This window comes from Streptomyces sp. A1136, from assembly GCF_004795055.1.
Classification (GTDB): Bacteria; Actinomycetota; Actinomycetes; order Streptomycetales; family Streptomycetaceae; genus Streptomyces.
Genome location: NZ_SSBJ01000004.1, coordinates 224379 through 280877, shown reverse-complemented (window position 1 = coordinate 280877; position 56499 = coordinate 224379). Strand labels below are relative to the sequence as shown.

General features: G+C 69.6%; 53 protein-coding genes and 1 pseudogene. 24 read left to right on the top strand and 30 right to left on the bottom strand.

The genetic code is table 11. The features are described from left to right. Window positions 1-291: 291 nt before the first annotated feature. Window positions 292-696 carry a helix-turn-helix domain-containing protein gene (locus tag E6R62_RS06135; RefSeq protein ID WP_136212147.1) on the bottom strand — a complete coding sequence of 135 codons (405 nt, stop codon included), beginning with the start codon at window positions 694-696 and terminating at the stop codon, window positions 292-294. Between the two features lie 144 nt (window positions 697-840). Between E6R62_RS06135 and E6R62_RS06130 the strand changes: the two genes are divergently transcribed. Continuing rightward, window positions 841-1719, top strand: coding sequence for an SDR family oxidoreductase (locus E6R62_RS06130; protein WP_136212145.1), 879 nt, complete (start codon window positions 841-843; stop codon window positions 1717-1719). Window positions 1720-1741: 22 nt separating this feature from the next. Here the strand turns inward: E6R62_RS06130 and E6R62_RS06125 are convergent, their stop codons facing one another. The 3 genes from E6R62_RS06125 to E6R62_RS06115 all read right to left on the bottom strand — a co-directional run bounded on the left by E6R62_RS06125 (window position 1742) and on the right by E6R62_RS06115 (window position 3305). Then, window positions 1742-2272, bottom strand: a complete 531-nt coding sequence (locus E6R62_RS06125; RefSeq protein ID WP_240801506.1) for a transposase — start codon at window positions 2270-2272, stop codon at window positions 1742-1744. Next, window positions 2269-2808: a winged helix-turn-helix domain-containing protein gene (locus tag E6R62_RS06120; RefSeq protein ID WP_136212141.1), complete on the bottom strand. Its 540-nt coding sequence runs from the start codon at window positions 2806-2808 to the stop codon at window positions 2269-2271. The genes E6R62_RS06125 and E6R62_RS06120 overlap by 4 nt, the downstream gene beginning before the upstream one ends. A gap of 89 nt (window positions 2809-2897) precedes the next feature. Then, window positions 2898-3305 (bottom strand): hypothetical protein, encoded by a 408-nt coding sequence (locus tag E6R62_RS06115; protein ID WP_136212139.1) that lies wholly within the window; start codon window positions 3303-3305, stop codon window positions 2898-2900. Window positions 3306-3729: 424 nt separating this feature from the next. On the opposite strand from E6R62_RS06115, the gene E6R62_RS06110 reads away from it, so the two are divergent. The 3 genes from E6R62_RS06110 to E6R62_RS06100 all read left to right on the top strand — a co-directional run bounded on the left by E6R62_RS06110 (window position 3730) and on the right by E6R62_RS06100 (window position 6206). Then, the gene (locus E6R62_RS06110) at window positions 3730-4566 is read left to right on the top strand and encodes a MerR family transcriptional regulator (protein WP_136212137.1); all 837 of its coding nucleotides are present in this window, start codon (window positions 3730-3732) and stop codon (window positions 4564-4566) included. Beyond that, window positions 4529-5779, top strand: a complete 1251-nt coding sequence (locus tag E6R62_RS06105; RefSeq protein ID WP_136212135.1) for a glycosyltransferase — start codon at window positions 4529-4531, stop codon at window positions 5777-5779. The genes E6R62_RS06110 and E6R62_RS06105 overlap by 38 nt, the downstream gene beginning before the upstream one ends. Before the next feature lie 238 nt (window positions 5780-6017). After that, window positions 6018-6206 carry a hypothetical protein gene (locus tag E6R62_RS06100; RefSeq protein ID WP_136212133.1) on the top strand — a complete coding sequence of 63 codons (189 nt, stop codon included), beginning with the start codon at window positions 6018-6020 and terminating at the stop codon, window positions 6204-6206. A 668-nt stretch (window positions 6207-6874) separates the two neighbouring features. Here E6R62_RS06100 and E6R62_RS06095 read toward each other — a convergent pair. Beyond that, window positions 6875-7564 (bottom strand): FadR/GntR family transcriptional regulator, encoded by a 690-nt coding sequence (locus E6R62_RS06095; RefSeq protein ID WP_136212131.1) that lies wholly within the window; start codon window positions 7562-7564, stop codon window positions 6875-6877. A gap of 172 nt (window positions 7565-7736) precedes the next feature. On the opposite strand from E6R62_RS06095, the gene leuA reads away from it, so the two are divergent. From leuA to E6R62_RS06075, 4 genes are all read left to right on the top strand, one after another. Beyond that, a complete protein-coding gene (gene leuA, locus E6R62_RS06090) occupies window positions 7737-9533 on the top strand; it encodes a 2-isopropylmalate synthase (protein ID WP_136212129.1) in 1797 nt (598 codons plus the stop codon). A gap of 17 nt (window positions 9534-9550) precedes the next feature. Continuing rightward, a complete protein-coding gene (locus E6R62_RS06085; protein WP_240801505.1) occupies window positions 9551-10357 on the top strand; it encodes an ABC transporter ATP-binding protein in 807 nt (268 codons plus the stop codon). A gap of 1225 nt (window positions 10358-11582) precedes the next feature. Beyond that, window positions 11583-12260 carry a hypothetical protein gene (locus E6R62_RS06080; RefSeq protein WP_136212125.1) on the top strand — a complete coding sequence of 226 codons (678 nt, stop codon included), beginning with the start codon at window positions 11583-11585 and terminating at the stop codon, window positions 12258-12260. Window positions 12261-12564: 304 nt separating this feature from the next. Continuing rightward, window positions 12565-14754 (top strand): SpoIIE family protein phosphatase, encoded by a 2190-nt coding sequence (locus E6R62_RS06075; RefSeq protein WP_240801496.1) that lies wholly within the window; start codon window positions 12565-12567, stop codon window positions 14752-14754. A gap of 106 nt (window positions 14755-14860) precedes the next feature. On the opposite strand, the gene E6R62_RS06070 is transcribed toward E6R62_RS06075, so the two are convergent. Both E6R62_RS06070 and E6R62_RS06060 read right to left on the bottom strand, forming a co-directional pair. Continuing rightward, window positions 14861-15694, bottom strand: a complete 834-nt coding sequence (locus E6R62_RS06070; protein WP_136212123.1) for a PIG-L family deacetylase — start codon at window positions 15692-15694, stop codon at window positions 14861-14863. A gap of 933 nt (window positions 15695-16627) precedes the next feature. After that, a pseudogene (locus tag E6R62_RS06060) lies at window positions 16628-17355 on the bottom strand (SDR family oxidoreductase). 629 nt (window positions 17356-17984) lie between these two features. Here E6R62_RS06060 and E6R62_RS06055 point away from each other — a divergent pair. Next, window positions 17985-18320, top strand: a complete 336-nt coding sequence (locus tag E6R62_RS06055; RefSeq protein ID WP_136212121.1) for a hypothetical protein — start codon at window positions 17985-17987, stop codon at window positions 18318-18320. A gap of 102 nt (window positions 18321-18422) precedes the next feature. Here the strand turns inward: E6R62_RS06055 and E6R62_RS06050 are convergent, their stop codons facing one another. Beyond that, on the bottom strand, window positions 18423-19385 hold the full coding sequence (locus E6R62_RS06050) for a GlxA family transcriptional regulator (RefSeq protein WP_136212119.1): 963 nt from the start codon (window positions 19383-19385) through the stop codon (window positions 18423-18425). Between the two features lie 146 nt (window positions 19386-19531). On the opposite strand from E6R62_RS06050, the gene E6R62_RS06045 reads away from it, so the two are divergent. Next, a complete protein-coding gene (locus tag E6R62_RS06045; protein ID WP_136212118.1) occupies window positions 19532-20428 on the top strand; it encodes an NAD-dependent epimerase/dehydratase family protein in 897 nt (298 codons plus the stop codon). Between the two features lie 448 nt (window positions 20429-20876). On the opposite strand, the gene E6R62_RS41675 is transcribed toward E6R62_RS06045, so the two are convergent. Together E6R62_RS41675 and E6R62_RS06035 are read right to left on the bottom strand one after the other, a co-directional pair. Then, the gene (locus E6R62_RS41675; protein WP_136212116.1) at window positions 20877-21161 is read right to left on the bottom strand and encodes a hypothetical protein; all 285 of its coding nucleotides are present in this window, start codon (window positions 21159-21161) and stop codon (window positions 20877-20879) included. 302 nt (window positions 21162-21463) lie between these two features. Continuing rightward, entirely contained in the window at window positions 21464-21604 is a 141-nt protein-coding gene (locus E6R62_RS06035; RefSeq protein ID WP_206308658.1) for a hypothetical protein, read from the bottom strand. A 432-nt stretch (window positions 21605-22036) separates the two neighbouring features. On the opposite strand from E6R62_RS06035, the gene E6R62_RS06030 reads away from it, so the two are divergent. Continuing rightward, complete coding sequence (locus tag E6R62_RS06030; RefSeq protein WP_136212114.1) at window positions 22037-22492, top strand: hypothetical protein; 456 nt, start codon at window positions 22037-22039, stop codon at window positions 22490-22492. A gap of 614 nt (window positions 22493-23106) precedes the next feature. Here the strand turns inward: E6R62_RS06030 and E6R62_RS06025 are convergent. Continuing rightward, window positions 23107-23463, bottom strand: a complete 357-nt coding sequence (locus E6R62_RS06025) for a darcynin family protein (RefSeq protein ID WP_168713984.1) — start codon at window positions 23461-23463, stop codon at window positions 23107-23109. 605 nt (window positions 23464-24068) lie between these two features. Here E6R62_RS06025 and E6R62_RS06020 point away from each other — a divergent pair. The 3 genes from E6R62_RS06020 to E6R62_RS06010 all read left to right on the top strand — a co-directional run bounded on the left by E6R62_RS06020 (window position 24069) and on the right by E6R62_RS06010 (window position 27805). Continuing rightward, window positions 24069-25592 carry a serine/threonine-protein kinase gene (locus tag E6R62_RS06020; protein ID WP_240801495.1) on the top strand — a complete coding sequence of 508 codons (1524 nt, stop codon included), beginning with the start codon at window positions 24069-24071 and terminating at the stop codon, window positions 25590-25592. A 229-nt stretch (window positions 25593-25821) separates the two neighbouring features. Next, a complete protein-coding gene (locus tag E6R62_RS06015) occupies window positions 25822-26388 on the top strand; it encodes a hypothetical protein (RefSeq protein WP_136212108.1) in 567 nt (188 codons plus the stop codon). Continuing rightward, window positions 26381-27805, top strand: a complete 1425-nt coding sequence (locus E6R62_RS06010; RefSeq protein ID WP_240801494.1) for an NAD(P)/FAD-dependent oxidoreductase — start codon at window positions 26381-26383, stop codon at window positions 27803-27805. Before E6R62_RS06015 ends, E6R62_RS06010 begins: the two co-directional genes overlap by 8 nt. Window positions 27806-28486: 681 nt before the next feature. Here the strand turns inward: E6R62_RS06010 and E6R62_RS06005 are convergent. The 7 genes from E6R62_RS06005 to E6R62_RS05975 form a co-directional block, all read right to left on the bottom strand. Then, window positions 28487-29272, bottom strand: coding sequence for an enoyl-CoA hydratase/isomerase family protein (locus tag E6R62_RS06005; RefSeq protein ID WP_136212106.1), 786 nt, complete (start codon window positions 29270-29272; stop codon window positions 28487-28489). Further along, complete coding sequence (locus E6R62_RS06000) at window positions 29269-30516, bottom strand: cytochrome P450 (protein ID WP_136212104.1); 1248 nt, start codon at window positions 30514-30516, stop codon at window positions 29269-29271. The genes E6R62_RS06005 and E6R62_RS06000 overlap by 4 nt, the downstream gene beginning before the upstream one ends. Before the next feature lie 104 nt (window positions 30517-30620). Continuing rightward, entirely contained in the window at window positions 30621-32000 is a 1380-nt protein-coding gene (locus E6R62_RS05995) for a cytochrome P450 (protein ID WP_136212102.1), read from the bottom strand. 10 nt (window positions 32001-32010) lie between these two features. Then, window positions 32011-32571, bottom strand: coding sequence for an ATP/GTP-binding protein (locus E6R62_RS05990; protein WP_136212100.1), 561 nt, complete (start codon window positions 32569-32571; stop codon window positions 32011-32013). Window positions 32572-32574: 3 nt separating this feature from the next. Beyond that, window positions 32575-32967, bottom strand: a complete 393-nt coding sequence (locus tag E6R62_RS05985) for a DUF742 domain-containing protein (RefSeq protein WP_136212099.1) — start codon at window positions 32965-32967, stop codon at window positions 32575-32577. Beyond that, window positions 32960-33802: a roadblock/LC7 domain-containing protein gene (locus E6R62_RS05980; RefSeq protein ID WP_240801493.1), complete on the bottom strand. Its 843-nt coding sequence runs from the start codon at window positions 33800-33802 to the stop codon at window positions 32960-32962. Before E6R62_RS05980 ends, E6R62_RS05985 begins: the two co-directional genes overlap by 8 nt. After that, window positions 33799-34986, bottom strand: coding sequence for an ATP-binding protein (locus E6R62_RS05975; protein WP_136212216.1), 1188 nt, complete (start codon window positions 34984-34986; stop codon window positions 33799-33801). Before E6R62_RS05975 ends, E6R62_RS05980 begins: the two co-directional genes overlap by 4 nt. A 785-nt stretch (window positions 34987-35771) precedes the next feature. Between E6R62_RS05975 and E6R62_RS05970 the strand changes: the two genes are divergently transcribed. Further along, window positions 35772-36914, top strand: a complete 1143-nt coding sequence (locus E6R62_RS05970; protein ID WP_240801492.1) for an SMI1/KNR4 family protein — start codon at window positions 35772-35774, stop codon at window positions 36912-36914. 378 nt (window positions 36915-37292) lie between these two features. Here the strand turns inward: E6R62_RS05970 and E6R62_RS39420 are convergent, their stop codons facing one another. The 3 genes from E6R62_RS39420 to E6R62_RS05960 all read right to left on the bottom strand — a co-directional run bounded on the left by E6R62_RS39420 (window position 37293) and on the right by E6R62_RS05960 (window position 39996). Continuing rightward, window positions 37293-37442 (bottom strand): hypothetical protein, encoded by a 150-nt coding sequence (locus tag E6R62_RS39420; RefSeq protein ID WP_168713983.1) that lies wholly within the window; start codon window positions 37440-37442, stop codon window positions 37293-37295. 38 nt (window positions 37443-37480) lie between these two features. Beyond that, entirely contained in the window at window positions 37481-38305 is an 825-nt protein-coding gene (locus E6R62_RS05965; RefSeq protein WP_136212095.1) for a hypothetical protein, read from the bottom strand. A 137-nt stretch (window positions 38306-38442) separates the two neighbouring features. After that, window positions 38443-39996, bottom strand: coding sequence for an alpha-L-arabinofuranosidase B (locus E6R62_RS05960; RefSeq protein WP_136212093.1), 1554 nt, complete (start codon window positions 39994-39996; stop codon window positions 38443-38445). Between the two features lie 554 nt (window positions 39997-40550). Between E6R62_RS05960 and E6R62_RS05955 the strand changes: the two genes are divergently transcribed. From E6R62_RS05955 to E6R62_RS05935, 5 genes are all read left to right on the top strand, one after another. Next, on the top strand, window positions 40551-41246 hold the full coding sequence (locus E6R62_RS05955) for an MOSC domain-containing protein (RefSeq protein ID WP_136212091.1): 696 nt from the start codon (window positions 40551-40553) through the stop codon (window positions 41244-41246). A 111-nt stretch (window positions 41247-41357) separates the two neighbouring features. Next, a complete protein-coding gene (locus tag E6R62_RS05950) occupies window positions 41358-41870 on the top strand; it encodes a DinB family protein (RefSeq protein ID WP_136212089.1) in 513 nt (170 codons plus the stop codon). Between the two features lie 299 nt (window positions 41871-42169). Further along, window positions 42170-42418 carry a hypothetical protein gene (locus E6R62_RS05945; RefSeq protein ID WP_240801491.1) on the top strand — a complete coding sequence of 83 codons (249 nt, stop codon included), beginning with the start codon at window positions 42170-42172 and terminating at the stop codon, window positions 42416-42418. Window positions 42419-42820: 402 nt separating this feature from the next. After that, window positions 42821-43537 carry a hypothetical protein gene (locus E6R62_RS05940; protein WP_136212085.1) on the top strand — a complete coding sequence of 239 codons (717 nt, stop codon included), beginning with the start codon at window positions 42821-42823 and terminating at the stop codon, window positions 43535-43537. Window positions 43538-43625: 88 nt separating this feature from the next. Continuing rightward, window positions 43626-44195 (top strand): isoprenylcysteine carboxylmethyltransferase family protein, encoded by a 570-nt coding sequence (locus tag E6R62_RS05935; RefSeq protein WP_136212083.1) that lies wholly within the window; start codon window positions 43626-43628, stop codon window positions 44193-44195. Between the two features lie 329 nt (window positions 44196-44524). Here the strand turns inward: E6R62_RS05935 and E6R62_RS05925 are convergent, their stop codons facing one another. The 5 genes from E6R62_RS05925 to E6R62_RS05905 form a co-directional block, all read right to left on the bottom strand. Beyond that, complete coding sequence (locus E6R62_RS05925; protein WP_136212079.1) at window positions 44525-45649, bottom strand: aldose epimerase family protein; 1125 nt, start codon at window positions 45647-45649, stop codon at window positions 44525-44527. A gap of 106 nt (window positions 45650-45755) precedes the next feature. Next, on the bottom strand, window positions 45756-46778 hold the full coding sequence (gene yjfF / locus E6R62_RS05920) for a galactofuranose ABC transporter, permease protein YjfF (protein WP_136212077.1): 1023 nt from the start codon (window positions 46776-46778) through the stop codon (window positions 45756-45758). Beyond that, complete coding sequence (locus E6R62_RS05915) at window positions 46775-47875, bottom strand: ABC transporter permease (protein WP_136212075.1); 1101 nt, start codon at window positions 47873-47875, stop codon at window positions 46775-46777. Before E6R62_RS05915 ends, yjfF begins: the two co-directional genes overlap by 4 nt. Beyond that, a complete protein-coding gene (locus tag E6R62_RS05910; RefSeq protein ID WP_136212073.1) occupies window positions 47872-49431 on the bottom strand; it encodes a sugar ABC transporter ATP-binding protein in 1560 nt (519 codons plus the stop codon). The genes E6R62_RS05915 and E6R62_RS05910 overlap by 4 nt, the downstream gene beginning before the upstream one ends. A gap of 124 nt (window positions 49432-49555) precedes the next feature. Further along, a complete protein-coding gene (locus E6R62_RS05905) occupies window positions 49556-50554 on the bottom strand; it encodes an ABC transporter substrate-binding protein (protein WP_136212070.1) in 999 nt (332 codons plus the stop codon). A 557-nt stretch (window positions 50555-51111) separates the two neighbouring features. On the opposite strand from E6R62_RS05905, the gene E6R62_RS05900 reads away from it, so the two are divergent. Further along, window positions 51112-51330: a hypothetical protein gene (locus E6R62_RS05900; RefSeq protein ID WP_168713963.1), complete on the top strand. Its 219-nt coding sequence runs from the start codon at window positions 51112-51114 to the stop codon at window positions 51328-51330. Between the two features lie 69 nt (window positions 51331-51399). Here the strand turns inward: E6R62_RS05900 and coaD are convergent, their stop codons facing one another. Next, window positions 51400-51822 carry a pantetheine-phosphate adenylyltransferase gene (gene coaD / locus E6R62_RS05895; RefSeq protein WP_206308657.1) on the bottom strand — a complete coding sequence of 141 codons (423 nt, stop codon included), beginning with the start codon at window positions 51820-51822 and terminating at the stop codon, window positions 51400-51402. Between the two features lie 258 nt (window positions 51823-52080). After that, complete coding sequence (locus E6R62_RS05890) at window positions 52081-52689, bottom strand: TetR/AcrR family transcriptional regulator (RefSeq protein WP_136212066.1); 609 nt, start codon at window positions 52687-52689, stop codon at window positions 52081-52083. An 89-nt stretch (window positions 52690-52778) separates the two neighbouring features. Here E6R62_RS05890 and E6R62_RS05885 point away from each other — a divergent pair, with 89 nt between their 5' ends. From E6R62_RS05885 to E6R62_RS05875, 3 genes are all read left to right on the top strand, one after another. Next, window positions 52779-53204 (top strand): nuclear transport factor 2 family protein, encoded by a 426-nt coding sequence (locus tag E6R62_RS05885; protein WP_136212064.1) that lies wholly within the window; start codon window positions 52779-52781, stop codon window positions 53202-53204. Beyond that, window positions 53201-54043: an NmrA family NAD(P)-binding protein gene (locus E6R62_RS05880; RefSeq protein ID WP_136212062.1), complete on the top strand. Its 843-nt coding sequence runs from the start codon at window positions 53201-53203 to the stop codon at window positions 54041-54043. Before E6R62_RS05885 ends, E6R62_RS05880 begins: the two co-directional genes overlap by 4 nt. An 827-nt stretch (window positions 54044-54870) precedes the next feature. Then, window positions 54871-55239 (top strand): nuclear transport factor 2 family protein, encoded by a 369-nt coding sequence (locus E6R62_RS05875; RefSeq protein ID WP_136212060.1) that lies wholly within the window; start codon window positions 54871-54873, stop codon window positions 55237-55239. A gap of 99 nt (window positions 55240-55338) precedes the next feature. Here E6R62_RS05875 and E6R62_RS05870 read toward each other — a convergent pair whose 3' ends face one another. Both E6R62_RS05870 and E6R62_RS05865 read right to left on the bottom strand, forming a co-directional pair. After that, a complete protein-coding gene (locus E6R62_RS05870) occupies window positions 55339-55770 on the bottom strand; it encodes a hypothetical protein (protein WP_136212058.1) in 432 nt (143 codons plus the stop codon). Window positions 55771-56010: 240 nt separating this feature from the next. Further along, complete coding sequence (locus E6R62_RS05865) at window positions 56011-56439, bottom strand: hypothetical protein (RefSeq protein ID WP_136212056.1); 429 nt, start codon at window positions 56437-56439, stop codon at window positions 56011-56013. Window positions 56440-56499: the final 60 nt, after the last annotated feature.

Sequence of the window (56499 nt, the reverse complement as noted above, 5' to 3'; positions counted from 1 at the left end):
TCCTGGTCCGGTGCAGCCCGGCCCAGTCCCGGCGGAAGGATCAAGTCGGCGCGCGTCACGACCACTTGGTGTGGTTCCGAAGGTCCTGCGGGTGGTCGCGGGTCCTGATGGGGCTTGCCATCGGCGGGTAGTATCCGGCAGCTTCAGCAGCCGCGAGTGCGCGGCGAGCACATTTGCGTGACGGCTACTGAGGTTGAACTCGTGATGTCGCCGGGTGGCTTAGGTGGGTCTGATTGTCGGGCCGGTCTCGGCGAGGCGGCCGTCTATGACCAGACCGCTGGCCGCCGCTGATTACCTGGTGCGCTCAGTGCGGTCGTCGTACTCTTCGCGGGCGGTGATGACTTCTTCGATGTGCAGCACGGACCACTCCGTGAGCGCCTTCAGCGGTTCCCGCAGCGTCTGGCCGAGCGCGGTCAGCTCATACTCCACATGCGGCGGCACCTCTGGGTAGACGGTCCGGCTGACCAGCCCGTCGCGTTCGAGGGTGCGCAGCGTCTGGGTGAGCATCTTCTCGCTCACGCCCGCCAGCGCCTGCCGGAGCTGGCCGAACCGGGAGGTCCCGTTCCGGCCGAGTTCGCCGAGCACGAGGACCGCCCACTTGCTGCCGATCTGGTCGAGCAGGTCCCGTGACGGGCAGCCGCGCTCGTACGGATCGAATGACGGCATGGGTCTGGTCACATTCTCGACAGCAGCCATACGGCTCACCTCTATGCTTTCGCGGCGGTAAGTACCCTACCAAGAAGTGGCTACTCCCCAACAGAGAGTGTCCAGGTCATTCTGTGTTCCATCCCGCGGCGGACGGACCGCGGCAGGCGTGCAAGGCACGCGCGGAAGGAAGGAATGACCATCATGCCGATCGTCGTCACCGGAGCCACCGGCCAGCTGGGCAGGCTCACCGTCGAGGCACTGCTGCGGCGCGGGATCCCGGCCGCGGACATCATCGCGACCGGCCGGGACATCGCCGGGATCAAGGATTTGGCCGACCGAGGCATCACGGTAGGCCGCGCCGACTTCGCGGACACCGACGGCCTGGCCGAGGCATTCGCGGGGGCGGACAGGCTGCTGCTGATCTCGGCCTCGATCCCCGTGGGCGAGCGGGTCGCCAACCACCGCCGCGTGATCGACGCCGCGGCATCCGCAGGCGTGTCGCTAGTGGCGTACACGAGTACGACGCACGCGGACACGGCCACCACCGTCATCGGTGCCACGCACAGCGAGACCGAGGCGTATCTGCGGGACCGCGGAATCGCCAGCGTGCTGCTGCGCAACGGCTGGTACCTGGAGAACTACACCAGCCAACTGCCGCAGATACTGCAGAACGGCGCGGTCGTCGGCGCCGCAGGCGAGGGGCGGATCAGCGCCGCGTCCCGCGCCGACTACGCCGAGGCCGCAGCGGTCGTCCTCACCACTGAAGGCCACACCGGCGCCGTGTACGAGCTCGGCGGCGACGAATCCTTCACCCTGACTGAGCTCGCCGCCGCGATCTCCGCTGCGGCCGGAAAGCAGGTTACCTACGCTGACCTCCCAGTGGCCGACTTCGCCCAGGTACTGGCCGCCGCGGGCCTACCCGCCGAGCTGGCAGAGGTCCTCGCTGACGCTGACCGCGGCATGAACCGCGGCGAGATGTACACCGACTCTGGCGACTTGCGCCGCCTGATCGGCCGCCCGCCCGTGACTCTGGCCGAGGCACTCGCGGCCGCCCTGCATTACCGAGGCTGAACTCGTGATGTGGCCGGGTTGCTCAGGTGGGTCTGATTGCCAGGCCGGTCTCGGCGAGGCAGCCGTCTATGAGATCGCTGCGGTACTGGATGTGCCGTAGGCCGCGCCGGATGCGCTGGACGAGGTGTTCGGGGGTACTGAAGGCGACGTTGGAGAGCCAGCCGCGTCGCAGCAGGGACCAGATCCCCTCGATCGGGTTGAGGTCGGGTGCGTAGGGCGGCAGATAGTAGATGGTCAGCCAGTCCCGGGCCTCGGCGAACTTTTGCAGGTCGGCGGCCTTATGGACGTTGAGGTTGTCCCAGACGAGAACGATCGGGCCGCCGAGCTGCTGATGGGCGGCGATCAGTAGATCGCGGTAGTCACGCCAGGAGAAGCTCTTGCGTCCGTCGCGCCGGCCGTCATCGCGGCGGGGACGGTAGATCAGCCGGGACCTCTGATCGGGTTTGTAGCAGTTCAGCGCGGCGATGGAGACCCGTCTGCGGGACCGGCCCCGCACCCGCACGACCGGGGTGCGGCCCCGCTGGGACCAGGTCTTGGCCTGCGGCGGCGTCATGGAGAATCCGGCTTCGTCCTCGAAGACGAGCCAGGCTCCACGGGCCGCCGCGAGTCTTCCGCGCAGGGCCACACCTCCTTGACCCACCCGGCCACCGCCTCGTCGTCCCGCTCCATCGCCCGACGGGCCGGGGCCTGGCAGGACCAGCCGTTGCGCACCAGCAGCTTGCGCACACCCTGGATCGTGTAGGCCATGTGAAAGCGCCAGCCGATTACCGTCTTGATCCGCGCGAGCGTCCACCGTTGGTCCTCCCAGCCGTGCGCGGCCGGGCCCTTGGCCAGCTCCGCCTCCAGCTGGGTGAACTGCTCCTCGCTCAGCCTCGGCAGCGATGCCGGCCCTTGCGACCGCAGAGCTCGCGGACCGCCCTCGTTCCACGTCTGCCGCCACCGCTGCACCGACCGGACGCTGACCCGCAGGCCCTTGGCGATCACCGAACTCGCCTCACCCTGAGCGAACCGCTCCGCCGCCTTGAGTCGTAACCCCTCGCGGAACTGCTGACGTTCGGCGGTCAGCCCGCCCCCTTGTGGATACCGCATGTCCCTGGAGATATCGCACCGGACAACCAGCCGTCAGCCCCTACGACACCACGAGTTCAACCTCAGTAACCCCTTCTGAGGCCTGACTGTCAGAGACGCCAGAGCCCGAAGACCGCTGCGAAAAAGCCCACGGCGCACACCGGCACCGTCCAGGTCCGCTTCGAGGAGCGCGTCCAGCGGGCGAGAAGATGGGCGTTGAGCAGTCCCGCAGTGGCGCAATAGGCGATGAAAAAGGGTTCGAACAGCCAGGCGGGGGACTCGAAGTAGAAGCTGTAGCCGAGCAGCAACGTGTCGATCTGTGTGACTACGAGGAAGAGGTGAACGAGTAGGATCCAGGGCATCGTCAGGATCACCGCGAAGACGCGCGGTAGCCACCATTGCCCGCCCAGTCCGATGCCTCCGGCCACTGCCCACAGCGCACACACGGCGAGCAGGGCCATGTACACGCGGGAGACCGGCTCACGGCAGGCCCGTACTGCCGCGTCGAAGATCTTCATGTGTGACGTCCAGCCTTGAGGGTTCGATGATTGTAGAGAACCTGGGGGTGCACGGTTTGTGCGCACCCCGCGTCCGGATCGCACAAGCCCCCGATTGTCTTCGTAAAGCAGTCACCAGAGGTACCGGTCGAGGTTGCTGGCCAACGGTGCGCTGCCTCCGGCACGCGAATCCGGCTGTCTCCGCGGCGCGGCGATGCGGCGGGGACCGGCGATGGGCCGAACGCCCGGGCGGCAGGGACTGGGCCTGCGATCAGGGCCCAGCCTGCGCGCCCGCAGGGCGGCCTCCGTCGCGTCCCTGACCTGACGCACACGAATGTCCCCCCGGGCCTGGGCGCCGGGACCCGCACCCGGACCCGGACCCGGAGTTGACCCTCCCCTTACGTCAGGCTTGAGGCTGTGGGCGAACGAAAGGGAAGGTCCGGACATGGGCTATACCGTGGGTCAGGTCTCGGCCTTCGCCGGGGTGACCGTACGCACGCTGCACCACTACGACAAGGCCGGCCTGCTCTCGCCGGGCGAGCGCAGCCGCGCCGGGTACCGCCGCTACGACGACGCCGACCTCGCGCGGCTCCAGCAGATCCTCTTCTACCGTGAACTGGGGTTTGCCCTGGAGGAGATCGCCGAGATCCTCGCGGATCCGCAGGCCAACGCGCTGGAGCACCTGCGGGCCCGGCAGCGGCAGCTGTCGCAGGAGATCGGCCGGCTGCAGCGGCTCGCCGAGGTCGCCGAACAGGCCATCGAGGTCCAGCAGACCGGGGTGTCGATGACGCCCGAGGAACGCTTCGACGTGTTCGGGGAGATCTCGTTCGACCTTAGCTATGCCGTGGACGCCCGGCTGAAGTGGCGGGACTCCGCTGGGCACCGGGAGGCGATGGCCCGGGCCGGCGCCCACACCGCGGAAGACTGGCGCCGGCTGATGGCCGAGGCCGCCACCTGGCGGGCGGAGCTGCTCGCCGTCCACGACGACGGCGAACCGTCCGACGGCCGGCGGGCGATGGATGTCGCCGAAGAGCACCGGCTGCACGTGACCCGATGGTTCACGCCATGTCCGCCGCAGATGCACCGGCGGATCGCCGATGACTTCGCCGCCGACCCGCGCGCGTTCGCCCTCGTCGTGCCGCCCTCGCAGCAGCGCCCGGACCTGGCCGCGTACCTGGCCCGGGCGGTGCACGCCAACGCGTCGCGCCACATGGACACCGAAGAACCACTCGGGAGGAACACCGATGAGAATCCTGATCACGACGGCCGGGTCGCGCGGTGATGTCGCGCCCTACACCGGGCTGGGCGCCGCCCTGCGCGACGCCGGGCACGAGGTCGCACTCGCCGCCACGCGATCCTTCGCACCGCTGGCCGAGGAAGCCGGGCTGGAGTTCCGGCCGCTGCCCGCCGATCCCCGTTCGCACGGCGACGTCCGGGGCAAACGAGAACTGCTGGGGGCCGCCGCCGCGTTCCTCACCGATCTGGGCGAGGGGTTCGCCGGTGCCGTGGCCGAGGACACGGACCTGCTCCTGCTCTCGACCACCACCGCCCCGCTCGGCTGGCACGTCGCCGAGGCCACCGGGATACCGAGCATGGGCGTGTACCTGCAGCCCACCGCCCCCACAGGTGACTTCGCCCCCACCGTGGCGGGTGCCCGCTCCCTGGGCCGGTTCGGCAACCGGGCCGCCGGACGGTTCACCCTGCACATGGCCGACCGGGTCTTCGAGCCGGCCGTGGCACGGCTGCGCGAACGCCTGGAGCTGCCACCGCTGACGGCCGCACGGATGCGCCGACGGCAGCAGGAAGCCACCCGGCCCGTCCTGCACGGTTTCAGCACGGCGTTGGTGCCGCGCCCGTCCGACTGGGCGGACCATCTGACGGTGACCGGCTGCTGGTGGCCGTACGTCGACGCGGCCCGCCGACTGCCCGCGGAGCTGGAGGACTTCCTGGCGGCCGGACCGCCGCCGGTCCTCATCGGCTTCGGCAGCATGGCCGCAGGCGAGGGAGAACGCCTGGGCGCAATCGCCGTCCGAGCCCTGCGACGGGCCGGCATGCGGGGAATCCTCCAGTCGGGCAGCGCGGAACTCGTCGCAGCCGGGGCCGGTGCAGGGGACGACATACTGGGCATCGGAGACGTGCCGCACGCCCTGCTGTTCCCGCGGCTGGCCGCCGTCGTCCACCACGCCGGGGCCGGCACCGCGGCGGCGGCGGTCCGCGCCGGCGTCCCGTCCGTCACCGTGCCGGTGGCCGCGGACCAGCCGTTCTGGGCCGGGCGGCTCGCCGCGATCGGCGCAGGGACGGCCCCGATCCCCTTCCCGTCCCTGACCGCCGAACGCCTCGCCGACGCGCTCACGACCGCCGTGCGGGACCCGTCGTACGCGCGGGCCGCCGCGGCCGCCGGGCGGCACGCGGCCGCGGAAGACGGTGCCGGCGGCGTCGTGACGGCCGTACGTCGCTTCGCACTGCCCTCCTCAGAACCCGGCCGTTACCGCTGAGTAGCCGGGCGGTGTGTTCCTCGGTGATATCGGCTTCGGCCGCCGTCCACGGGACGGCCCCAGCGCGGCCGCGACGCCCGGCGAGCACAGCGCCTTCCCCGTCCACAGCGGCGAGTAAGACCGGACGGGCGCCACCTCACTCCGACACGGGCCAGACGCCAGCACCGGCCGGATCACGCGCCCTTCCGTCAAACCCTGCCGGGCCCGTGGCCATATCCCCATACGAGAACCTGCCGCCATGCACCGCACCGCACCGCGCTCACCTGCCCCGGCGCCGCTGCCGCGCCGTCCCGGCCCGCCGGCGCCGGTGACGGCGCCGGCGGCCGCGGTGCCCGGCTTCTTCGGCACCGCCTTCGACGCCGGCGTCGGCAACGTCGCCCTGCCCTCGATCCGGCGCGACGTTGGCGGCGGCATCACCGGCCTGTAGTGGGTCGTCGACGGCTACATCCTGATGGTCGCCGCCCTGCTGCTGTCCACCGGCTCCCTGACCGACCACATCGGCGCCCGCCGCGCACTGGCTGCGCCCTCGCCCCCGGCATCGAGGCGCTGGTGACCGCCCGCTTCGCCCAGGGATCGGTCGCCGCGGTGATGATGCCGGCCTCCATGGCGCTGATCGGCCACACCTACCCCGAGACCGGCCACCGGGCCCGGGCGGTGGCGACCTGGGCGATGGGCGGCGCGGGCGGCGCGGGGACGGATCGTTACCCCCTTGGCGGGCAAATCGTTCCTCCAGGTGTCGGGATGGAACGCACACCGCTCCCCCGCGGTACGCGACACCGGCCCGGGCCGTCACCCTTCCCCCTGACCCCCGGGCCTCATCTTCTCTTCGTCCGACTCGGTGTCGGCCGTGCGGCGGCGGTCACGTGGAGGGACGTGGACCGAGGCGCGGGTGCGGTCAGGCGGGCGGTGCCTCGCCCCAGAGGCCGGAGGCATTCGACAGCCCGGGGGCGCCGCGGATTGCGCCGACGTCGGCTTGGTCGCGGACGAGACGGACGGGTCCGGGACGCGCGGCCCGGCAGTCGGGGCCCGAGGCGGGCAACGGCGCAGCGGTGGCCGGCCCGGGGCGGTGCGAGTCAGCCGAAGTGGCGCCCTGGGTCAGGTGGTGCGGAGGTGGGCGAGGGTCTGGTTCAGTTCTTCGCGAAGGACGGCGCCGGCAGCGTCGGCGTCCGACGCGGTGACGGCGTCCACGAGGGCCGAGTGGCCGGTGTCGCCGTGGTTCGGGTCGTCGGCGCGTAGGTCCAGCAGCTCGACGAGCTCGATCAGCCCTTGGCGCAGGGCGGGTACGAATTCGGTGAACAGGGCTGTGAGTAGAGGATTGCGGGCCGCCGCGACGACGGCCGCGTGCAGGGCGATGTCGGCGTCGACGAAGCCTGTCGTGTCTCCGTTCGCGGCGGCGCGGCGGCGGTCCAGGGCGGCGGTGATGAGGACGAGGTCGTCGTCGGTGCGGCGCCGCGCTGCGAGTTGCGCGGCCTCGACCTCGATGATCATACGCACTTCGTAGAGGTCGCTCAGGGCTGCCTTGCGCAGCCGGGTAGGCCAGTCCTCGGTCGGTTCGGTGGCGATCACGAAGACGCCCGCCCCTTGCCGGGCCTGCACCAGGCCCGCTCCCGACAGGGCGCGCAGGGCTTCGCGCACCGTGGAGCGGCCGATGCCGAGCTCTTTGGCGAGCGCGGTCTCGGCGGGGAGTCTGGTGCCGACGGGCCAGTGGCCCTCGGTGATCTGGCGCCGCAGGTGTTGGGTGGCCTGTTCCACGAGCGGGCTGGGGCGGAGGGGAGCGAGGGGCATGTCGTGGACCAATCAAGTTGTCTGAGGAGCTGAGGTGTTGTTAGTTTAGCGGGCATGACGCTGCGCGGTCTTCTCCTCGGCTGCCGCTGCGGGGCCTGAGCCGACCGGCACCCCGCTGCGGGGCTCGGACGTGCTGGTCGACTTTAGGCCGACTGAAGGAAGTTCATTTGCCATGACTATTCCTCGACGTACCGTCTTCCCCACCATGCGCACCCCCTCCGGCCCCGTCCCCGCCGGCGTTCCGGCGTGGAACCCGCAGCGGCCGAGCGCGATGCCCCACCACCGCTACCGTCCCGCGCACGAGCGCGTCTCGCTCCCCCTGCGGGACCGAACCTGGCCGTCCCGGCGACTCAGCCGGGCCCCTCTGTGGGTCCCCGTCGACCTGCGCGACGGCAACCAGGCCTTGGCCGAACCCATGGACCTCACTCGCAAGCGCCGTATGTTCGACCTGCTGTGCGCGATGGGGTTCAAGGAGATCGAGGTGGGCTATCCGTCCGCCAGCCAGACCGATTTCGACTTCGTACGCCACCTCGCGCTGAGCGACGCGGTTCCCGACGACGTGACGGTCTCCGTCTTCACCGCTGCCCGGCGCGATCTCCTCGACCGGACCCTGGCCTCCGTCGAGGGCTTGCCCCGTACGCTCGTCCACCTGTACACCGCCACCGCGCCCACCTGGCGCGACGTGGTTCTCGGCCGGACCCCGGACGAGGTGCACGCACTCATCCGTCAGGCCGCGACGTACCTGATGCGGCGCGCGGAGGAACGGCCGGGCGCCGGCATCCGCTTCGAGTTCTCCCCCGAGGTCTTCAACCTCACCGAACCGGACTTCGTACTGGAGGTCTGCAACGGTCTGACGGAGCTGTGGGAAGCGAGCCCCGACCGTCCGGTCGTGCACAATCTGCCGGCGACGGTCGAGATCGCGACCCCGAACGTGTACGCGGACCAGATCGAGTACATGCACCGTCACCTGGCACGCCGCGAGTCGGTCATCCTGTCGGTCCATCCCCACAACGACCGCGGAACGGGCGTGGCCTGCGCGGAACTGGCCGTCATGGCCGGTGCGCAGCGGGTAGAGGGGTGCCTGTTCGGCAACGGGGAGCGAACCGGCAACGTCGACCTGGTGACCTTGGCCCTGAACCTCTACGCCCAGGGTGTGAACCCGATGGTCGACTTCTCCGACATCGACGCCGTCAGGGACGTAGTGGAGGAGTGCACCCGGCTGCCCGTGCACCCCCGCCACCCCTACGGCGGCGCCCTCGTCCACACGGCCTTCTCCGGGACCCACCAGGACGCCATCAGCAAGGGCATGGCGCGCCACACGGAGCGGGCTGTCGAGTTGGGTGTCCCCGCCGGGCGCGCGCCGTGGGAGGTGCCGTACCTGCCTGTCGACCCCGCGGACATCGGCCGGACGTACGAGGAGGTCATCCGCATCAACTCGCAGTCCGGCAAGGGCGGCATCGCCCACCTGCTGCGCGAGCACCACGGTCTGAACCTGCCCGGCCCGATGCGGCCGGACTTCTCGCAGGTGGTGCAGGACGTCACGGACGCGGAAGGCCGGGAGCTGTCCCCCGCGGATCTGTGGGACCTCTTCCACCGTACGTACATCGCGCCCGCGCAGGCCGGTCCGGTGACGCTCGGCGCGTGGCGGACCGCCCAGACGGCGCCGGGGACGCACGAGTTCGTATGCACCCTGGTCACCGGAGCGGACGAGCGCGAGCTGGTCGGCCGCGGGAACGGGCCTCTGTCGGCCTTCGCGCAGGCCTTGGGCGTCGCGGGGATCGCCGTCGACATCCTCGACTACGCCGAACACTCCACGGCCACCGGTCCCGGCAGTCCCGCCGTCGCCTACGCCCAGTGCCGGGTGAACGGGCTCACCCGCTGGGGCGCCGGATGGGACACCTCCGTCCTGTCCGCGTCGGTGGAGGCCGTGCTCTCCGCCTGCAACCGCGTCGTACGGATCGGCGCGTGAGCGGCACGAGCGCCGCCATTCCCGCAGGGACCGCTCCCGTGCTGCGCACCACCGGCGTGGATCTGGTCCGCGACGGAAGGGCCGTCCTGCGGGAGGTTTCCCTGACCGTGCGGCCCGGCGAGCACTGGGCGCTCCTCGGGGCGAACGGCGCGGGCAAGAGCACCCTGCTCCGCCTCCTCGGGGCACTCACGCACCCCACGCGCGGCACGGTCGAGGTGCTGGGCCACGAGCTGGGCCGGGTCGACCTGCGCGCGCTGCGGGCGTACGTGGGACATGTCGACCCCCGCCACCCCCTGAGCTCGGCGCTCACGGTGCGGGACGTGGTCCTGACCGGGCTGACGAACAGCATCGAGCCGGTGCCGCGCTGGTCCCCGACTCCGGAGGAGTCCGCCAGGGCCGAGCAGTTCCTCGCACTCCTCGGCGTCGGAGACTGTCGCGAGGCGCGCTGGCCCGTACTCTCACAAGGCCAGCGGACCCGGGTGCTCATCGCCCGGGCGCTGATGCCGCTCCCCCGACTCCTGCTGCTCGACGAACCGGCGACGGGTCTGGACGTCGCCGGGCGAGAACAGCTGATCGACCGGCTGGACGGCCTGGGCCGCGCCCACCCCGCAATGGCGTCAGTACTGGTCACCCATCACTTGGAGGAGCTGCCCCCCGGGACTACCCACGCGTTGCTGCTGCGTGAGGGACGTTGTCTCGCCGCCGGGCCGGTCGAGCGGGTACTGAACGGCGAGCTGGTGGGCAGGTGCTTCGGCCACCCCCTTGCGCTGTCCAGGACCGACGGCCGGTGGAACGTACGAACGCGGCGTTCCGGGGCCCTGTAGGCCTGTCCGGTGCGCCCTGGCGGCCACCGCGGGGTCGGGCGCCGCTTCGAGCGCCGCTTCGAGCGCCGGCCATCACGCAGTGCCAGTACGGCCGTATCGTGGTGCGAGGAGCCGCCGTGTCGGCCAGGGAGTGGGCAAGGCCGGCGGCACCCCTCGAATATGAGTTCATCCAGGAACGGGCCTCGACCCGCGGGCTGCTTCTGGACACGCTCTCGATCGCCTCATCGACGACATGCGGTCGAGTTCTGCACGTTGCCACGCAGGCGACATCGGTGGAACCGGCGGAAGTGGCTCGCGAGGTTGACTTTGCCGTTGCGTCAACTTCTCCGGTCGGGTGTGGCCGGAGGGTCCGGTCGGGATGGGAGTCGGTGATGGCTGGTCGATCGCGGAGGTGGCCCGGATGATGATGGCGATCGCTGTGTTCTTTGGGCCGCTCGTGGGAGCAGGGGTCGCGCTCGTGTGGGTTCTACGGCGGCGCGGCAACGGGCCGACGGAAAATGTGGACGGCTTGCTGATCGAGCAGATGCGGAGCCAAGCGGCCTACCGCGATCGGAGGTTCGCCAGCGGGTTGGCCCACCACACCACGATGCCCGACATGGGAGACGGCTATGGGTGGCGGCGACCTTGACCGCCTGGCCTTGTCTCGCCTTGTTCTAGCAGGACGGCGTTGCGTTCTGGGACACCGCATGGTCTGGCCATCGTCGTAGCGTGCGCCGGGCCCCTGCTTTTACGAGCAGGGGGTGTCGTGAGGCCGGTCCGCCGCTGCGTGGCTACCATGCGTTTGCTGCCTGCCGTCAGCCAGTCGACCAGTCGACGGACCGGTGTCGGCGCCACCTTTTCGCGCGCATGTGGGAGCCGTCCATGGTGCGGTTCAGCCTGTCGAAGATCCCGGCCTTCTGGGCGCCGCTTCCGGCGCCGCCGGCAGGTTTGTCCGGAGCCGCACCACCCCAGTCCTGTCCGCCGGTGTTGCCAGGCGATGTCGTGTGGGGGACGTCCACGATGCCTCCACGATGCCCTGCAGCCACAGCCGATCCGGCACCGGCCGCGGCCAGGAAGACCGCTCAGGCCAAGGCGGCAACAGCGGCTCGATCGGCGCCCACAAGTCGTCATCAACGATCCATGGCCGAGCCGTCACAACCTCCCGAACGGCCGAATCGTTACACCGGTCACGTCCCGACCAGACCATCCCATCCCTACCCCTTTGTGATCTCTTAGGATGCGCCACATGGCCAAGCGCAGTGTTCAACGGCAGGCGAAAAAGATCCTCGATGAGGAACCCGTCGCCCTGGTCTGGTGCGAGATATCGCGGCCCATTCCCAAGCCGCCGAAGGAGGTCCACAGGGCGGCAGGCAAGGCAAGGCTTTCACCGGGGCACCACTGGCTGTTCTACGTGGGCGTGGTGGTCTTCTTCTTCGTCTTCATCCCCATGTTCCTGCTCGACCAATTGGGCAAGAAGATCGACTCGGGTCCTGGGTCAGGCAACACGCCCGAGCGGAGCTCCCGCCGCGGATCCGGAACATCCGCCGCGCCGAGCGACCGACCGGCCTCGCAAATCTTCGACGGAGATTGGAACTTGACTGCGGGGCGGCTCCTGCTGGGCTGGTACGGGCGCTCCCCCAACCCGAAGCGGCTCGTGCTGCTCACCCGCGACCGGATCTGTGTGGCCGCCTCACCCGGCCGGCGGCTGTCCCCGACCAAGGCCTCCGACTTCCAACTGACAGCGGAGTTCCTCGTGGACGAAGCACGCATCGAGGCGGAGTCCGGCCGGCCACGCGGCTTCGCGACCTTCCGACTGCGCTTCGCGGACGGCTCCTGGCTCGAACTCGGCCGCCTCGGGGAGCCCGAGGACGCCGACCACTTCCTGGAGACCGTTGCCCGGCGAGGATCCCGGGGCGGTAACTGAGCGGCTGCTGCGACCGCCGCGCGAGCGGCCTTGAGCACCAGTACTCAGGACACGGCTGCCGCAGTGGGATGAGCCAGGGAAATGTCCCGATCTCTGCCGCCCACTTGGGCGGTGCGCACCGGCGCACTGGTTGCCGTCGCGGTCACCGTGAAAGTCTGCGCCCACCGTGTCGACCCTTCCCGGGTGCCTCACGCCTCCGTCGGGTTGACGACCTGGCGCCCGAATCCCGCGCCCGGCCCACGCGGGGGCTCGCCGGAGAGGGCCGGTGCCGAAGTACGGGCGGGGTTGGGGCGACCATGGACTGGTGCGAAACGTTCCAGGGCGTGACCAGGGGGCCGAGCCGCCCGAGCCCGCCGAGGGCGCTGAGGGGCCCCATCAGCGGGCCCTCGGCGAGACGCTGATCGAGGTCCGTGCGGCCGCAGGGGCGTCCATCGGCATGCTCTACCTGCCCGACCCCACGGGGCGCGTCCTGCATCTGGCGATGACCCTCGGCCTGGCCCGAGAGCTCGCACTGCCCTGGTCCCGGGTCGTCGTGGACGATTCCATCCCGGTGGCCGACGCCGTTCGCGACGGGCGGTTCGTCTGGCTGGGCGGCCAGGAGGAGACGGCCCGGCGCTACCCGCGCCTCGGCCTCGTCCTGCCGTACGACTTCGCCCTCGCCGCCGCCCCACTCGTCCCCGACCCGCCGTCAGCGGCGGAGCCCACCGGAGCCGGTCTCGTACTCCTGTGGCCCGGCTCTCACGCCGCCTATCTGACCGACCGGGAACGCGACGCCGTGGACTCGGCCTGTGGCCGTCTCGCGAACCACCTGCGCCGGGCCGCCGACGCCGGATGCCCCGTCCGTGCGCCGGCGCACCCGGTCATGCTGCGACCTCTTCCCCCTCCCACGCCCGGACCGGCCGAGGCGGCCGCCGCCATGGCCTTCATCCACCGGCTGCCCGGAGGCAACTGCGCACTCGACCTGAACGGCACGATCACCTTCATCACCGCCGAGGCGGCAGAGATGCTGGGCACACCCGTCTCCCGGCTCCGCGGAGCCCTGCCCTGGGAAGCACTGCCCTGGATGGACACCCCGGCCATCGAGGACCACTACCGGGCCGCAGTGATCAGCCGGATGCCGGGCAGCTTCACCGCCGCCACCCCGACCGGCCGCTCCCTGCGCTTCGACCTCTACCCGGACGACACCGGGATCAGCGTCCGCATCATCCCGGTCACGACCGACGAGCCCGTCCCGCCGGTCGCGCCGACGGCCGTTCCCGCGGAGCCCTCGCCCAGCCGGGCCACCGCCCTGTACCAACTCATGCACTTGGCGGCCGCACTCACGGAGGCCGTCCATGCCCGCGACGTCGTCGACCAGGCCGCGGACATGCTCGTCCCCGCGCTCGGCGCCCAGGCCCTGGCCCTTTTGGTGGCCGAGGAGCAACGTCTGCGCATTGTCGGCTTCCGTGGCTACACAGCCGAGCTCATGGCCCTCTACGACGGCATCCCACTCGGCGTCCACACCGCCAGCACCCATGGCCTGCGCACGGGCCGGCCGCTGTTCTTCGCGAACACCGAGGAGCTCGCGGCCGCCTTCCCGGAAGTCGTGATCGGGGACGGCATGGCGGCGTGGACCTTCCTGCCCCTGATCGCGTCCGGCCGGCCCATCGGCACCCTCATCCTGGCCTACGCGCGTCCCCATACGTTCGTCCCCGGTGAACGGGCGATCCTGACCTCCCTCGCCGGACTCATCGCGCAGGCCCTGGACCGTGCCCGCCTCTACGACTCCACGCAGCAACTCGCCCACAGCCTGCAGACCGGCCTGCTGCCGCGCGCCCTGCCCGTTGTCCCGCACCTCGAAGTGGCCGCCCGATATCTGCCGGCGGCGCACGGGCTCGACATCGGTGGCGACTTCTACGACCTCATTCGGATCGACGACACCACCGTCGCGGCCGCCATCGGCGACGTCCAGGGTCACAACGTAACGGCCGCCGCTCTCATGGGACAGGTCCGCACAGCCGTCCACGCGGGCGCCGGCGCGCCCCCGGAAGAGGTCCTCGCCCGGACCAACCGCCTCCTGACCGACCTCGAACCCGGGCTGTTCACCAGCTGCGTATACGCCCATATCGACCTCGCCGGGCACACCGTCCGACTGGCCTCCGCCGGCCATCCGCCCCCGCTGCTGCGCCATGCCGGCGGCCCGGCGAAGATGCTGAACCTGCCACCCGGACTGCTCCTCGGCATCGACCCGGACGCCTCGTACACGGCCGTCGAGATCCCGTTCGAGCCGGGCACTCTGCTCGCCCTGTACACCGACGGGCTGGTCGAGGTTCCCGGCGAGGATCTGGAGAACGGGATCGCGGCCGTAGCCGCCCGCATCACCGCGACCGACGATCGCCACCCGGCGCACATGCTGGCGGACGACCTCATCGGCCGAGCCTCCGGCGGAGCTCCTCGCACCGACGACATCGCCCTGCTCCTGCTGCGCTTCGTCCAGGAGGAACGTCACACGTGACGGGACCCGGCGGGCCTGAAAACGTCACCGGATGGTGATGACGCGAGTCGTGCGCCGACGCAGTGGCATTTTCATGGCGTTATCTGGGAGGTGAAGCAGGGACGGGTCAGCGCAGTCCGGCGAAAAGATCGTTCTCGGGTACGGCCGCGCCGGTGGCATCCTTGACGCGTACGAAGGTCTCCATGCCCATCAACGTGCCGAACTTCTCCTTGCCCATCTTGAGGAAAAAGATGTTCTCGCCCTGACTGGCGTGTGCGGCCAGCGCATCGAACTTCTGACCGCTGAACGCGGTGGTGTCCACCCACGTGGTGATCTCATCGTCGGGGAGGCCGATCTGGGCCATCGCGGCAGCCTCGGCGGGATCCGGCTCCGCCATGTCCTCGTGGAACTCGCGCATGATCTCCATGAACCGCTGCATACTGGAGCGGGGCATCGTCGTCCAGTACACCTTGGGTGTCAGCGCGGTCATCTCCAGCGCCGCCATCGTGATGCGGTGGGCCTGAATGTGGTCGGGGTGGCCGTAGAAGCCGTTCTCGTCGTAAGTGACCACCACGTCGGGCCGGTAGTGCCGCATGAGTTCCGCAAGTCGGGCGGCGCCCTCCTCCACGGGCGTCCGCCAGAACGATCCGGGGGCATCGTTGCTCGACCAGCCCATCATCCCGGAGTCGGCATAGTCCAACAGCTCCAGATCGCTGACCTTCAGGACATCACAGCTCGCCAGGAGTTCTTGACGGCGCATCAACGCAACCGCCGCCGGATCGTGCCCGGGATCGCCAGGCTTGACACCTCCCGGTCCGTCACCGCAACCGCCGTCGGTACACGTCACGAGAACCGTGCGGATGCCCTCCGCCGCATACCGCGCGAGAACCCCTCCGGTTCCCGTGGCCTCGTCGTCGGGGTGAGCGTGCACAGCCATGAGCGTCAAGGGCCGGTCAGTCATGAACATTCCTCCTGCAGAAGTACCTATTGGTTGGACCGAGTGCGCGGCGGGTGTACAGCGATCCTGGAGCCTGGATCGTGGTGGGGCGAAACGCCCTGTCTCCGCGCTCCCCGGCCGGTCCGTCTGTCGATGCAACAGCGCCGACCGCCCCGGCTGTTCCCGGCCACGCCGCATGGCCTTCCGGACCGTCTCGGTCATGGGCCGCCTTGGCCCTTTGTGGGGGACGGCCTGCTCGTGCCCGTGATCAGACGGCACCGCCCAAGCGCCGTTTCGCTTCGTCTGCATCCGGCACCCGGCACCCGGCACAGCGTCATCGTCGCCCCGTCCGACGACCTCTTCGTCGACGCCCGAGAGCGAGAAGCGCACACGCATGGCCCCCAGTATGCGGGCCGCCCCGCGACCAACCGGTCGTGGGCGTCTCCAGCGGGGCCGGGTGGGGGCCCGGACGCTCCACCCCGCATCCGCGTGGGCCGTCCGGGTCCGCTGCGACGGTCGAATCCTCGCCCTCGCCCTCGGCCCCGGCTATGCGCCCACAGCGTCGGTTCACTCCCGCTCAGCAGCCCGAGCGATGCCGGCAGCGCGACGGGCATGATCGCGAACCGCAGGGCCGAATGTGGAGCCCGACGACGCTCCCCGGATCACGGGCAGGTCGATTGCCACGAGCGGCAGCGCCAGGCGCGCTGGACATGATGCAAGTGGAGTGGCGCCCCGAGATCCGCGGTCGCGAGGCTCACCGGACCCCGCAGCCGGTCCGCGGCCATCTCCGGCCCACGGTCGCAGCGGTCCACCAGGGGCCGGCGGGCGTCACGACGACCAGCGTCACCGGGAGCCGCACCAGAATGCCCGCGGCCTCCGCCTGCCCGTCGAAGTAGAGGGCGGCGATGGGCTCGTCGGCGAGCAGGATCTGGGCGCCGGCGCAGCCGGTCGCACGGTTCAGGAGAGCCAGTCCGTGTAGCGGGTGGGGGCGAGGTGAGCGTCCATGTCGGTGAGGACGTCGCCTTTGACGACGGCGAACATGCCGGCGGTGGGGTCGGTGACGACGGCGCGATTGTCGCCCTTGTGGGACAGGGTGATCCGACCCAGTTCGTCCAACGGGAAGACCTCGGGGCCTGCGATATTGCGAATGCCATTCAGCGGGGGCCCGCGGCGACCTCTGCCACCGCGTTGGCCACGTCCTTGGAGGCAACGGGCTGGATCGGCGTGGCAGGCAACCGGACGCTGTCGCCGTCGACGGTCCAGGACAGGACGGCGTCCATGAACTCCATGAACTGCGTCGCCCGCACGATGGAGTAGGGGATCGGCCCGGCCGCAAGGGTGTCCTCTTGGAGCACCTTGGCCTTGTAGTAGTCCAGCTCCGGCACCTGGTCCGCGCCGACGATCGAGAGGATGACGAAGTGACCGACGCCGCCCTTCTGGGCCGCGGCCAGAAGGTTGTCCATCGACGTCTGGAAGAAGGCCAGGGAAGCTTCGTCGAAGGTCGGGGAGTTCGTCAGGTTGACGACGACGTCGGCTCCCGCCACCGCCCCGCCCAGTCCCTGGCCGCTGATGACGTCGACCCCGGTGGACTGCGAGTGAGGTACCGCCTCGTGCCCGTCGGCGTTCAGAATCTTGACGACCTGCGACCCGATCAGTCCGGTACCGCCGATGACTGCGAACTTCATGCCGTGCCTTTCGCCGGGAGGTATATCGGCAATATGGCACATGATGCCGATACAGGCGGTTTGACATGAGCTGAGGGACGTGTGTCTGGCGTACACGTTCCTCGACCGGCAGGAGGCCGTCGAGCATCTGCCGGCGCGGTCGGCCGGCCCACCGGCGCCCCGAACTGCCCTGTCCCAAAGTGGCCGGCGCGGCGGCGTCATCACCGGTGGACCAACCGGACAACCGGTCCTCCCCCTCCGTGTGGTCGACCAGGAGCAGGTGCGGGTCATCGAGCCGGAACCGGCTTGTGGCGCCCCCCGTTGCGACCGGCGCCGGCAAGGCCGCCGGCTGGCCACGGGCACCTCGATCTTGTCGTGGGCAAGCACCAAGCGACCACCGCTGCCCGGCGAGCTGCGGACGCACACCCGTGCCCCGGCCAGAGCCGGGAAGTCGGCGTGGCGGCAGGAAAGTCCTCCAAGACCACAACTCCAGCTCGGAGCTACTGAAGGCGAGCGTGCACGGCGTGCAACCGGTCGTGTGGCGCGGATCGGTCGAGCATTGCCTGAACGTCACGCCCACCAAGTACCGTGACAAACGGACGTGGGTTGAGTAGCCCTGTATGAAGAGCTGCCGAGATGGGGAAGTTGCCATGAGTACGGGCAGATGGCTGCGGGTCTGCCTACAGCGCTACGTCATGACCGCCGCTCTCGGCTGGGTGGCCGCGGCCCTGGTGCTGCCCGTTCTGGGCGACGACCCCTTCTGGGCCTCGTTCGGCGCGGGGCTGGGAGCGGGGCTGATCGCGGTACCGCTCCTGACGGTCGTGACCATGTTCGTACTCGTCCTGCTGGCCGGTCGGCGGTTCGAGCTGGGGCGGCCGGCTGATCGTGCTGCCCCCGACAGGTCCTCCCTGCCGGCCCAGCCGCGGGTCACCACCGCCTCGATCTCCGCCCGCACAGCCGCCAGGTGGCCACCTTCGGCTCGGTGAACTCCCCGGTGCCGGTGTCGACCTGCTCGGGGTGTCGGACACGACCTGTAGCCGCGGCGAGCCCGCCTGTAAAACGCCACGTCCGGGTCAAGTCCCGCACGCTTATCGACCGGTCTTCACGCGCGGGCGGTGGGTGAAGGCGCCGCGGTAGGCGGCTGGGGTCATGCCGATTTGGCGGCTCAGGTGCTGGCGGAGCGACTCGCCGGAGCCGAGGCCGCTGCGGCCGGCCACATGGTCGACGGTGAGGTCGGTGGTCTCCAGTAGCTCGCGGGCCCGCAACAGTCGCTGCTGGAGAAGGTATTGGAACGGGGTCACGCCAGTCTCGGCTGTGAAGCGGCGAGTCAGGGTCCTCACACTGACCTTGGCCTGAGCGGCCAGGTCGTGCAGAGAAATCGGCTGGTCCAGGTGCTGTAGTGCCCAGATTCGGGCCGCGTCCAATGAAGAGTCGGTCTCGGCCGGTAGCGGGGTCTGGACGAACTGCGCCTGCCCGCCATGGCGCACGGGGGTGACGACGGCGGCGCGGGCCGCCGCGTTGGCCACGGCCGCGCCGTAGTCGCTGCCGATCAGGTGCAGGCACAGGTCGATCCCGGCGGCCGAGCCCGCGCCGGTGATGATCGGCCCGTCCTCGGCGAACAGTCGGTCCGCGTCGACGCGGACCGCGGGGTAGGCGCGCTGCAGTTCCTCGGCCAGCGCCCAGTGGGTGGTGGCAACACGGCCGTCGAGGAGTCCGGCCTGTGCGAGGACGAAGGCGCCGCTGCAGATCGAGGCAACGCGCTTGCCCGCGGCGACAGCCTCCCGCAAGACGTCCAGCACGACAGGCTCGGCGTCGTGTCGGCTGGCAGTCGAGGGAACGATCACCGTGTCTGCTGCCGCGACCGCCTGAAGGCCGTGGCGAATCACCACTTCGATACCGCCGGAGGCGGCGACCGTGCCGGGCGCGGCGGTGCACACCGTCACCTCATAGCCGGGGCGTCCCTTGAGTTCGGCGGCGCCGAGCAGTGTCGACGGCATGGACAGGTCGAAGGGCTTGACCGCGGGGACGGCCAGGACAGCGACACGATGCATGGCTAGATCCTTGGATCTCGTGACCTTTAGGCCACTGACCCTACTGTGCGTCCGCACGGCACAGTTGGGCGAGCGGTCGGGCCCCCGCGTACCGCGTTTCCCGTTCCGGGAAGCGTTCCATGCAAGAGGTAGATGGAGAGAACGCCATGGATGAAACAGTCGTCATCGGGGCAGGCGCGACCGGGGTCGAGACCGCCAGGCAACTGGCGGACAGCGGCAAGCGGGTCCGCCTCATCACCCGCAGCGGCAGCGGTCCTGATCACCCCGGAATCGAGCGGATCGCCCTGGACGCGGGCCGTACTGACGAACTGGCCGAGGCACTGGCCGGAGCGACCATGGTTTTCAACGCGGCCATGACCGCCTATCACAGCTGGCCGGAGACCATGCCGCCGTTGTTCGCCTCGATCCTCGCCGCGACCGAGCGGGCCGGAGCCGACTACGTGATGCTCGGCAACCACTACGGCTATCAGCCGACGACGGGGCCGGTCACCGAGCGCACCCCGATGTCCCCGCACACCCGAAAGGGCCGGGTGAGGGCCGAGCTGTGGCGGCAGGCCAAGGCTGCTCACGACGAAGGGCGGCTGCGGGCGACCGAAGTGCGAGCCGGCCAGTACCTGGGGCCGGGCGCGGTTTCCCCGTTCACGCTTCTGGTCGCGCCCCCGGTCCGCGAGGGTGAACTGGCCCTCGTACACGGCAACCCTGATGCGGCGCATTCTTTTTCGTACACGGAGGATGTCGCAGCGGCGTTGGTGGCGGTCAGCGGCGACGAGCGGGCCTGGGGGCGGCCCTGGCACGCTCCGGTCATCACCACGACCCTGCGCCAAGCCGCGACCGACCTCGCCGAACTCCACGGAGCGCCCGAACCGCGGTTGAAGCCGCTCACGGAGCGGGATATGGCGCTGCTGTCCTTCACCGATCCACTCTGGCGGGAGTTCGCCGAGATGAGCTACATGTCCGAGCGCCCGTTCGTCGTGGACGACAGCGATATCCGCGACACCTTCGGACTCAAGTCCTCAACGCTCCGCGAAGCGCTGGCGGCCTAATGCGGCGGTGCCGCCTGGCCGGGACTCCCGGCCAGGCGGCCATTGCCTGGACATGAGGTGTGCGAGGTGCTTCACAGTCGCGCCACGGTGCTGCGCTGCGTAGGCGGGCATGGACCGGCCACGTTCGACGCCGGAACGCATTTCGGCGGATTCGGCCAAAGGGGAGTTCCCGATCGTCTGATCATTGGCGCACGCCTGGGCTGGAACACTCTGGCCACCACACCGCGTCGCCCTCGATCGAGTCGCCCCCCCCGGAAGCGGTCCCGCCACAGGGCGTGGTCGCCCTCGCTGCTTCGGCGCCGCTGAACGGCGCGACGATCCACATCACCGCCACCCCGGCCGGAACCGCTGCACCTCAGCGCAGCGCCCGGCCGGCTCGGCCGCCGCTCAGCGCAGACGCGGCCGCCCCGGCGAACACACCGGGGCGGCCTCTCGGCTTCACGGCAGGTCACTTGATGCGGATCAGGCCGGCGGTCGCGGTGGCGGACTCCATGACGGCGGAGCCGGTGTAGGTGGCGGTGTACCCCAGGCCCAGCAGGACGGAGATGACCGGGCAGGGGCCGGTGCAGGTCGCGGTGCCGGCGGCGTTGGTGACGGCGGTGCACACGGTGGTGTTCCCGACGGTGAACTTGGTCGTGGCGCCGGGGACGGGCTTGCCCGTAGTGGTGTCGATGAGCGTTGCCGCCAGGGTGAGGTTGACGCTCGACTGGCCGGGCGCGATGGACAGCAGCACCGGACCGGCCGTGAGCTTGGTGGTGTCCTTGGAGTAGGTGTACCGGCCGGCGGCCGTGGCAGTGCTGGTGCCGCCGGGGGTGGTGACGGTGATGAGGACGCGTGACCATCACTGTCCCCGGAGCCGTCCCGGCGGCCGCTGTCGAACGACGAGCTGCCCTGCCCAATGGGGGTCTTCCCACCGCCTGGGGCCGGCGGCCGAGGCGGGAACAGCGGCCAAGAGCAGGGCTGCCACAGCAAGTGTGGAGGAAGCCAGGATCCAAATGCCTGACCAACGAGGAGACCGACAGCAGGATGCGCCGGTCATCCGGGCCGCACACCCGGGCCCTGACCAAACCGGGGAACATCCCCCACGTCCACTTCCATGCGCAGCCATTTGAAACGGAGCGAGTGCCGGAACACGCCACCCCGGTCGATCGAGCGGTCGGCGCCGATCTCGGCCATCAGATCGGAGCGGACCAGGCACGCCCCCAAGACGTCACGGCTCCCAGGTCGCGCCGAACGTGACGCCGTTTGGCGTTCCTCCGTTGGAGCCCAGTCGGCAGCATGTCTCTCAGATCTCCCGACGGGCTTTTCGGCCCGACCGCCGCGGGCGCCGCATTCCACGACGTCGCGGCCGGACGCGGCGTCAGACCGCAGCAAGTCCCTCTGGCGTCGCCGCTCACCCGTTCCCCGGCCGTGATCCCGGTGCCGGAGCCGGCCGCCCGGGCTCTCGTCAACTCGGGCCGACCGCCGCGCCGGAGAGTTTCCCTCCCTGACGGAAGAAGTTCAGTACACCATTACCTCGCATACTTGTACGATGTAAAATATCACATCGCACAAGGACGGGTTGAGACCCGTCCCGCACCGACGAAGACACAAGGAGAGCACGTCCCCATGAACCGCTTAGCCCTTCTCGCGGTCGGCGTTGCCGGCCTGACCGTTCTGGCCGCCGGCCCGGCCGCCGCGACCCCCGAGGTCGCCGCCGAGCAGACCGTGACCACCTGTGGGAACTCCGGTCTGCAGGCAGGCTTGCTCACCCGGCTGTGCGCGGAGGTCACCGGTAACGCGGTGCAGTTCTACGGCAAGGTCAGCCTGGCCGGGCCGCCCTCTCCCGGCAGCCCGACGCCCGCCCCGAAGGAGCTGTCCACCATGCTGTCCGCCGAGGTCGTGGGCGCCGGCGGCCCGCCCCTCGCGCAGGACAAGCCGGTCGTCTTCACCACCGCGACACTGGAGGTGCGCGGCCCGGCGACCACCGTCCCTTGTGGCACGACGGTTCGCGGCACGTTCGGCGTGGCCTCCTTCCCCTGGACGCCCCGGCCGGTCGTGCATGAGGTCACCCTCACCTGCTGACGCCCCGCCGCTCGGCGGAGCCGTCACGGTCGGCCCGGCGACTCGCCCGAGCGGGTCGTCGGGCCAATCACCCCGCCTGCGCTGCCCGTAGCCGGCCCCAGGGCCGCTCCACACGGCATCCGGCCCCGCCGGCTCTCGCCTGAGGGCTGCCACCCCTCACCGGATGGCAGCCCTCAACTTCAACGGCCCGCCCACAGGGAGGGCGTGAACGCCACGTCCGTTCCACCGCAGCCGGTGGCGCTGTCGGCCCCGGAGTCCTAGCTCAGACACCAGCCGCAAAGTAGCTCTCGGGTAGCCGGACGAGCCCCGTTTCCCCGTCCTGGGCGTCATCGTGGAGCCGTCGCCCTGCCCGCCGCAGCCCGAGGCCCCAGAGCTGTGATGCGGACCGAACTCGTGCCTCAAGGCGCCCGTTTCACGGACAACCAGATCCGTCCCGGCCTGATGACGTCAACGCGATAGGACCACCACGCACACGGACGACCCCGCCCTCACCGCCTTGTCATCGCCGCACAACGCGACCGTCTTTTGAACGCGCCCACGCTCAACCACCCTGGTGTCCCTCACAAGATCGACAAGACCCTGGCCTGGCTGATCGGGCCGAAGGGCAAGCCGGCTCAGCTGCGCTGGCCGGTTCGACGCTCGTAGTCGGCGAAGCCGTCCTCGACCGTCGGGAGTACCAACTCCACCCGGAAGTAGGGCACGCTCCAGAGAGGGCTGTCGCGAAGACCCTCAAACAGATCGGACCACGAGGTCAGGTCGTTCGTCGTAGCGACGAGAACGTCGGACGGAGCGGCGGCCCATGCTTCAGCGTCGAACCACCGCACCTGGACAGTGTCGTGTTTGTCCAGCAGCGGCCGCACATGCTCGGCGATGATCTGTTGACGCTCAGGGCGCCCCAGCGCGAGCCACGCGGGCAAGGCCGTGAGGTGGACGAATATGGTGAACTGCGGCTGCGGTTGGATGGCACTCATACGTCCCATTGTGGATCAACCAACGTCGGCGAACACGCCCGCTCCGGCGACCGCACGGGGGCCATCGCGCTCGACCGCTCAAGAACATCCCATGAGGCTTTCGCCGAACGGCCGAATCCATGCCTGAACTGCGGAGGACGGCCGCCCCGACCGTCCTCCCCACCCCGGGGTGCCGCTCAGCCGCGCGTGGCGGTGGCCGTGTGTCTCGCGGCCAGGAACGTGCAGCGCATCCGGCCTCCGGGATGCCACTCCATCACCGCGCCCACCAGTCGCCGTGCTCGCCGCCGTGGCGGTGAGGTGCCTGAGGAGCATGTCCGGATCACTGCGGGATGGGGGCGGATCACCCGGCAGTCTCTCAGTACCTGCACGTAGCCTGCCGACATGTCCTACGGCATGGTCCGCGCGCACATCGCCACCTTGCGTGAGGCTCCGTCCGTCGCCTCGCGCGGCCGCCGCCGGTACGACAGGTGACCAGCTGGTCTTGTCGTACGAAGTGGCCAGGCCAAGCCATTACTTGCGCCTGTTGATGCATCGCTCGACGGTGTTGCGCTGCTTGTAGGCGCTGCGGTCGAAGCGAGCAGGTTCGGTGGGCTATGTTGCGGGGCGTGACTGACGATCGTGGACGACTGCTGGTCGGCCGGTACCGGTTGGCGGAACCGCTGGGCCAAGGCGGCATGGGGACCGTCTGGCGGGCCCACGACGAGCAACTCGACCGCGAGGTAGCACTCAAGGAACTCCGCCTCCCCGAGGACCTCGACGCCCCCCGGCGCACGGCATGGATCGACCGCCTCGACCGCGAGGCGCGCGCGGCCGCCAGACTGAAACACCCGGGGGTCATCACCGTCCACGACCGGATAGCCGGCGCCGACGGCCGCCCGTGGATCGTGATGGAACTCGTCCACGGCCACTCGCTGGATGACCTGATCAAGAAGGACGGCCCGCTTCCGCCGACCCGGGTGGCCAGGATAGGCCGACAGATGCTGGACGCGCTGCGCGCCGTGCACGCCACGGGCGTCACCCACCGGGACATCAAGCCCGCCAACGTGCTGCTCGAAGGCGAGCGGGTGGTGCTCACCGACTTCGGGATCGCCGCCGTGGAGGGCGAGCCCGGTCTGACCCGGTCAGGGGCCCTCATGGGGACCCCGGCCTATATGTCCCCCGAGCAGGTGCGCGGTTTCCCGGCGACCGCCGAATCCGACTTGTGGTCCCTGGGCGCGACGCTGTTCACCGCCGTGGAGGGGCACCCGCCATTCAGCGGCTCGGGTTCCTGGGCCGTCTTCGTCGCCGTCGCCACCGAGGAACCTGCCGTCGCCGTCCGCGCCGCGGGACTCGTGCCGCTGCTCATGGGCCTGCTCCGAAAGGACCCGGCCCAGCGCCTCACTGCCGAGGAGGCCTACGACCTGCTCACGGAAGCGGCGGGTGAAGCGGAGTCCTCCCCGGACCCCGCGCCGGCATCCGCGCCCACGCTGCGGCTGGGTGTGGCGCCGGGCGCCGGCCTCGTAGCGGGACGGCCGACCCCACCGCTGCCTGTCCCCGCCCGGCCTCCTGGGCGGTGGCCGTTTGCGTTGGGCGGCGTGGCGGCAGTCGTTGCGGCCGTCCTGCTCACGGTGCTCTGGTGGTTACCCGAGTCCGGATCCCGCGACGATGATGCCGGCCACAACCGCGCGCCCGACGCCACGGCGCCTACCTACCGCTCCTCATCTCCATCCCCGTCTGCCTCCACCGCCGCACCCGCCACAGCCACCCCGTCCAGCCCCACCTTCAGTCCCAGATTCAGCCCCACCGCCAAGCCCACACACACCCCTCTCGACCGCCGAGCCATCGAGCGCGTCTTCGCCGTCTACATGAACGGCCTGGCCGACCACGACATGACCTCCCTACGCCGAGGCACCTGCCCCCGGCTGCGGGCAGGGCTGCTCGGATTCGCCCTCAACGGCTACTTTGTGGGCCGTTGGGAACTCCAGCCCTACGAGATCCCACCGAACATGGACCAGCTCAGCGTCGAAGCGAAGATCACCCGGCGGGACCCCGAGACCGGGCAACTCGCAGGCGACGTCCTCAACCAATGGATCATCGAGCGGGATTCGGACCAGCAGTACTACGTATGCGGCTGGCTCAACGAGGAGTGACCCGGCCGCGCCACAGGACAGTGCCGGGGAACGTTCGACTCGCCTATGACCTGGGGGCCGCGGCTGAGGGACTGGAACCACACCGGCGTCTGGCAACAGCTTCGACGAGCGCTTGGCTTGGTCACTTCCCAGGACAGCGTTCATCGATGCGTTGACGGCAGTCGGCGATCGGCGAGCCTGCGGAGCCTCGGGGCGCTTCCGGTCTCGCTCTTCGAGCAGCACACGCCTCATGTCTGAAAACATTGCAAGGCCGACCGGTTTAGGTTCGTTCGGGCAACACTTGTTGCTTCTTTCTATCCTCGGCTTGTTGCGTTGCTTACGCTTTCGGTTCATGACCCCCACCTCTTTTGATGAGGTCCACCCCCGGGAAGGCGCCGGCTCCCTTGGCGCCGGGCAGCGCTTGATCGAACTGCGGCACCCGGACGGTGGGCCCGGGTATACCGACGTCGGGGTCGCAGCAGGAGCCGGCATCAGTCCTCAGTACGCAAGAAATCTCAAGAACGGCAACTCCGTGTCGGGGCCGGCTCCGGCCATGAGGTGGGCGGCATTCTTCTGCCTCGCGAACGTGGATTACTTCGTCATGCACGGCAGCCATGCGCCTGTGACCGCTGTCGAACAGCGGCCGGCGGAGCTTGAGAGGGCCCACGCGACGGCCAGGAACCTGCGCCCCGACCTGGCACCCGACCGAAATGCCCTGGTCCTCGTATCGCGTTCCGTCCAGAGCGAGCAGGTCGCGTACTCCGAGAGACGCACATCCGCGCTGGAGTCACCCGTTAATGGATCTCTCGATGTCTGACGCAAGGGAAACACGCCGCGTCGTCATACTGGGGACGAGCCTGACGGGGATGCTGGCTGCCGCCGCATTGGCGCCTCACGCTGACGAAGTGATCATCATGGACCGGGATGATCTGCCCGATGGGCCGATGTCCCGGCCGGGACTCCCTCAAGCCCACCACGCTCATCTGCTCTGGTCAGGCGGAGAAGAAGCCATGGAGCAAATCGCTCCGGGGATGCAGCAGTTGCTGATTCAAGCCGGTGCGCGGTACGTGCCCATGCCCGGCAGTCTCCTTACGCTCACGCCTCACGGCTGGGTCCCACGCACCGGCGCCCCTATGCAGCATCAGATCGTCTGCTCCCGAGACTTCCTGGATGCCACTGCCCGTGGCCACCTCCTCAAGGGGGTCACCGTGCGCTCACGTGTCTATGCGGAAGCACTGACAGGAACCCCGAAGCGCATCACGGGCGTGCGGGTACGTGATCTGGAAACGAAGAAGACGGAGGATGTCTCCGCCACCCTCGTTGTCGACGCGACAGGTCGCAAGAGCCACGCCGCTCGATGGCTTGAGGAAATCGGCTTGCCGGCTGTTGTCGAGTCAATCGTCGATCCCGGTCTGGTGTATGCCAGCCGTTGGTTCCGAGCACCCGACGGTGCGGAAGAGTATCCCGTCATCAGCCTGCAGCCCGATCCGGGCCTGGGTAAACCCGGCCGCATCGCGACGCTCGTCCCGGTGGAAGGCGGTCGCTGGCTTGTGACCCTGGCCGGTACCCTCGGTGCCCAGCCCAGTGCTGATACGGCTGCCTTCGAGTCGTTCGCACGGTCCGCCGCCCACCCGCTCGTCGCTGACCTGATCGCGCGAGCAGAGCCGCTGTCGGATGTCCGCCTCTATCGGAACTGCCGTAATCACCGCAGGTACTTCGAGCGGTTGAAGCCGTGGCCCGCAGGCATCGTCGTGCTCGGCGACGCCGTCGTCTCGACCAACCCGATATACGGTCAGGGCATGACCATGGCTGCCCAAATGGTCCTGGCTATGCGGACCGCTCTGCTTCGCCACGGCCTTGCAGACCCAGACTTCAGCAGCACCGTCCAGCGCCGGATCGGCCGAGTCGTCCAAGCACCCTGGGACATCACCACAGGCCAGGACATCCGGTTCCCAGGCGCCACGGGCCCTCGCGCTTCCCTTGCCGGTCGTCTGACCCACCGATACGTCGACCGCCTCAGCAGCACCGCAATGAGCCGTCCCAAGGCGACGAAAGCCCTCTTCGATGTGATGTCGCTGGCCGAGCCACCCACCAGACTCTTTCGACCCGACACCGTATGGGAGGTCATCAAGGGGCCGGCCGGCCCCGCTCTCGGCAAACCTCCGATGACGGACGCCGAGCGCGCCTACTGCAGTCCACTGTCTGCTTCCATCCGCACGCGACCCGAGGCATAACCGGCTCACAGTGACCGGAGATTCGGAGCCGGCGCCGGATCGGGACACCTGAGGCACCGGCCGGAGACATGGGGTCAGAGCCCGGCGAGCTCGTGCGGGCCGCTCTGCTCGCGCGCGCAACGCCGGTCCGGTCGTGGCGGGGTTCGGTCTGGCTGAACGCGTACCGCCCCCTGCGGTGGGGCACCAACCTGCCGGGAGTCAGAGTGAGCCCGCCTTCGGGCTCACACCACTGCCTCGGTCTCGGGATGAGAGGTATGGAACGGGTCGCCGCTTCGCCTCTCCTGTTCTCGGCGCCGGCCGTCGGTGCAACTGGCCTCGCCCCTCGGACAGGTCGTATGCAGGAGACGGCGCCGGGAAAGCGCTGGGAGAGCGTCTCAGCCGCGTTGGTCGAGACGCTCTGGCCAGGTTCCCGGTCAGCTCCCCATGCCGAACGGAGCGGGTCGGTGGGAAGCCGAGTACCAACGGCTCCGAGGCCCGGGTGTCGGGCAGGTGGGCCCCAAGATGGCGAGCGCGGTCGGCAGACCGTCGCGGTCACCGATCAGGTCAAGCTCGTCCGGGACGACCGGGCACAGCCAGGACCAGATCCGGTCCCGGCTCCGCCGGGCGAAGCGCCGTTACGCCCTCTGCCGGCAGCTTCCGAGAATCGGCGGTGCGCCGGGTGCCCGAAGGGGCCTCGGAGGATCAGGCCCTGGCGTGCTGGTGGAGAGTGGCCGCCAGGAGATGGGAGTCGAGCAGGGAGACGTCTGCCGTCCTGTCCGCCCGTGCGTAGCCGGCCAGCATCCGTTTGGTCAGGACGAGCGCCTCGGGCGAGCGTCGGACCAGAGGCCTGGTCCAGGAATCGATCACCTTGTCCAGCCGGTCGAGCGGGGCGGTCCGGTGGAGCAGGCCGATGCGGTGGGCCGTGTCGGCGTCGAAGACGTCGCAGGTGAGCATGAGCTCGCGAATCCTGGAGGCGCCGACCTCGGAGACCAGGCGTCCCATCGCCCCGCCCCACGCCGGCGGGAGTCCGATGCCTACCTCCGGCATACGGAAGCGGCTGTCGTCCGCCCCGGCGCGCAGATCGCAGAAGGAGGCGAGGGCGAGACCGGCGCCGACGACCCGCCCGTGCAGCCGGGCGATGGTGACCGCGTGGGTGTTCTCCAGGGCCTGGCACAGGCGGTGCGCCTTGTCGGCGATGCGCCGCAGGCTTGCTCCGGACGGATCGGCGGCCAGCGCCTCCTGGTACTCGTTGCGGTCGGCGCCCAGGCAGAAGTCCGTACCCCGCGACGACAGCGTCAGGATCCGGACGTCGGGTCTCTCGTGGAGGTCGTCGAGCAGGGCGGTGAGGTCGTCTAGGGCTGCGGAGTCCAACGTGTCGTCCTGCCCCCAGGGGTTGAGGCTGACATGCAGTACGGGGCCGTCCTGCTCGACGTCTATCGTCTTCGGAGCGGTCCGGGCGTGTACGGGGGCGGGGGTGGTTTCGGTCATGCGAGCGCTACGTCCAGGTTCAGCAGGCGCCGGAACGCCACACGGGGCGCCATCGACGGGGGGCGTACGAGGGTGAGGCGGGGAAGGCGCCGGATCAGTTGGCGCAGCAGGGTCTGGGCTTCGAGGCGGGCCAGTGGCGCGCCGAGGCAGTAGTGGATGCCGCCGCTGAACGCGAGGTGGCCGGGTGTGCGTCCGGGGTCGAAGCGGTCCGGGTCCTCGTGTCTGGCCGGGTCCCGGTGCGCCGCTCCGACCATGAGGTGGACCATGTCGTCGCGGCGGATCTCGATGCCCCCCAGCACGCAGTCCTGCGAGGCGACCCTGCTGATCACGTGGGTGGGCGGGTCGTAGCGCAGCGTCTCCTCGACGAACCCGGGCACGAGGTCCGGGTTGTCGGCGATCAACCCCCACCGCTCCGGGCTCTCGACGAGCCGGAGCGTCATCGTCGAGAGGAGGGTCGCGGTGGTTTCCAGGGCGGCCAGCAGAACGAACAACACCAGGAAGTAGACCGCCTCGTCGGCCTTGTCCCGGTCGGGCTCGATCGCGTCCCACGTCTGGATCCACCGGGTGATTGGGTCGTCACCGGGGTGCGAGCGCCGATCACGCACCAGGTCGGTGAAGTAGGTGCGGAGTTCGGCCGTGGCCGCGTCGGACAGTGCCAGTTGACTGGCCGAGGGCAGCAGCTCCTGGGTGAAGACCTGATCGTGGGTCAGCTGCCGCAGCCTGGGCCAGTCCGCCTGCGGCAGCCCGAGCCAGTCACCTATGGTGGCAACCGGCAGTTCCTCGCAGACGAGCTGCGAGATGTCCGCCTCGCCGGTGCGTATTCGCTCCGTGAAGGCGTCGAGAAGCCGATCCGCCGTCCGGTTCACCTGCCGGCCGATGCGCTCCATGGTGCCTCGGTCGAACGTGCCCGCCGCCCGTCGCACCTTGGTGTGGTCCGGCGGGTTGAGTGCGGCGAGCGTGTTGCTCATCTCGCGTGAGGAGGGCGCGTTCCAGCGTGTCCCGGGCCCCTGGCGTTCTCGCCATTCCTTGTCGGGCTCGAGCCATTGGCGGCTGCGCAGAATTCCGTCGCAGGCGGCGAAGCCCGTCACGACGGAGCCGCCCCAGGGCGCGGGCACCACCTCGCCGCGTGCCAGGAGTTCGGCGTATATCGGGAAGGGATTGGCCTGACCTGCGGCCGTCCGCAGCCGGGAGAAGAGCGAGGCGGACGCCCGGCGGTCGTACGACGGCGTCGTGGCGAAAACCATGATGGCGGCTCCTTTCTGAGAACCAGCCGCCATGCATACCCACATGATCGTTGCAGCATCCACTACCACTGAGTACTCAGGAGGTTACTAGAATCACACTTGCGTCACTCTCCCCTGGTCCATGCCAGGAAGCGGCTGAACAAGCCACCCTTGGGCTGGGGCGCGACACCGGCGTTCGTGCGCGAGGGTCCGGTGCTGGGGGGCGTGGGGGTGGCCGTATGTTGCCGGGGGGTCTGGCCCACGTTCGATCCCGTCGCCTCGGGCGTTCCGGTCACGGCCCTCGGGGTGAAACGGATCGGGAGGGTGACCAGGGTGCGGCTCCACGGACTCGGCGCCCAGGTGAGCGCCTTGAACGGGACACGCATCTCCACGTCGAGGAGCTGGTTCAGCAGTGCCTCGACTGCAGTCACGGTGATCATGAAGGCGGGGTCCTTGGCCGGGCAGGCGTGTGGGCCCGCTCCGAACGCCAAGTGCGCCTTGGCGCTCAGGTGTTCGCGGTGTTCGGTGAGCTTGGGGTCGGTGTTGGCCGCGGCGAACGAGATCAGGACCGGGTCGTTGGCCCGGATCAGCCTGTCGCCGAACTCGATGTCGTGAGTCGGGTAGTGGGCCGCGTAGTTGGCGATCGGCGCGTAGTTCCACAGGGTCTGCGAGACCGCGTCCTCGACCGGGAGGCCGACCTGCCAGTCCTCTCCGAGGTACAGGGCGCTGCTGGTGCCGATGGCCGCCGTCAGGGGAGCCGTCCCGCCGGAGAGCAGGGTGACCAGTTGGTGCAGCACCTCCTCGTCGCTCAGCTGGGCCGGGTGCTCCATCAGACGCGTGGTCAGGTCGGCTGTCGGGCGCCGCCGCTTGAGGGCAATCAGCTCGTTGAGCGCCCCGCCGAGCACCTCGTCGGCCCCGGGCGTTCCCTCGAAGATGCCGCTGATACCGGCGATCACGCGGTCGCCGATCTCGGGCGGACAGCCGAACAGCTCGCTGAAGACCAGCAGGGGTAGCGGCTGGGCGTACTCGGCCATCAACTCCGCCTGGCCGCGGACGCCGGAACTGAATTGGCTGATGAGGTAGTTGGCGGACTGTTGTGTCTGCCTGATGAGCTGGTGCTCGTTGACGGTGGCGAGGCTGTCGGTGACGGCGGCACGCAGACGGGCGTGTGCCGCGCCATCGCTGAAGAGGGCGTTGGGGCGGTATCCCAACATCGGCAGTGCGGGGCTGTCGGCCGGGACGCGCCCTTCGTTGAGGGCGTTCCAGCGGCGGGAGTCGCGCACGAAGGAGGCGGGGTTCTGCAGGACGTACAGAGCGGCGTCGTAGCTGGTGACGAGTTCGGCCTGGACGTCGGGGGCGATGTCCACGGGCGCACTTGGACCGTACGAACGCAGCTGTGCGTAGTGGCTGTCGGGGTCGGCTCCGAAGGAGGGGCCGTACATCTGGACGTTCCCGTGCGCGGGGCAGCCGGGGGGTATCTTCTGCGGGTCGAGTGGCTGTTGCATTCCTGCGCTCCTAGCCGAGTTGGGACATGAGGTGTTTCACGAGGAGGATGAGGGCCTGCGCCGAGGAGTTCTCGTCCCGGACGTCGCACTCCACGACAGGTGTCTCGGCGGTGAGGTTCAGGGCCTCGCGCACCTCGTCGAGCGGGTACCGCGTGGTGCCCTCGAAATGGTTCACGGCGATGGCGTACGTCAGGCCGAAACGTTCGACGAGGTCCAGGACGGGGAAGGACTCGTGCAGTCGTTCCGGGTCGACCAGGACCAGTGCCCCCAGAGCGCCGCGGGAGAGCTCCTCCCACATCTCCTTGAAGCGCTCTTGGCCGGGCGTTCCGAAGAGGTAGAGCACCAGGGTGTCGCTGAGGGTGAGCCGGCCGAAGTCCATGGCAACGGTGGTGGTCTTCTTGTCGGGCGTGCCCGACAGATCATCGAAGCCCACGCTGGCCTCGGTGATCTCCTCCTCGGTCCGTAGTGGCTCGATCTCGGAGAGACTGCCGATGCAGGTGGTCTTGCCGACCCCGAAGTGCCCCACTATGAGGATCTTCACCGCGTGGGAGACATCTGGATCCAGGTACACGCGTTACGCTCCGAATCGATTCTTCAGGCCTTCAAGCACAGCGCTGACCAGTTCTCTGTCGACACGTTCGGCGCGCGGTATCGGTGTCCGCGTGAGGATGAGACCGTCGTCCTCCAACTGCGCCAGCAGGATGCGGACGATGCCCAGGGGCAGGTGCGTGTGCCCTGCCACCTCGGCCACTGACAGGAAGCCGTCTGCCACCAGGTCCAGGACCTGTCCCGCTTCCGGGGACAGCGTGCGCGCCGCGACCTGTCCGTTCTCCGCCGCCGCCGAAACGAGCGTCGTGTGCTCGTACTCGTGATCCGGGGGCAGCGCCCGTCCGTTTGTGATCACGAAGAGGGGGACTAACGGAGATGTCAGTTCCAGATCTTCATCCGGTGTGGGCCCGTCAGGCATGGCCTGTTCCCTTCCCCGACGTCGCCCCCGCCGTCAGGCGGGGAACCGCCCCGTGCAGACGCGTGGTGAACTCCTCGATGTCGCAGTCGTGTTCGGCGGCAGCGGCCAGGAAGGCATCGGGGCCGGCCGCCATCAGGAAGATCCAGCCGTGCTGGAACTCGATGACCGTCTGCCGCCATTCCGCGTCCTCGACGACCCCAGCGAACTGGGACGTGACCCGGCTGTAGGCGTGGATGCCCGTCATGGCCGCCGAGATGGTGTCCGCGAGGTCGCGGCTCATCCCGTTGGTCGCCCCGCGAGGGAGGCCGTCCGAACCCAGCAGCACCGCGTGGCGGGCCCCCTCGACCTCGGCCACCACCCGGTCGAGCTCGCCGAGGACGAATCCCGCGTCCCCCGTGCCCGGCCGGCGGGGGGCGCTCGCCCGTGCGTCTCTGCCGTCCTCGGCGTTCACCCTCGGCGGCGAGGTGAGGTTGTTGCCCAGCCGGGCGACAAGACGGTGCATGCGGAAGGAGATCTGCTGCATGTCCACATCGGGCGCGGCTGCGGCGGCGAGGTAGGAGCCCTCCCCCGCCCCGATCAGGAAGATCCAGCCGTGCGAGAACTCGATGACGGTCTGGTTCCACTGCCGGTCCTCCTCCGGACCGGCGAAGTGGGCCGTCGCCCGGCTGAGCGACTGCATCCCGGCCATGGCCGCGGAGATGGTGCGCACGTCTTTCTCGGCCAAGCCTTCCGTCGAGCCGCGAGGAAGGCCGTCCGCGGACAGCAGGACGGCGTGCCGTGCCCGGGGCACGTTGTGCACGATGTCCTCAAGCATCCACGACAGGTCTGCGGTCATGCGTGTTCGGGCCCTTCGAGCGAGTTGGCGTCAAGATTGCGACCGGAGAGCGTGCCGCGCTGGAAGGCCCCCAGACCGCGCTGGGAGGGGCGGCCCGTCTCCCCCGTGGCCCGCGGCGCCGGCGAGTGCGTATCCGGATCGGGGACGCTCACGATGGGCGCCTGGCGTGCGCCGCGCTTCGGAAGACCGTGAATCGTGCGCGACGTCGCGGTCTGGGGCCGGCTCTCGGGGACACGCCGGATGTCGCTGACGGGAGCCTCCTGCGCGGGCGGAATCTCTTCCACGGTCCAGAGCTCCTCGGGCAAGAGGACGACGGCCCTGACGCCGCCGTACCGGGAGACTCCGGTGACGTCCACCCTGAAACCGTGCTGACGCGCGATCAGGCCGACGACCGGGAAACCGAACTTCGGCTGGCTCCCGAGCTGCGACAGACGGGGGGCGACTTCTCCGGAGAGCAGCGCGGTGGCCCGCTGCCGATCTTCGTCGTTCATGCTGACACCCGCGTCGTCGATGACGATGCACAGGTTGTTCTGGACGCGCTGGAACGTCACCTCGATGGGCGCGTCGTGCTGCGAGAAGCTTGCGGCGTTGTCGAGCAGCTCCGCCACGGCGAGGGCGACAGGCGCGACCGCGGACGCCTTCAGGGCGAGACCGGTCTGCTGCATGATCGCGACCCGGTGGAAGTTGCGGATCTGGCCCTGGGCGCTGCGCACCACGTCGTAGACGCTGGCGGGCTTGTTGCGACGGCCGAGAGGCGCACCGCACATGACGGCGATGCCCTGAGCCTTGCGCGCCATCTGGGCGTTGGCGTGGTTGACGTCCAACAGGTCGCTGAGGACGGCGTGCCCGCCGTACTTGCGCTGGATGCCGTCCAGAAGTGTCGTCTGCTCGGCCGCGAGGCTCTGCAGGAGGCTGGCGGCAGCCTTGAGGACGGCCTTGGTGTTCTCCTCCGCCGCGTCCTTGGCTTCGCGGAGCGTGGCGTCCTGCTCGCTGCGGAACCTGTGCAGCTCGGCGCGTGACGCGTGCAGATGACTGTCCATCACGACTAACTGCTGCCGCAGTTCGGCCTCGATCTGCTGCTTTTTCGCCCCCAGCGCTCTGTTGCGGGCGACGAGTGCCGCAACCGCGGCGACGGCTATCCCCGCCACCGCAACCAAGCACCACACAAGTGCGTCTCGATTCATGGAAACCTTTCTCGGCGCATGACATGCGGACGGCTGCAGATACACCCAACGAGGTCCCGCAACACGGCTGATCGGGCACTCCCCACCTGCGGTTGCCCGGCGGGATGCCACCGATCGCCGATCAGCATCTGCGTCAAAATGGATCAAGATCACAGATGCGGGGATGCTATCACCCGGATCTGCGCCCTCTCGACGTGCGCACTGGCCGCCCCATACGGTCAACCCGGCTACGACAGCGCCGGGTTGACGTGGCCTTTCGATCTCGCGTCCGCCATCGGGCACCACCCTGGCCACCGATCCTCAAGCAGTTCTTCACAGGAGGGGTGACAATTCCTCACATCGATCTGAGGCGCCGTCAATCGAACCTCCATGCGCCTCACAGGCAGGCCACGCCGCCCCGGCTCACCGGTAGCGGGGCAATCCTGCGCCCTCCCCCATCGGCGGACATCGTGGCGTGATAGTGCCGTCGAAGCCGGTGACTCGTCTGGAGCGGTGCGCCGCCGCCAAGGCCCTTACGTACGATATCTGCCTCCATGGGGGCGTCACCGGGCCGGCGCAGCCATCGCTGACCGTGGCCAGGCCCGGACAGTGACGGACGTCGCCCGCGCCTCGCCGCGATCCACGCGCCGTCGGCCACGCGCGGCACGCCCACTCGCGCCCGATTTCCGCGCAGCTCACCGAGACGTAAGAATCCGCCGAGCACATGGCGCACGCCGGAAGGACGTCAATTGACATCGGACATCAGCACATTCACTACACCCTCGACAGGGCGTCCGCCCTCCCCCGTGCCCATCGACTGGGCGGCGATCGAGGACTGGCTCGGACTACGGCTGCCGGCCGACTACAAACGACTCGCCGACCGTTACGGGCCGCTGGACTTCGGTGAGTACGTGTGGATCCACGTGCCATGCCTCCAGCGGGACGGCTTCGACTACGGCGAGTGGCTGCGCGAGACGCACCGGGAGGCGCGGATCGAGACGCGGGAGCTGCCCGAGGCCGAGCGGGCCGTGATCCACCCCGAGCCCGGCGGCTTGTTGGCCTGGGGCTGCACGCGGGGCGGCGACGTGCTGTTCTGGGACACCTCGGCCTCGGAGGACCCCGACGAGTGGACTGTGGTGGTGCGTCACTCGGGGGCGGTGCCGGGCAGCGGCCTACTCCGCCGGCACCGGTACGACCTGACGCTCACCGGCTATCGTCGGCACACCGTCCGGGACACCTGGGAGCTCCCTGCCCCACCCGGGCCGCTGATGGGCCCGCTGCCGGACACCGTCGCGCGGACCGCCTTCCTTCCCGACGCCGAGCCGTGGACCCCGCCCGCGCCGGTCCCGCCCCGGCTCACGGAGGCCGAACGCCGGGTCGCTCTGGAGACCGGCACCGGACTGGACGCGCTGCGGCTGCTGTCGCCGCCGCCCGAGCGGCCATACCTCGGCGGCGGCTCCTGGGAGCGGCTCTTCACCGAACTGGGCACACAGCTGCCCGGTGAGTACGTGCGACTGATGGACGCGTACGGCGCCGGCATCTGGAGCGGTTGGCTGCGTTTCCACAGCCCGCTCCGGACCGGCGAGCGGCGTTTCCTCACACACGTCGAGGACACCGTCGACGCCTACCGACAACTCAAGGAAGGCCACGCCGCGTGGCACCCGTTGGCCACCTGGCCCCAACCCGGCGGCTTCCTCCCCTTCGCCAACTCCATCGACGGCGACTACCTCGGCTGGCTCACCGAGGGCCGGGATCCCGACACTTGGCCGCTGATCGTTTGGCCCCGCCATGCGGACCAGGGTCCGCCACTGGAGGGCGGCCTGATCGACACCCTCCTCGACTGGCAGCGCGGCACACTGGTCGCGCATGGTTTCGCCACCCTGGACGAGGACGACGATCCCGTCGAGTTCGCGGAATTCCTGTCCTGGGACGACGGCGCCTATTGGTGACCGGTAAGAGCGGCTCACACATCGAGGTCGCCGACTACGGGGCGAGGGGTGGCTCCGGTGTCGAGCATGACGTGATGCCGGTGGCGCCGGATTTCCCAGCGTGGTGCTCCGGCCGCGATACCCGACGAGATAGCGGCTGGTCAGGAGCCTACGTCCAGACCTCGCCGCTGCATGAGAAGGAGAGCCTGGGCCCTGCCATCGCCTGCGGAAGCGGTCTTCCGGGGTGGCTGCGTCGGCGAAGAGCTCGACGGTGGGCGACGTTGCCGTCCGGGAAGGGCCGCAGGACAGTTCTGGATGACGACCTGGAGGTCGCCGTCGCTGACCGCTGGCAATGCCCTCTTGGGGACCGCATGCGGAGCCGGCAGGCCGGACCGGCGGTCAAGCGACCGGTGCGTCCGGCACAGAGCCCGTACCACGAAGCTCGGCACCGGCGGCACGCATGACGGCGATCTCGTGGTCGATGTCGTACGCCTTGTCGTTCAGGTGCATGAGCAGCTTGCGTCTGCCACCCGCCAGGTAGGCGTACACGACCACATTGGGCAGGAACGCGCTCAGATCGGACCCTCTCAGCGGCTCGGGCCTGATGTCCTGGACCTCTTCCCAGGCCAACCGCCGTGTGCGGATGAGACGCGGGGCGGATCCGCTGCCCCCATGACCGTGGCCCTCGCCCCGACCGGCTGTGGGGCGAGCGCGACGGTCGCCGAGGTGGTCACGGCGTCGACCGCCACACCGCTGTGGAGCGCGGCGACGGCGGACGCCACCGACGTGGCCAGGAGGATCAGCGCGAGCGGCCCCCAGATCACCGGGATCGCCCACATGGGCCAGTCGTTGTTCGCCTGCGCCCACAGCGTCAGGAGGGCCGTCAGGCCCAAGGCAACGCCGTGCCACCGCACCATCGCCGCGGCGCGCGCGTGCCGGCGCTCGCGGCGGCGGATGAGTCCCCACAGTGATCCGACGAGGGCGGTCAAGCCGAAGGAGATGCAGGTGAGCACGCCCCCGAGCCGGTCAGCGGGCCGCCCCACCGGGCTGAACGTCGTCTGCTGTCGCCGCCTGTCGGCGTCCCGCACCTCGACGATCCGCCCGCGCCAGATGACGCCGACGACCGCGTCGCCTGGTTCCATTTCCGATACGACCGGATCGGCGTCCTGGAAGGTCACCGTCCAGGGCTTGCCGTTCGGCAGCGACAACCCCGCCTGCGGCTCCTTCCCCTTGGCGTTCCGGTGCACCTCCGCCCGCCGGACACTGAACTCCTGATCCCAAACGCATGCCGACGCCTCCACCGGCACGGAGGTACACACCGGCGAGGCCCGGAACTCACGTTCTCTTTCGAGCGCTCCGCGGACTTCGAGCGCCGACACCGCCCCCTCCAGCAGCGCCACAAGAGCGATCACCGCACGGGCCGGTCCTGGCACTCCGTCACGTCACGCACATGCCGCGGCCTGCCGCTGGGCCCGGACGCACGAATGGTGGGTGCGGCGGTGGGGCGGGAACCCGCTGCTTCCCGCCCCCGTACGCCGAACGGGGCGGCTCAGCTCCAGGGCTGGGCGACCAGCCAGCTGGTATCGGCGCCCCAACTTATGCTGCTGTCCCAGCTGTTGGGTCCTCCGTTGCCGGCGACGTAGACCGAGTAGTTGTAGTGGCGCACGTACTTCGTCGGGTAGTTCACCGACTGGAAGGAGTAGCCCGTCCCGCTGTTACCGGAGGTGGGACAGAAAGTCGCGTCCTGGGCGAACGCACTTCCCCCGTCGTCCGCGCCGAGGCGCAGTTCGAAGTTGTAGTGCCGGAGGAACCGGCCGGGTTTGTCGAGCGACTCGAAGGTGAGGCAGGAGCTGTTCGCCAGGCCGGCGCGGACGTTCCATGTCGCATCGGCTTTCAGGGCGGCCGGGCTTGCGGCACCAACGGGCGAGATGGTGACCTTGTCGTCCGCGTCGGCGTGGGTGAGGAAGTCGCGGTTGCAGCACGTGGTTGTGGCTCGCAGCGACACGCGTGAACCCGGGGTCAGGCTGCCGGTTTCGCCGGCGGCGCTGCTGTATCCGGTGGCGGCGATGTTGGCCTGGACGGCGTTCTCGGTGGTGTCCGACGGGTAGCCGGAGGTCATGACGCCCTCGTAGAAGGTGCCTGCCGAGCCCTTGCTGTTGTCACCGCCGATGCCGAGGATGATCGCACCCTCCTTGTGCATCGGGTTGTAGCCCGGCGCGTTGGGACGAGGCCCGCTGTAGTACGTGGAAAGGCCGCCCGCCTGGGCGTTGCCCGCGCGGATCGCCCACTGGTTCGGCGCCCCCTTGACTACCGCGGTCAGGAAGCGGTTGCTGACACTCGGGTCGTTGGCGTTGTACCGGGGGTCGACCCCGGAGAACAGGCCGTTCTCCAGGTCCGCCATCACCCACGGCCCGGCGCCGGAGCCGTAGCCCCAGACCTTGATGCTGCCGAAGTAGATCGCCTCCATGTGGCCGTTGCCGGTGTCGTTGCTGCTGGTCTCTGCGTTGCCGTAGTCGAAGCAGCAGCCACCGTTGAAGTGCGTTCCGTCCAGGACGGCGTACATGCCCTCGGGCTGGTCGTCGACCGCGATGCCGTTGGTGTGGTTGTTGCGATAGCCGGTTCCGGGCGCGATGTAGACGCCGTACGCCTTGTGACCGCCCACCGTGACCGGGGCCTCGACCGCGTTGGCGAGGTTGTCCGGTCCGCCGGCCGCCCCACCGGCGGGCGCCTGGGAGAGGTGGTTGCCCTTGCCGGTCTGGTCGTAGATGACGGTGATCACGCAGCTGGTGCCCGCGCAGAAGGCGTCCTGGGCAGCGGCATTGGCGTAGCCGCCTGGGCTGAGCACGCCGATGTCCTTCAGGGCGCCGTCCGTGGCGCGTTTGACCTGGTAGAGCGCGCCACGGTACGAACCGTACAGTGACCGCGTAGTGCTGTGCGCCGCCGCACAAGGGGTACCGCCCGCCGCGTAGATGTCACATGGCCCTTGTGTGGCCGCCTGTGAGGTGGCAGCCGTACCGGTGATGACCCCGGCGGTGAGTGCGACCGTCGCTCCGGCGGCGAGAAGGGTGCTCCGGGCACGGCTTATCAACTGATGGAAGGTCATAGCGAGCTCCTGCACGGGTGGGAGAGAGGCTTTGTTAGCGCTAACAATTCCCGCTACGAGCGAGGACGGACCGAAATTTCGATGGAGGTGCGCGGCCGTCCACGCCAAGTGGCACTCACTATCACCACCCGCTGACGTGGCGTCAAGGCCCGGCGCACGCAAATCAATACTCGCGAGGGCACCCACGAGGTAGGCCAAAACGTCCGTCATCCCCACGCATCACACCGGGTCCCGAGTCGGACCGGGGAGCGGCGCTCGGTTGCCCGGGTTGCGCGGGCAAGTCGGGACTGTCCTGCCGGGTAGACGCGCACGGGACGAGCCGGGGCCTCGCGCCGTGGTCCCCGCACCGGCGCGGTGAGAGGCTCCGACGCCCGGCAGGCAGCGCCTCGCGGGACGGGGGCCGCGACCGGCCGGCGACCAACAACGTCGAGTCACAAGCGGAACGGTCCGGGTCCGGCCCGTACCGTGCGCGCCTCCATCACGTCGCGCAGCGCCGCACCCTGCCCCTCGGGGCGCATCGCCGCAGGGCCCGCAGCCACGCACCGGTCCGACGCGTGAGCGGTTCGTACGGCTCCGTGCTCAGTGTCAACGTCGGCCGGGCCCGCGCGGTGCCCTACACGGACGCCCCGGGCGGCGCGACGGGAATCGACAAACAGCCGGTGGACGGGCCGGTCCGGGTGGACCCGGCAGGGCCACCCGGCGTCGCGGGAAGCGGAGTCAGCGGTGACGCGGTGTGTGACCCGCGCTTCCACGGCGGCGCCGACCGCGCCGTGTACGCCTTCGCCCGGGAAGAGCTGGACGACTGGCAGCGGGAGCTGAACCGGGTGTTGGGCAGCGGCTCCTTCGGCGAGAACCTGACCGTGCTCGGAATGGACCTCCGCCACGCGCTGATCGGAGAACGATGGCGGGTCGGCCCCGACGCCGTCGTGGAGGTGACCGGCGGACGCATCCCCTGCCGCACCTTCGCCGGCTGGCTCGGCGAGAAGGGTTGGGTACGCCGCTTCACTCGCGCCGGGTCCCCCGGGGCAATGCTCCGCGTCATCGAGGCAGGCGAGATCAGCGCGGGTGATCACATCACCGTCGTCCACCGCCCGGACCACGACGTGACCGTGTCCCGCCTCTTCCGCGCGGTGACCACAGAACGGTCGATGCTGCCCGACGTACTCGTGGCCGCCCTCTGGATGGAGCGCGAACAACTGGAGATCGCCCGGCAGTACACCGCCAAGTTGGCCACACGCGCCGACCGGTAGCCCACTCCCCCATGGGCGTCAACGGAGCCGAAAGCGGAATCCACCGGTAAGACGACGGGGAAAGGACTCGACTACACGATGGGGGGCGAAGTCGGTTGATAGCGTCAGTACATGACGGCTTGTGCGGAATGCGGTTTCGAATACGACCTCGCCCTGGCTCCCGGCGTCTCGATGCTCGCGAAGGGCCACGCGCGCGAATACGCGGACCTGCTGCGAGCCGAGCCGTCGGCGCTGCGGCAGCGCTCCTCGCCGCAGGTGTGGTCACCTCTTGAGTACGCCTGTCACATGCGCGACGTGCTGCTCGTCCAGAGGGAGCGGGTACTGGCCGCCCGGCGCCGTAGCACGCCGGTCGCCGAGTCCATGGGGCGCGACGAACGGGTCGAGCACGACGGCTATGCCGGGCAGGACCCGGCTGACGTCGCGCGCCAGCTCCAAGACGCGGCGCTGCTCTTCGGTGACGTTCTCGACCGACTGTCTCCCGCCGATTGGGACCGCACACTGGTATACCCCTACCCCGAGCACACGGAACGCCCACTGCGCTGGGTCGCCGTCCACACCCTGCACGAGCTGCGCCATCATCTGCTCGACATGAGTCGCCACCTGCGAAGCCACGAGGCGGGGTAGGCGCGACTCTCGCGGGATTCGCCCGACGTCGCAGGTCTGAAACTTTTCGACGGCAGCCCTGACGGGACTTGCGCACACGGCTGCCCGTGGGGGTGCCGTGCTGGGGGTCCCGGTCCGGCGGCGGTCCGCACGTGCCGACGCCCGACAGCCGGCTCACCGACTCGCACGGGCGCCTGCCGTGAGCCACTTGGGTGCGTGCGGTTGGTTCTGTCGGGCCTTTGAGTGATCAGCATGTTAGAGATATGGAGAGATCGTCTGAAAACAGGAGGTATGCAGTGATGCGTGCTCATCTTCTCCGCATGGCGGCTGTTGTCGGTACCGCCGCGCTCATGACCCTCGGCGGTGCCGCCGCGGCAAGCGCCGACGGCGGTGTAGGCAATGCGGGTATCGGTAACTCCGGCGTAGGCAATGCCGGTATCGGCAACTGGGGGGTCGGCAACGCCGGCGAGGTGAACGGGGGGCTGGGCAACGCCGGCATCGCCAACACCGGTATCGGTAGTGCGGGAATCGGCAACAGCGGAATCGGCAGCGCCGGTATCGGCAACTGAACGAGTCCTTGGGTGCCGTTCCGCGGTCGGGCGCCGATTGAGGGACTACCGCGCCGCTCCGGCGAGGTTCTGCGGCCCGCCCGCATGGTGTCCTCGGCCGCCACGACGCAGCCGGTTGTGTCGTGGCGGCCGAGGACGAGGGGCCGCCCGAGACGGTCCTGGGCAAGAACGGGTCGCCCCATCCGCAGGAGACCCCGATCGCGCCGGCCATCCCGAACCTGCTGGTCCCCGACCCCGGTTCCCTCCAAGCCGTGCGCCAGGAGCACACCCGGGTGCCGCCGCCCCTGACCCGACACCGCCCTGCGGGCCGTACGACAATCGGCGTACGGACCTCACCTAGGCTTCCGTGTGCTCCCTGCATACGTGGGACAGGGGTGAGCACCGAACGGGGAGTCGCGAGGCATGGTGCACAGGTACGACGAGGGATGGTCTGCTGCGCTCAGCCGCCGGGGTGTGATCGCGGCACTGGGGGCATTGTCGTTGTCGCCGGCCGGCTGCGGCTCGAATGGCGGAGGCGGCACCACCCCGCAGTCCGCGTCCACACGGATCACGGGCCCCTCCCCGGGCACGGCGAGCGGTGGAGGCGGCAGCGGCGATGGTAGCGGCGACCTGGTCGTGATGATCATGCGACACGGCGAGAAGCCCACCGGCGGCGAGGCCGGCAAGGACGACAGCGGCAAGCGGGACAGCCACTCCCTGACCGGCCGGGGCTGGGCACGGGCCAATGCGCTGCCACGTCTGTTCGACCCCCAGCCGGCCGCCGGCCTGGTGCGGCCCACGAGGGTGTACGCCGCCACCGACCAAAGCCCGGACGCCGGCGGCCACCGGATGCGACAGACCGTCACCCCGCTGGCCAAACGGCTGGGCCTGACCGTCGACCTCAGCTACGCCGAGTCCAAGGAAGCCGACCTGGCGGCGGCCGTCTCAGCCGCCTCCGGCCCCGTGCTGATCTGCTGGGAGCACTCCCGCATCCCCGACATCGTGAAGGCCCTCGCCCCACGGAGCGGTGCCCCCGCCACCTGGCCGGACCGCTTCGACCTGATCTGGGTCTTCACCCGCACCGCCGGAAACTGGTCCTTCAACAAGGTCGACGAACACCTCCTCGACGCGGACGCCTGAGTCCGGTCGTCCTCGACGGTGTCACTCGTCCGGTCCGGCCGGGGCGCCAGGGGGTGACGGGGCGATGTCGGGCTGGGACGCTGGAGCCATGCCTCTGTCGAATCTGCTCGCCACTGGGGGACTGTTGTTGTGGGTGGCGTACGAGGTGTTGCTGCGGCACCGTACGGACGCCACGGCCACCGACTGGCAAGGGGGTGACGACGACCGGGGCAGTACCAGGCTTCTGCTGGGTTCCTACGCTGTCGCGGGGGCCGTCACCGTGGTGTTCACCCATATCCCGGCCGGACACCTCTCCACCGGCCGGCGCTGGATCGGGGTGGCCCTAATCGCTGTCGGTCTGGCCGTACGAGCCTGGGGCATGAGCACCCTGGGCCGTTTCTACACCCGCACCCTGCGCACCACCGAGGGCCAGCGCATCGTCCAGGAGGGCCCCTACCGGCTGATCAGACACCCTGGCTACTGCGGCAGTCTGCTGGTCTGGAGCGGGTACCCGCTCGGCCTGGGCAACTGGATCTCATGCGTCATCGTCACCCTGTTGTTGCTGTCCGCCTACACCTGGCGCATCAACGCGGAGGAGAAACTGCTGCTCGGCTCATTCGGCGAGCAGTACGCCCGGTACCAGGAGCGCACGAAACGCCTGGTGCCCTTCTTGTATTAGCCATCACCGGCGCCGTGCTCACTCGTGCCCTATCCGGTTCGGCCCCTCCGGTGATGGCGGACCTGCTTACTCCCGTCGGCCAAACGCCGATCGGCCCGAGGCCGGGAGGCCGCTCCGCCGGTACCGGGCCGGGGCGGCCACGACCCTCCTGCGCCGCCTCACCGGGGGGTGGTCGAGACGTTGGAACACGCTCTTGGTGACCACTCGGCAGAGGGCGAGGCGGCGGGAGCCCCGATAGGGGCCGCGTATCGTCTGGACCCCGCCCCCGGGGATCGCCCCTCCCTTCCGGAAAGCCGGGCAAGCGTCGCTGCCGCGCCCAGGACGCTCCCTCAGGCGGGGACCGTGGTGAAGCTGTGGATGGTGGTGGACCGGTACACCTCCCCCGGGCGCAGCAGGACGGACGGGTAGTCGGGGCGGTTCGGGGAGTCGGGGAAGTGCTGGGTTTCCAGCGCGACCCCCGCGTAGGCACGGTAGGCACCGCCTGCCTTGCCGATGACGTCACCGGTCAGGCCCTGGGCGGTGTAGACCTGGATGCCCGGTTCCGTGGTGCGCACCTCCATGCGGCGGCCGGATGCGGGGGCGTACAGCACGGCGGCCTTGCGAGGACGGGATCGCGGGGCGCCGTCGAGGACCCAGTTGTGGTCGAAGCCGCGTCCGGCCGGCGCCGCTTGGGCATCCGTTTGGGCCAGGACGTCGGCGAGCCGCCGGCACCGGCGAAGGTCGAACGGGGTGTCGTCGACCGGGCGGTGGGCGCCGGTGGGGATCAGCTCGGCGTCGACGGGGGTGTAGAGCGAGGCCCGCACCTGGAGATGGTGGGACAGCACGTTGCCGCGCCCCTCTCCTTCGAGGTTCCAGTAGGCGTGGTTGGTGAGGTTCACGACTGTCGGCGCGTCGGCTACGGCCTGGTAGGACAGGGTCAGGTTGTCTTCACGATCGAGCGTGTAGGCGACGCTGACGTCAAGGGCACCGGGGAATCCCTGGTCGCCGTCGGGGCTGTGCAGGAACAGGCGGACACCGGTGCGGTGCGCGGAGTGGAAGGGTTCGCACCGCCACTCGCGCTGGTCGAACCCGTCGGGCCCGCCGTGCAGCGTGTGTCCGTTGTCCTGGGTGGCGAGCCGGTGGGTGACGCCGTCGACGACGATTCGGCCGCGTGCGATGCGGTTGGCGTAACGTCCCACCGTCGCCCCGAAGTAGCGTGCGGAGCCCTCGGAATCGGCGCGGTCGCGGGCGGCGAGCACCACGTCGGCGGGGTCGCCCCAGCGGTCCGGCACGAGCAGGGAGTGCAGGCGGGCGCCGCGCGCGTGTACCTCGGCGCGGGCTTGGCCGGGGAAGCCGAACCGCCACCTCTCCCCCGTTCCCGCGTCGAAGGTGCGCAGGGGACGGCCCGTCCGCGGCCAGGCGGCGGTCTGCCGGGGCCGGGCGGTCCGGTCGGCGGATTCGCGTGTGTGTTCCATGGCGGTGTCCCTGGAAGTCGGTCCGTCGGGGCGCCCGGAAGGAAGCCGCCGTGATCGCGGCTCTTCGAAGGCGGTGACACGGGCGGATGCGCGCAGAAGCCGGAAGTCAGTCGGCGGCGGGCCGGCGCCCACCCATCAGCCGTTGCAGCACGATGAACACCAGCAGCAGGACCCCGATGACGATCCGGGTCCACCAGGAGCTGAGCGTGCCCTGGAAGTTGACGACCGTCTGGATCATGCCGAGGACGAGCACGCCGAGGGCGGTGCCCAGGACGAAGCCGGAACCCCCGGTCAGCAACGTGCCGCCGATCACGGTGGCGGCGATCGCGTCGAGTTCCATGCCCATGGCGTGGAGGGCGTAACCGGAGAGCATGTAGAAGGTGAGCAGCAGGCCGCCGAGTGCGGAGCACAGGCCGCTGACGGCGTATACGACGATCTTGGTGGAGCCGACCGGAAGACCCATCAGGCGCGCGGAGGACTCGTTGCCGCCGAGCGCGTAAACGGTACGGCCGAAGCGCGTGTGGTGAAGGACGACGAAGGCGAGCACCAGCACGGCCAGGGCGATGACGACCGGGATCGAGACGAACAGTCCGCCCGGGCCGTACAGCCGGGTCTGCGCGATCCGCACCGTGGTGGGGTCGCTGATGGTGATCGATGCGGTGCTGATCGTGTAGCAGAGCCCGCGGGCGAGGAACATGCCGGCCAGGGTGACGATGAACGGCTGGATCTCGAAGGTGTGGATGATCCAGCCCATAAGCGCCCCGCCGGCGGCGCCGACCAGCAGGACCAGGGGGATGACGGTGGCCAGGGGCCAGCCGTGCGACTCGACCAGCCAGGCGGTGAGCATGGTGGAGAGGGCCACCATGGAGCCGACGGACAGGTCGATGCCGCCGGTGAGGATGACGAAGGTCGCGCCGACCGCGACGACCAGCAGGAATCCGTTGTCGACCAGCAGGTTCAGCACGACTTGCGCGGAGAGGAAACCCTCGTAACGCACCGATCCGACACCGAACATGACGACCAGCAGGACGGCCGTGACGATCAGTGGGATACGGGTGCGGGTGCGCGGTGACACGGTCGCGAAGGGGCGACTGAGGTGCGCGGCGGCGCTCGCGATGACGGTACTCATGCACGTACCTCCTGCTGCCGCGGGGCGGCGCCCGCCGTGGTGTGGGAACGGGGAGTGGTGGTCCGGCGGCGGCGCGCGGCCTTGGCCCGGAAGGCCGGGGACTGCACGAGGCAGACGACGATGACGACGAAGGCCTTGAAGACGAGGGTGGTCTCGGGTGGGATGCCGAGGGTGTAGACGGTGGTGGACAGGGTCTGGATGATCAGGGCACCCAGGACGGTGCCGCCGAGGGAGAAGCGTCCTCCGGTCAGGGCGGTGCCGCCGACGACGACGGCGAGGATCGCGTCGAGTTCGATCCACAGCCCGGCGTTGTTGCCGTCGGCGCTGGAGACGTTGGAACTGATCATCAGTCCGGCGATGGCGGCGCACAGGGCGCTGAAGACGTAGACCAGGGCGAGCAGGCCGCCGGCGCGGATGCCGACCAGCCGGCCGGCGGTGGGGTTGCCGCCGATGGACTCGATCAGCATGCCGAGTGCGCTGCGCCGGGTGAGGACGGCGGTGAGCGCGATGAGGACGGTCGCCAGGAGGACGGCGAACGGGAAGGTCAGCCAGTAGCCGCCGCCGATCATCTTGTAGGGCCCGCTGGTCACCGTGACGATCTGGCCGTCGGTGATCAACTGGGCGACGCCGCGACCCGCGACCATGAGGATCAACGTGGCCACGATGGGCTGGACTCCCAGCCCGGACACCAGGAAACCGTTGGCGAGACCCAGCACGAGGGCGACGCCGAGCGCGAGGGCGACGGCCGTGAGCACGGTGGCGACACTGCCGGGACGTGCGGCGGTGGAGAGGTGCCCACAGGCGACGGCGCCGGCGATGGCGACGGTGGAACCCACCGAGAGGTCGATGCCGCGGGTGGCGATGACGAGGGTCATGCCGAGCGCCACCAGGGTGAGGGGTGCGCCGAACTGGAGTATGTCGATGAGGCTGCCGTAGAGGTGACCCTCGCGTACACGGACGGAGAAGAAGTCGTGGTGGAAGGCGAGGTTGCCGAGGAGCAGCGCGAGCAGGATGAGCGACGGCCACAGCAGGCGGTGGCCGGCCAGCCGTCTCCCGATTCCGCCGACCGCCTCGGAGGTGGCGGGTTGGTGGGTCATGAGTCCGCTCCGGTGGCGATGGTCGTGAGGATCCGTTCGGGCGTGACGGTGTCGTCGTTCGTGAGGGTGGCGACCATGCGGTGGTCGCGGAGCACGGCGATGCGGTGGCTCAGGCGCAGGACCTCTTCGAGTTCCGCCGAGATGAACAGCACGGCGGTGCCGTCGCTCGCCAGGTTGGCCACGAGTTTCTGGATCTCCGCCTTGGCCCCGATGTCGATGCCCCGGGTGGGTTCGTCGAGGATCAAGAGCCGGGGCGCGGTCAGCAGCCAGCGCGCGAGGAGGACTTTCTGTTGGTTGCCGCCACTGAGGTGGCGTACCTGCGCTTCGGGGTCGGCGGGGCGGATGTCCAGGGCTTCGATCCAGTGCCGCGCCAGTTCGTCCTGTTTCCTGCGGGGCAGCGGCCTGGCCCAGCCGCGGGCGGCCTGTAGGGCGAGGACGATGTTCTCGCGGACCGTGAGTTCGCCCACCAGTCCCTCGGACTTGCGGTTCTCGGAACAGAACGCGATGCCTCGGGCGATGGCCTGGCGGGGGGTGCGCAGGGGCACCCTCTCGCCCTCGATGCTCACTTCTCCGGCGTCGGCGCTGTCCGCGCCGAACAGGAGCCGTGCCACCTCGGTGCGGCCCGAGCCCAGGAGGCCGGCGAGTCCGATGACCTCGCCGGGATGGATGTCGAGGTCGTACGGTTCGATCGAACCGGTGCGGGCCAGCTGTCGGGCCTGGAGGAACGGCCGACTGGTCGCCCGTTCTGCCGCTTCCGCATGGGCACGGTCGGAGAGCCGGTCGAGGCCGGCCAGTTCTCCGCCGATCATGCGCTGCACCAGCGTCACCGGCGTGAGTTCGTCGATGGGGTACTCACCCTCCAGGCGGCCGTTGCGCAGGATGGTGACGCGATCGCAGAGATCGAAGACCTGGTCGAGGAAGTGCGTGACGAACAGGATGGCCACACCGCGATCCCGCAGGCGCCGCACCAGGGCGAAGAGCTGGGCGACCTCCTCGCGGTCCAGGCTGGAGGTGGGCTCGTCGAGCACGAGCACCTTCGCCGAGACGTCCACCGCCCGCACGATGGCGACGAGTTGTTGCACCGCCAGGGAGTGCGAGCCGAGCAGAGCGGTGACGTCCAGGTCGAGGTCCAGTTCCGTCAGCAGCTCGGCCGCCCGCCGGTGCGTCGCGGACCAGTGGACGAGACCGAACCGCCGCGGTTCGCGCCCGATGAGGATGTTCTCGGCGACCGAGATGTTCGGGCAGAGGTTGACCTCCTGGTAGACGGTGCTGATTCCGGCCTGCTGCGCCTGGACGGGATTCGCGAACGTGTTCGGCCGGCCGTCGACGAGGACGGTGCCGTCGTCGGCGGTGTGGACACCGGTGAGCACTTTGATCAACGTGGACTTCCCGGCGCCGTTCTCGCCCATCAGGGCGTGCACCTCACCGGGGAAGAGCCGCAGGGCGACTCCGTCGAGGGCGAGCACGCCCGGGAACTGCTTGCGGATCGCCAGGGCTTCCAGGACCGGCGGCGGGCCGCCGGTGTCAGTGGGCCGCGGGGTGGACGGGGATGCCATCGACCCTCCTCTCGTGGGTGGGTGGTGAGCGGGGCTCCGGACGGTGCAGGGGACACGGGGGCTGGACCACCCGCCCCCGGCGACGGAACGTGCCGCGTCGGGAGTCCCGGGTAGGCAGCGGGCGTCAGTAGTTCCGGGTAGGCAGCGCGGCCGCGGCCTTGTCCTGCGGGAAGACGCCCTCCACCGTCTCGACACGAGCCGGCACGCTCTCCCCGGCCGCGACCTTCTTGGTCAGCTCCATCAACTGGTCACCGAGCAGCGGGTTGCACTCCACCACGACGTTGATCTTTCCCTCGGTCATCGCGACGAAGGCGTCCTTGATCCCGTCCACCGAGATCACCTTGATGTCCGTGCCGGGCTTCTTCCCGGACTCCTCGATGGCCTGGATGGCGCCGAGCGCCATGTCGTCGTTGTGGGCGTAGAGGACGTCGATGTCCTTCTGGGACTTCAGGAACGCCTGCATGACCTCCTTGCCCTTGGCGCGGGTGAAGTCGCCCGACTGCGAGGCGACGATCTTGAACTTGGCGTCGGCGCGGATGACGTCGGCGAAGCCGGCCTTGCGGTCGTTGGCGGGTGCCGAGCCCGTGGTGCCCTGGAGCTCGACGATGTTGACCGGGCCCTGCTGGTTCGCGTACGCACCGGTCAGCCACTCGCCCGCGGACTTGCCCTCCTTGACGAAGTCCGAACCGAGGAAGGTCTTGTACAGGGAGGTGTCCTTGGTGTCCACGGCGCGGTCGGTGAGGATGACCGGAATGCCCGCGTCCTTGGCCTCCTTCAGCACCGTGTCCCAACCGGACTCCACGACCGGCGAGAAGGCGATGACGTCGACCTTCTGCTGGATGAAGTTGCGGATCGCCTTGATCTGGTTTTCCTGCTTCTGCTGCGCGTCGGAGAACTTGAGGGTGATCCCGGCCTTCTTCGCCGCCTCCTGGACGGACTTGGTGTTCGCGGTACGCCAACCGCTCTCGGCGCCTACCTGGGCGAAGCCGAGCGTGATCGGGCCGTGGGAGGCCTTCTTGGCTCCCGAGGAGGTGGTGGGGGTGGGGCTCTCGGTCGAGCAGGCGGTCAACGCCGAGGAGGCGAGAAGGGCGGCGGTGAGGACGAGAGCTGCTCTGCGAGCCATGGCGAATGTCCTTTGCGGGGTGCACGGAAGGGATCTATGGGAAGGCGCCGCACGGCCGAGGGGCTCCGGGCCGCGGGCCGGGGGCCGGCCGGGTCGGGGTCGGGGCGGCGTCGGGTCGGCCGCAAGAAGGGGTGCGTCGAATTGTTAGCGTTAACAAGAGAGGTTCTCAACCCCCCTGCGGGGCGTTATCCGTCCGTTACCGCGCCGATGGGACTGAGCTCGACCACGTCCCGCGAGCCTCTTGCCCCCGACGTTGTTAGCGCTCACACTAATGAGAGACGGGAGTGCCCGGCACGCCTAGGTCTCGACGCCGGTGCACGATGCACGCCGTCCCGGCCGGGGGGCATGCGGTACCGCCCCGCGATCACGACCGCATCGGAACGTATCCCGGCGCCACCAGGGCGAAGGCGCCCGGACGAGACCGCGACCGGCGCTCCGGTGCATGCTGCGAGGATGCCCATGAGCCGCGCCTCCCCGGCCATCTGTAGCCTGCATGCGGTCGGAGCGGTAGCAGCCCGGAAGGAGCGATGGTATTCGGCCTGTTCTTCCCCCTATGGGTGGGAAGTTACGATGTCCGGCCGGTCGACTTCCTGCTGGGTATCGAGGCCCAGCTCCGCGACCTCCTCGCCCCTGCGGGCCGGTTGCTCGCGGTTTCCGCCGCCGCCCTCACCGCGTCCACGCTGCTCACCCAATACGTCGCCACACGCAGGCTCGGCATAGGCGCTCCCGCCACTTCCGACGCCTGCCCTCAGTACGGGGCACCCCGCCACCTCTAGGGCGGGCGGCTCAGGGTCAGTAGGCCCCTGGCTACCGCCCTCCCCTGTGGGGAGACTTCGCTTGAATCGTCACCTGGCACGAACCTCTTGACTCGTCGTCGTGACGAGGGTGGAGGAGATGTGGGCCAGGGCGGGGTCGGCAGCGATGAAGAACGTTTCGACTCCGGCCAGTTCGTGGTTCATGCGGGCCATCGGCATTTCGTAGTCCAGGTCGTGAACACCGCGGATTCCCCGGATGACGACATCGATTCCGACTCGGCGGCAGTAGTCGACCAGCAGGCCGCCGGTGTGGGAGTCGACCGTGACGTTGCTCAGGTCGGTCGCTGCCGCGCGGAGCCGGTCCAGCCGTTCGCTGATGGGGAAGCGGCCGGTCTTGCCGGCGTTGAACATCACGCAGACGACGACCTCATCGAACAGGAGGGCGGCGCGGCGAAGGACGTCCTGGTGCCCTTGAGTGACCGGGTCGAAGGAACCTGGGAAGAGGGCTCGCATGATCGGAAAGAATAACAAGCAGGGCCCCTTTTGGCCCCGTCCGGGGCGGAGTCGAGCCGGCGGCCGAACGACCGGTGGCCCAGGCGTTCGTAGACCGCAGGACTGCCGGGCCGGGTGGACGCCGAGTTGCCGGGGTGTGCCGGCGCCGGGCTTGGCCGTGTGGTCGACCACGCCGACCGCCACCGGGGGCCCGACCGTGTGCACACCGCCAGGTAGTCGATCTCGCCCGCCTCGGCGCGGCCGACGTACGCCCCTCGCTCACTTCTCGGTTGTCGGCCCTTGCGACCGGTCGGTGAGCAGGATTCTGTGCGCGAAATCCGCCAACTGTGCCCGCATCCTTTCCCGCGGCACGCGCTCGTTTCCGGCCAGGTGCTCGACGAGGTCGGCTCGCGTGGCGGCGAGCAGGGCGTGGGCGGTGAAGGCGCTGTCGTCCAGGCCGGGGATCTCCCCCAGTACGGCTTGGAGCAAGCGGTGCCACCGCCCGTAATGCTCCGCCTGGTAGGGGCTGCCGCTCGCCTCCTGCTCCAGGGCCAGCGCGAGGCGTCGGTTGTCGAGCTTGAAGCACAGGACGGCGTCGAGCAGGGCGGCCACGCGCTCTTGGGGTGGGGCCCCGGGCCCCAGGGGCGGGGGGCCGGTTTCGATGGCCTGTCCGATCGGTTCGAGGCGGGCTTCGTACAGTGCGCGGAGCAGCCCGGCGCGATCGCCGAAGGCCCGGAAAATCGTCCCTTTGCCGACGCCGGCCGCTGCGGCGACATCGGCCATGGTGACGTCCTCCGGACTTTCGCGGCGGGTGAAGAGGGCGTCGGCGGCTTCGAGGACGGCCTCCCGGTTACGGGCGGCGTCCTTGCGAGACCTGTGCTCGGGCATGCTCTTCCTTCCCATTGCGAAACGGACCCGTGGTCCGTATCGTCAAAGAAGCGGACCGATGGTCCGTATTCTACGAGCTGGAGGACACCATGTCCGCACCGACGTCACCCTCGGATCTGTACCGCCACAGCCTGCGACTGCTGCTCGACAAGAACATTCCCGCATGGGTCGACCTCTGGGCCGAGGACGGCCTCATGGAGTTCCCGTTCGCCCCCGCGGGCCGGCCTCAACGACTGGCAGGCAGAGAGGAGGTCGCCGCCTATATGCGCCACTACCCCGACCACATCGACCTGCACGACTTCCCCGACCTGCGTATCCACCAGACCACCGATCCGCAGACCATCGTGGTCGAGATGCGCGGCGTCGGCCGCCTGGTGGCGAACGACGCCCCCTTCGACATGACCTACATCGCCGTAGTGACCGTGCAAGACGGGCTCATCACCACCTACCGCGACTACTGGAACCCCCTGGCCGTCCTCGAACACGGCACCGTCTTCACCGGGAGCAGCCGATGACCACCACCGACACCACTTTGGTCATCGGCGCCACCGGCACCACCGGCAGCCACACGACCGCGCGACTGACGGCCGCGGGCCACCACGTCAAGGCCGCCGGCCGTCAGGGCCGCCCGGTTTCCGGCGCACAGGCAGTCCGATTCGACTGGTACGACCCCACCACCCACACCGCCGCCCTAGACGGAGTCGACCGCGTCTACCTCATACCGCCTCTGGGCGACCCCGACCCCGCCGCCGTCATGCTGCCGTTCCTCCGGCAGGCCCGCACCACCGGCGTGCGTCGCGCGGTGTTGCTGAGTTCCTCGGCCATCCCCGAGGGCGGCCCGGCGGTGGGCATGGTGCACCGGGCCCTGCCGGATCTGTTCGAACAGTGGGCGGTACTGCGGCCCTCGTGGTTCATGCAGAACTTCACGGGTGCGCACGCGCACGCCCTCGACATACGCGACCACGGCATCATCCGGACCGCCACTGAAGGCGGCCGGGTCGGCTTCGTCGACGCCGAGGACATCGCGGCCGTCGCCGTCCACGCTCTGACCGACGAGCAGGCCCCCAACACCGATCTCGTCCTCACGGGACCCGAGGCACTCAGCCACGATGACATCGCCGCGATCATCACCGACGTCACCGGTCGGCGCGTGACTCACCGCCGTCTGTCCCATGAGCAGATGCGCGATCGCCTCGCGGCGCAGATCCCGGTGGAATTCGCCTCGATGCTGGCTGACATGGATCGCGCCATCGCCGCCGGGGCGGAGGACCGCGTCACGGACGACGTCCGGCGTCTCACCGGTCGGCCCCCGCGCACTTTCCGGACGCACCTCGAAAGAGCGACGGGCGTGTGAAGGCACCGCCCGGGGGCTTGGGACGGCGCCCGGTTCGCCGATTGGACACAGGCGATCGCCACGAGGAAAAGAACGATTCCGAGCGTCCCGCCTGGAGTCCATCGGTGTGCGGCCATGTACATGTCTGCATCCAGTCATCGAATTCGGCCCGTGGAAGCGAGGTCTGTCATGAGGGTCGGCGTGAATCGGGCGGTACTTGAGGCTGGTTTCCACGGAATTGCCCACCCGGTCGCCGGCCGCCGCGCATCCCTACGCGCAGCCCGCTTCGACGGCGACCGCTCCGGCGCCGGCTGTCAGCGGGTAGCCGACTCGAAGGCGGGAACGTCGAGGAGATGTGCCGGAGACATGCGAAACCATCCGTTTCCCCCCGCAGGAAGGCGGCCCCAACAGCCGCCGGAACCACGCACGCTTCCAGACGCCGCAGTCCTTGCCCGCGAAACTGTTCGAGATCCGCGTTGAAACCAGACAAATTCCCAGACCGGCGGCGGATCAAGTGTCGTCCGGCCGCACCGTGTCCAAAGGCGCAACCCCCCGATCGTGAGGTGAAGTTCTCGGCCGGGAACTTTCCCTCCATCTCGATGTAGGGGGCCCGGCACTTCGGTGAACCCTGTGGCCCCCGGCTTCCAAGCCCCGGCCGGTGAGGCAGGTGTGGGCGGTCACGGCCACCGCCCACTGGGCCGGGGTCGTCATTACCTGGGTGGTAATCGCGCGGTCGGGCGGGGCGCGGCAGAGTGGAGCCATCGGGTTCCGGGCCGGCGCACTCCGGCCCGGAATCCGAGCCAACCAGCCCGATGCGTGGGCCACTTCAACCGTCCAGGAGTTCTGTCATGACGATGTACGCCGCTGCCGTCGCCCGCTACTTCGAAGCGTGGAACGCCCCTGACGCCGACGCTCTCACCAAGGCGGTCGCCGCAGCCTGGTCCGAGGAAGGCAGCTACACCGACCCGCTGGCCGACGTGCGCGGTCACGAGGCGATCGCGGCGGTGATCCGGGCCGTGCACGAGCAGTTCCCCGGCCACGAGTTCACGCCGGTCGGTGAGGTGGACGGCAACCATCACATCGCCCGCTTCCGCTGGGAGTTGGTGTCCACCGCCGATGGCTCCGCTCCCGTAGCCGGCTCGGATGCGATCACCCTGGCCGAGGACGGCCGGATCACCTCCGTCCTCGGTTTCCTCGACCGGGTCCCCGGGGCATGACACCCCGCCCGGGGGCCGCCGGCAATCTGCCGTCGCGGAGTGCGTGCCTCTACCGCGGGTGAACCCCGTCCGGCGGGCGGAGGGCCCTCGTCGTGCGGGTCATCGCACTTCGATCCTGGCCTTCCATGGAACGATCACCAGTGGACAGACCCGGCCCTGGTCGGCGCGGCAGCGTGGTACGACGGTGACGGTGGCGACGCCACCGCCTTCCGCGTGGAAGACCGCTGCCGCGTCCCCGCCCGGTGTCGTACGGCCGGAGGTACGGCGGAGGACGGCGGGGTCACCGGACGTCGGGATGCCCCATGAGTAGGTGAGTCCGTCGACGCGGTGGTGGGTGAGCCGGACCTCGACGTCAGCGCCAGGGCTCGCGGTCACGGTCCGGCCGGCGTCCGCGTTCGTGAGCACCGTGCGCTGGGCTGACCGGGCTCGGTCGGGTGCCCGGCCGAGGGCGGCTGTCGGCGCCGCGACAGCCGTGACGGCGACCAGGGCCAGAGCCACGCCCCATGGAGCGGCGAACCACTTCGTTCCCACGATGATTCCCTCTCTTCGATCCCGCCGCACCGGAGGTCACTCCGGACGGCGACAGCGGAGCCATCCTTTCGGGCGGCTCGACCCGGCACGGAGGAGTCGAGCCCGAACTCACCCGACCGGCGGCAGCCGTTCGGTCGGTTCGACACCGTCAGGACGCATCACCGTCGTTGCCCCCGCCCCTCTCGCTTCCGACCATCGAGCGTGAGCCTGTCCGCGTGGGGGACGGTGATCGCGCGGCCGTCACTGCGCCAGGCGTCGGGGGGCGTTGCGTTCGACTTCCGTATCCGCGCGCCTTGGCGGGGCCTGCCCGGCCGGGTCGGAAGCGGTCACGAAGTCCAGGGTGTCGACGGGTTCGTCGGGCAGAGCGGGGTCCGGCACACGGCGGTGGCAAGCCGCGTGACGTCGGGCCTGCCTCCACGTCGTGCGCAGTGCCTGTCGACGCAGCAAGCGGTGTACGGCCGCCGACTGCCTGACGCGATCGGGCTCGTCGGTGTTGACCAGGTACCGCACCAGCCGGTCGGCGTACTCCGCGTTCCCCGGGCACGGACCGTCGAGACGCTGTCCTGGCTCCGGAGTTGCCTTCTCGATGTGGTTGACGGCTTCCGGCAGGAAGTCCCGCATCGCACCCGTGACCCGATGGGTGGCCCCGGCCAGTAGGAGGCGGCTCACCCGGTCGGAGTGCCCGCCGCACCGGAGGTCGGGTGCGGCAGGCTTCTTGGTCCTTCCTGG

Coding starts and splice junctions, on each gene's coding strand:
- E6R62_RS06135 (WP_136212147.1), bottom strand. CDS start 696: ATGGCTGCTGTCGAGAATGTGACCAGACCCATGCCGTCATTCGATCCG.
- E6R62_RS06130 (WP_136212145.1), top strand. CDS start 841: ATGACCATCATGCCGATCGTCGTCACCGGAGCCACCGGCCAGCTGGGC.
- E6R62_RS06125 (WP_240801506.1), bottom strand. CDS start 2,272: ATGACGCCGCCGCAGGCCAAGACCTGGTCCCAGCGGGGCCGCACCCCG.
- E6R62_RS06120 (WP_136212141.1), bottom strand. CDS start 2,808: ATGCGGTATCCACAAGGGGGCGGGCTGACCGCCGAACGTCAGCAGTTC.
- E6R62_RS06115 (WP_136212139.1), bottom strand. CDS start 3,305: ATGAAGATCTTCGACGCGGCAGTACGGGCCTGCCGTGAGCCGGTCTCC.
- E6R62_RS06110 (WP_136212137.1), top strand. CDS start 3,730: ATGGGCTATACCGTGGGTCAGGTCTCGGCCTTCGCCGGGGTGACCGTA.
- E6R62_RS06105 (WP_136212135.1), top strand. CDS start 4,529: ATGAGAATCCTGATCACGACGGCCGGGTCGCGCGGTGATGTCGCGCCC.
- E6R62_RS06100 (WP_136212133.1), top strand. CDS start 6,018: ATGCACCGCACCGCACCGCGCTCACCTGCCCCGGCGCCGCTGCCGCGC.
- E6R62_RS06095 (WP_136212131.1), bottom strand. CDS start 7,564: ATGCCCCTCGCTCCCCTCCGCCCCAGCCCGCTCGTGGAACAGGCCACC.
- leuA (WP_136212129.1), top strand. CDS start 7,737: ATGACTATTCCTCGACGTACCGTCTTCCCCACCATGCGCACCCCCTCC.
- E6R62_RS06080 (WP_136212125.1), top strand. CDS start 11,583: ATGGCCAAGCGCAGTGTTCAACGGCAGGCGAAAAAGATCCTCGATGAG.
- E6R62_RS06070 (WP_136212123.1), bottom strand. CDS start 15,694: ATGACTGACCGGCCCTTGACGCTCATGGCTGTGCACGCTCACCCCGAC.
- E6R62_RS06055 (WP_136212121.1), top strand. CDS start 17,985: ATGAGTACGGGCAGATGGCTGCGGGTCTGCCTACAGCGCTACGTCATG.
- E6R62_RS06050 (WP_136212119.1), bottom strand. CDS start 19,385: ATGCATCGTGTCGCTGTCCTGGCCGTCCCCGCGGTCAAGCCCTTCGAC.
- E6R62_RS06045 (WP_136212118.1), top strand. CDS start 19,532: ATGGATGAAACAGTCGTCATCGGGGCAGGCGCGACCGGGGTCGAGACC.
- E6R62_RS06035 (WP_206308658.1), bottom strand. CDS start 21,604: ATGGCCGAGATCGGCGCCGACCGCTCGATCGACCGGGGTGGCGTGTTC.
- E6R62_RS06030 (WP_136212114.1), top strand. CDS start 22,037: ATGAACCGCTTAGCCCTTCTCGCGGTCGGCGTTGCCGGCCTGACCGTT.
- E6R62_RS06025 (WP_168713984.1), bottom strand. CDS start 23,463: ATGAGTGCCATCCAACCGCAGCCGCAGTTCACCATATTCGTCCACCTC.
- E6R62_RS06015 (WP_136212108.1), top strand. CDS start 25,822: ATGTCTGAAAACATTGCAAGGCCGACCGGTTTAGGTTCGTTCGGGCAA.
- E6R62_RS06010 (WP_240801494.1), top strand. CDS start 26,381: ATGTCTGACGCAAGGGAAACACGCCGCGTCGTCATACTGGGGACGAGC.
- E6R62_RS06005 (WP_136212106.1), bottom strand. CDS start 29,272: ATGACCGAAACCACCCCCGCCCCCGTACACGCCCGGACCGCTCCGAAG.
- E6R62_RS06000 (WP_136212104.1), bottom strand. CDS start 30,516: ATGGTTTTCGCCACGACGCCGTCGTACGACCGCCGGGCGTCCGCCTCG.
- E6R62_RS05995 (WP_136212102.1), bottom strand. CDS start 32,000: ATGCAACAGCCACTCGACCCGCAGAAGATACCCCCCGGCTGCCCCGCG.
- E6R62_RS05985 (WP_136212099.1), bottom strand. CDS start 32,967: ATGCCTGACGGGCCCACACCGGATGAAGATCTGGAACTGACATCTCCG.
- E6R62_RS05980 (WP_240801493.1), bottom strand. CDS start 33,802: ATGACCGCAGACCTGTCGTGGATGCTTGAGGACATCGTGCACAACGTG.
- E6R62_RS05975 (WP_136212216.1), bottom strand. CDS start 34,986: ATGAATCGAGACGCACTTGTGTGGTGCTTGGTTGCGGTGGCGGGGATA.
- E6R62_RS05960 (WP_136212093.1), bottom strand. CDS start 39,996: ATGACCTTCCATCAGTTGATAAGCCGTGCCCGGAGCACCCTTCTCGCC.
- E6R62_RS05950 (WP_136212089.1), top strand. CDS start 41,358: ATGACGGCTTGTGCGGAATGCGGTTTCGAATACGACCTCGCCCTGGCT.
- E6R62_RS05945 (WP_240801491.1), top strand. CDS start 42,170: ATGGCGGCTGTTGTCGGTACCGCCGCGCTCATGACCCTCGGCGGTGCC.
- E6R62_RS05940 (WP_136212085.1), top strand. CDS start 42,821: ATGGTGCACAGGTACGACGAGGGATGGTCTGCTGCGCTCAGCCGCCGG.
- E6R62_RS05935 (WP_136212083.1), top strand. CDS start 43,626: ATGCCTCTGTCGAATCTGCTCGCCACTGGGGGACTGTTGTTGTGGGTG.
- E6R62_RS05925 (WP_136212079.1), bottom strand. CDS start 45,649: ATGGAACACACACGCGAATCCGCCGACCGGACCGCCCGGCCCCGGCAG.
- yjfF (WP_136212077.1), bottom strand. CDS start 46,778: ATGAGTACCGTCATCGCGAGCGCCGCCGCGCACCTCAGTCGCCCCTTC.
- E6R62_RS05915 (WP_136212075.1), bottom strand. CDS start 47,875: ATGACCCACCAACCCGCCACCTCCGAGGCGGTCGGCGGAATCGGGAGA.
- E6R62_RS05910 (WP_136212073.1), bottom strand. CDS start 49,431: ATGGCATCCCCGTCCACCCCGCGGCCCACTGACACCGGCGGCCCGCCG.
- E6R62_RS05905 (WP_136212070.1), bottom strand. CDS start 50,554: ATGGCTCGCAGAGCAGCTCTCGTCCTCACCGCCGCCCTTCTCGCCTCC.
- coaD (WP_206308657.1), bottom strand. CDS start 51,822: ATGCGAGCCCTCTTCCCAGGTTCCTTCGACCCGGTCACTCAAGGGCAC.
- E6R62_RS05890 (WP_136212066.1), bottom strand. CDS start 52,689: ATGCCCGAGCACAGGTCTCGCAAGGACGCCGCCCGTAACCGGGAGGCC.
- E6R62_RS05885 (WP_136212064.1), top strand. CDS start 52,779: ATGTCCGCACCGACGTCACCCTCGGATCTGTACCGCCACAGCCTGCGA.
- E6R62_RS05880 (WP_136212062.1), top strand. CDS start 53,201: ATGACCACCACCGACACCACTTTGGTCATCGGCGCCACCGGCACCACC.
- E6R62_RS05875 (WP_136212060.1), top strand. CDS start 54,871: ATGACGATGTACGCCGCTGCCGTCGCCCGCTACTTCGAAGCGTGGAAC.